This window comes from Methylobacterium sp. TK31 (assembly GCF_055361545.1).
This window is the reverse complement of sequence record NZ_CM143964.1, coordinates 4,164,401-4,220,266: the sequence shown is the minus strand read 5'-3', so window position 1 is coordinate 4,220,266 and position 55,866 is coordinate 4,164,401. Positions and strand designations below refer to the sequence as shown.

Annotated in this window: 52 protein-coding genes (2 of these 52 only partly in view); 25 read left to right on the top strand and 27 right to left on the bottom strand. The window is 71.3% G+C overall.

Features of this window, described 5'->3' with window-relative positions; genetic code table 11:
• The 4 genes from ACXJY8_RS19585 to crcB all read right to left on the bottom strand — a co-directional run.
• Positions 1-340 carry the 5' portion of a hypothetical protein gene (locus tag ACXJY8_RS19585; protein WP_463772432.1) on the bottom strand. It extends 8 nt beyond the left edge of the window, so the window shows 340 of its 348 coding nt (coding positions 1-340); it begins with the start codon at positions 338-340; its stop codon lies beyond the left edge, outside the window.
• The gene (locus ACXJY8_RS19580) at positions 337-564 is read right to left on the bottom strand and encodes a hypothetical protein (protein ID WP_463772428.1); all 228 of its coding nucleotides are present in this window, start codon (positions 562-564) and stop codon (positions 337-339) included. Before ACXJY8_RS19580 ends, ACXJY8_RS19585 begins: the two co-directional genes overlap by 4 nt.
• 207 nt (positions 565-771) lie before the next feature.
• The gene (locus tag ACXJY8_RS19575) at positions 772-1,209 is read right to left on the bottom strand and encodes an EamA family transporter (RefSeq protein WP_463780838.1); all 438 of its coding nucleotides are present in this window, start codon (positions 1,207-1,209) and stop codon (positions 772-774) included.
• 22 nt (positions 1,210-1,231) lie between these two features.
• Positions 1,232-1,600, bottom strand: coding sequence for a fluoride efflux transporter CrcB (gene crcB / locus ACXJY8_RS19570; protein ID WP_463772425.1), 369 nt, complete (start codon positions 1,598-1,600; stop codon positions 1,232-1,234).
• A gap of 414 nt (positions 1,601-2,014) precedes the next feature.
• On the opposite strand from crcB, the gene ACXJY8_RS19565 reads away from it, so the two are divergent.
• Positions 2,015-3,106, top strand: a complete 1,092-nt coding sequence (locus ACXJY8_RS19565; RefSeq protein ID WP_463772423.1) for a DUF2778 domain-containing protein — start codon at positions 2,015-2,017, stop codon at positions 3,104-3,106.
• Between the two features lie 65 nt (positions 3,107-3,171).
• On the opposite strand, the gene ACXJY8_RS19560 is transcribed toward ACXJY8_RS19565, so the two are convergent.
• The 3 genes from ACXJY8_RS19560 to ACXJY8_RS19550 are packed head-to-tail and all read right to left on the bottom strand — an operon-like array spanning position 3,172 to position 6,969.
• Positions 3,172-5,424: a xanthine dehydrogenase family protein molybdopterin-binding subunit gene (locus tag ACXJY8_RS19560; RefSeq protein ID WP_463772419.1), complete on the bottom strand. Its 2,253-nt coding sequence runs from the start codon at positions 5,422-5,424 to the stop codon at positions 3,172-3,174.
• A gap of 10 nt (positions 5,425-5,434) precedes the next feature.
• Positions 5,435-6,448, bottom strand: coding sequence for an FAD binding domain-containing protein (locus ACXJY8_RS19555; protein ID WP_463772415.1), 1,014 nt, complete (start codon positions 6,446-6,448; stop codon positions 5,435-5,437).
• Entirely contained in the window at positions 6,445-6,969 is a 525-nt protein-coding gene (locus ACXJY8_RS19550) for a (2Fe-2S)-binding protein (RefSeq protein WP_463772412.1), read from the bottom strand. The genes ACXJY8_RS19555 and ACXJY8_RS19550 overlap by 4 nt, the downstream gene beginning before the upstream one ends.
• Positions 6,970-7,355: 386 nt before the next feature.
• On the opposite strand from ACXJY8_RS19550, the gene ACXJY8_RS19545 reads away from it, so the two are divergent.
• From ACXJY8_RS19545 to ACXJY8_RS19525, 5 genes are all read left to right on the top strand, one after another.
• Positions 7,356-8,750, top strand: a complete 1,395-nt coding sequence (locus ACXJY8_RS19545; protein ID WP_463772409.1) for a M20/M25/M40 family metallo-hydrolase — start codon at positions 7,356-7,358, stop codon at positions 8,748-8,750.
• A gap of 361 nt (positions 8,751-9,111) precedes the next feature.
• Positions 9,112-9,819 carry a hypothetical protein gene (locus ACXJY8_RS19540; protein WP_463772402.1) on the top strand — a complete coding sequence of 236 codons (708 nt, stop codon included), beginning with the start codon at positions 9,112-9,114 and terminating at the stop codon, positions 9,817-9,819.
• Positions 9,816-11,696, top strand: coding sequence for a glycosyltransferase (locus tag ACXJY8_RS19535; RefSeq protein ID WP_463772399.1), 1,881 nt, complete (start codon positions 9,816-9,818; stop codon positions 11,694-11,696). Before ACXJY8_RS19540 ends, ACXJY8_RS19535 begins: the two co-directional genes overlap by 4 nt.
• Complete coding sequence (locus tag ACXJY8_RS19530; RefSeq protein WP_463772396.1) at positions 11,693-13,747, top strand: glycosyltransferase; 2,055 nt, start codon at positions 11,693-11,695, stop codon at positions 13,745-13,747. Before ACXJY8_RS19535 ends, ACXJY8_RS19530 begins: the two co-directional genes overlap by 4 nt.
• Positions 13,744-14,598: a hypothetical protein gene (locus tag ACXJY8_RS19525; RefSeq protein ID WP_463772392.1), complete on the top strand. Its 855-nt coding sequence runs from the start codon at positions 13,744-13,746 to the stop codon at positions 14,596-14,598. Before ACXJY8_RS19530 ends, ACXJY8_RS19525 begins: the two co-directional genes overlap by 4 nt.
• Before the next feature lie 25 nt (positions 14,599-14,623).
• Here ACXJY8_RS19525 and bioD read toward each other — a convergent pair whose 3' ends face one another.
• The 9 genes from bioD to ileS all read right to left on the bottom strand — a co-directional run bounded on the left by bioD (position 14,624) and on the right by ileS (position 25,324).
• Entirely contained in the window at positions 14,624-15,322 is a 699-nt protein-coding gene (bioD, locus tag ACXJY8_RS19520; RefSeq protein ID WP_463772390.1) for a dethiobiotin synthase, read from the bottom strand.
• Positions 15,319-16,092 (bottom strand): ferredoxin--NADP reductase, encoded by a 774-nt coding sequence (locus tag ACXJY8_RS19515; protein ID WP_055946326.1) that lies wholly within the window; start codon positions 16,090-16,092, stop codon positions 15,319-15,321. The genes bioD and ACXJY8_RS19515 overlap by 4 nt, the downstream gene beginning before the upstream one ends.
• A gap of 145 nt (positions 16,093-16,237) precedes the next feature.
• Positions 16,238-17,173: a ring-cleaving dioxygenase gene (locus ACXJY8_RS19510; protein ID WP_463772382.1), complete on the bottom strand. Its 936-nt coding sequence runs from the start codon at positions 17,171-17,173 to the stop codon at positions 16,238-16,240.
• 103 nt (positions 17,174-17,276) lie between these two features.
• Entirely contained in the window at positions 17,277-17,882 is a 606-nt protein-coding gene (locus tag ACXJY8_RS19505; RefSeq protein WP_463772379.1) for a HupE/UreJ family protein, read from the bottom strand.
• Between the two features lie 144 nt (positions 17,883-18,026).
• Complete coding sequence (locus ACXJY8_RS19500) at positions 18,027-19,328, bottom strand: M16 family metallopeptidase (RefSeq protein WP_463772376.1); 1,302 nt, start codon at positions 19,326-19,328, stop codon at positions 18,027-18,029.
• Positions 19,329-19,415: 87 nt separating this feature from the next.
• Complete coding sequence (locus ACXJY8_RS19495; RefSeq protein ID WP_463772372.1) at positions 19,416-20,795, bottom strand: M16 family metallopeptidase; 1,380 nt, start codon at positions 20,793-20,795, stop codon at positions 19,416-19,418.
• Positions 20,796-20,951: 156 nt separating this feature from the next.
• Positions 20,952-21,590 (bottom strand): hypothetical protein, encoded by a 639-nt coding sequence (locus tag ACXJY8_RS19490; protein WP_463772368.1) that lies wholly within the window; start codon positions 21,588-21,590, stop codon positions 20,952-20,954.
• A 208-nt stretch (positions 21,591-21,798) separates the two neighbouring features.
• Positions 21,799-22,287 (bottom strand): signal peptidase II, encoded by a 489-nt coding sequence (lspA, locus tag ACXJY8_RS19485; protein ID WP_463780834.1) that lies wholly within the window; start codon positions 22,285-22,287, stop codon positions 21,799-21,801.
• Between the two features lie 55 nt (positions 22,288-22,342).
• The gene (gene ileS, locus ACXJY8_RS19480) at positions 22,343-25,324 is read right to left on the bottom strand and encodes an isoleucine--tRNA ligase (RefSeq protein ID WP_463772365.1); all 2,982 of its coding nucleotides are present in this window, start codon (positions 25,322-25,324) and stop codon (positions 22,343-22,345) included.
• A gap of 481 nt (positions 25,325-25,805) precedes the next feature.
• Here ileS and ACXJY8_RS19475 point away from each other — a divergent pair, with 481 nt between their 5' ends.
• Positions 25,806-26,072, top strand: coding sequence for a hypothetical protein (locus tag ACXJY8_RS19475; protein ID WP_463772361.1), 267 nt, complete (start codon positions 25,806-25,808; stop codon positions 26,070-26,072).
• 5 nt (positions 26,073-26,077) lie between these two features.
• Here the strand turns inward: ACXJY8_RS19475 and ACXJY8_RS19470 are convergent, their stop codons facing one another.
• Positions 26,078-27,004 (bottom strand): DMT family transporter, encoded by a 927-nt coding sequence (locus ACXJY8_RS19470; RefSeq protein WP_463772358.1) that lies wholly within the window; start codon positions 27,002-27,004, stop codon positions 26,078-26,080.
• Positions 27,005-27,257: 253 nt separating this feature from the next.
• Between ACXJY8_RS19470 and ACXJY8_RS19465 the strand changes: the two genes are divergently transcribed.
• Complete coding sequence (locus tag ACXJY8_RS19465; protein WP_463772355.1) at positions 27,258-27,560, top strand: hypothetical protein; 303 nt, start codon at positions 27,258-27,260, stop codon at positions 27,558-27,560.
• 67 nt (positions 27,561-27,627) lie between these two features.
• Here the strand turns inward: ACXJY8_RS19465 and ACXJY8_RS19460 are convergent, their stop codons facing one another.
• Positions 27,628-28,164, bottom strand: a complete 537-nt coding sequence (locus tag ACXJY8_RS19460) for a MarR family winged helix-turn-helix transcriptional regulator (protein ID WP_463772353.1) — start codon at positions 28,162-28,164, stop codon at positions 27,628-27,630.
• Positions 28,165-28,642: 478 nt separating this feature from the next.
• Between ACXJY8_RS19460 and rfbF the strand changes: the two genes are divergently transcribed.
• The 5 genes from rfbF to ACXJY8_RS19435 are packed head-to-tail and all read left to right on the top strand — an operon-like array spanning position 28,643 to position 33,236.
• On the top strand, positions 28,643-29,410 hold the full coding sequence (rfbF, locus tag ACXJY8_RS19455) for a glucose-1-phosphate cytidylyltransferase (RefSeq protein WP_463772350.1): 768 nt from the start codon (positions 28,643-28,645) through the stop codon (positions 29,408-29,410).
• A 44-nt stretch (positions 29,411-29,454) separates the two neighbouring features.
• Entirely contained in the window at positions 29,455-30,570 is a 1,116-nt protein-coding gene (rfbG, locus tag ACXJY8_RS19450; protein WP_463772347.1) for a CDP-glucose 4,6-dehydratase, read from the top strand.
• Positions 30,567-31,799 (top strand): methyltransferase domain-containing protein, encoded by a 1,233-nt coding sequence (locus tag ACXJY8_RS19445; RefSeq protein ID WP_463772345.1) that lies wholly within the window; start codon positions 30,567-30,569, stop codon positions 31,797-31,799. Before rfbG ends, ACXJY8_RS19445 begins: the two co-directional genes overlap by 4 nt.
• 4 nt (positions 31,800-31,803) lie before the next feature.
• The gene (locus tag ACXJY8_RS19440; RefSeq protein ID WP_463772342.1) at positions 31,804-32,334 is read left to right on the top strand and encodes a dTDP-4-dehydrorhamnose 3,5-epimerase family protein; all 531 of its coding nucleotides are present in this window, start codon (positions 31,804-31,806) and stop codon (positions 32,332-32,334) included.
• Positions 32,331-33,236: an NAD-dependent epimerase/dehydratase family protein gene (locus ACXJY8_RS19435; protein WP_463772340.1), complete on the top strand. Its 906-nt coding sequence runs from the start codon at positions 32,331-32,333 to the stop codon at positions 33,234-33,236. The genes ACXJY8_RS19440 and ACXJY8_RS19435 overlap by 4 nt, the downstream gene beginning before the upstream one ends.
• A 12-nt stretch (positions 33,237-33,248) precedes the next feature.
• On the opposite strand, the gene ACXJY8_RS19430 is transcribed toward ACXJY8_RS19435, so the two are convergent.
• Positions 33,249-33,635 (bottom strand): response regulator, encoded by a 387-nt coding sequence (locus ACXJY8_RS19430; RefSeq protein WP_463772338.1) that lies wholly within the window; start codon positions 33,633-33,635, stop codon positions 33,249-33,251.
• Between the two features lie 176 nt (positions 33,636-33,811).
• The gene (locus tag ACXJY8_RS19425) at positions 33,812-35,065 is read right to left on the bottom strand and encodes an adenosylmethionine--8-amino-7-oxononanoate transaminase (RefSeq protein WP_463780832.1); all 1,254 of its coding nucleotides are present in this window, start codon (positions 35,063-35,065) and stop codon (positions 33,812-33,814) included.
• Between the two features lie 219 nt (positions 35,066-35,284).
• On the opposite strand from ACXJY8_RS19425, the gene ACXJY8_RS19420 reads away from it, so the two are divergent.
• The 4 genes from ACXJY8_RS19420 (at position 35,285) to ACXJY8_RS19405 (ending at position 42,171) form a co-directional block, all read left to right on the top strand.
• Entirely contained in the window at positions 35,285-37,477 is a 2,193-nt protein-coding gene (locus ACXJY8_RS19420) for a TonB-dependent siderophore receptor (RefSeq protein WP_463772335.1), read from the top strand.
• Positions 37,478-37,657: 180 nt separating this feature from the next.
• A complete protein-coding gene (locus ACXJY8_RS19415) occupies positions 37,658-39,838 on the top strand; it encodes a TonB-dependent siderophore receptor (protein WP_463772333.1) in 2,181 nt (726 codons plus the stop codon).
• A complete protein-coding gene (locus ACXJY8_RS19410; RefSeq protein ID WP_463772330.1) occupies positions 39,835-41,085 on the top strand; it encodes a PepSY-associated TM helix domain-containing protein in 1,251 nt (416 codons plus the stop codon). Before ACXJY8_RS19415 ends, ACXJY8_RS19410 begins: the two co-directional genes overlap by 4 nt.
• Before the next feature lie 72 nt (positions 41,086-41,157).
• The gene (locus tag ACXJY8_RS19405) at positions 41,158-42,171 is read left to right on the top strand and encodes a bifunctional riboflavin kinase/FAD synthetase (RefSeq protein ID WP_463772327.1); all 1,014 of its coding nucleotides are present in this window, start codon (positions 41,158-41,160) and stop codon (positions 42,169-42,171) included.
• 7 nt (positions 42,172-42,178) lie between these two features.
• Here the strand turns inward: ACXJY8_RS19405 and ACXJY8_RS19400 are convergent, their stop codons facing one another.
• The gene (locus ACXJY8_RS19400; RefSeq protein ID WP_463780829.1) at positions 42,179-42,613 is read right to left on the bottom strand and encodes a YcgN family cysteine cluster protein; all 435 of its coding nucleotides are present in this window, start codon (positions 42,611-42,613) and stop codon (positions 42,179-42,181) included.
• A gap of 419 nt (positions 42,614-43,032) precedes the next feature.
• Here ACXJY8_RS19400 and ACXJY8_RS19395 point away from each other — a divergent pair, with 419 nt between their 5' ends.
• The 3 genes from ACXJY8_RS19395 to ACXJY8_RS19385 are packed head-to-tail and all read left to right on the top strand — an operon-like array spanning position 43,033 to position 46,607.
• The gene (locus ACXJY8_RS19395) at positions 43,033-45,276 is read left to right on the top strand and encodes a transglycosylase domain-containing protein (protein WP_463772322.1); all 2,244 of its coding nucleotides are present in this window, start codon (positions 43,033-43,035) and stop codon (positions 45,274-45,276) included.
• Between the two features lie 9 nt (positions 45,277-45,285).
• Positions 45,286-46,011 carry a DUF1214 domain-containing protein gene (locus tag ACXJY8_RS19390; protein WP_463772320.1) on the top strand — a complete coding sequence of 242 codons (726 nt, stop codon included), beginning with the start codon at positions 45,286-45,288 and terminating at the stop codon, positions 46,009-46,011.
• Positions 46,008-46,607: a DUF1254 domain-containing protein gene (locus ACXJY8_RS19385; RefSeq protein ID WP_463772318.1), complete on the top strand. Its 600-nt coding sequence runs from the start codon at positions 46,008-46,010 to the stop codon at positions 46,605-46,607. The genes ACXJY8_RS19390 and ACXJY8_RS19385 overlap by 4 nt, the downstream gene beginning before the upstream one ends.
• An 8-nt stretch (positions 46,608-46,615) precedes the next feature.
• Here the strand turns inward: ACXJY8_RS19385 and ACXJY8_RS19380 are convergent, their stop codons facing one another.
• Positions 46,616-47,380 carry a hypothetical protein gene (locus tag ACXJY8_RS19380; RefSeq protein WP_463772315.1) on the bottom strand — a complete coding sequence of 255 codons (765 nt, stop codon included), beginning with the start codon at positions 47,378-47,380 and terminating at the stop codon, positions 46,616-46,618.
• An 82-nt stretch (positions 47,381-47,462) separates the two neighbouring features.
• On the bottom strand, positions 47,463-47,675 hold the full coding sequence (locus ACXJY8_RS19375; protein WP_463772312.1) for a hypothetical protein: 213 nt from the start codon (positions 47,673-47,675) through the stop codon (positions 47,463-47,465).
• A gap of 522 nt (positions 47,676-48,197) precedes the next feature.
• Here ACXJY8_RS19375 and ACXJY8_RS19370 point away from each other — a divergent pair.
• Complete coding sequence (locus ACXJY8_RS19370) at positions 48,198-48,491, top strand: hypothetical protein (protein WP_463772308.1); 294 nt, start codon at positions 48,198-48,200, stop codon at positions 48,489-48,491.
• A 75-nt stretch (positions 48,492-48,566) separates the two neighbouring features.
• The gene (gene gshB, locus ACXJY8_RS19365; protein ID WP_463772305.1) at positions 48,567-49,523 is read left to right on the top strand and encodes a glutathione synthase; all 957 of its coding nucleotides are present in this window, start codon (positions 48,567-48,569) and stop codon (positions 49,521-49,523) included.
• A 75-nt stretch (positions 49,524-49,598) separates the two neighbouring features.
• Here gshB and ACXJY8_RS19360 read toward each other — a convergent pair whose 3' ends face one another.
• From ACXJY8_RS19360 to oxlT, 4 genes are read right to left on the bottom strand one after another with little or no spacing between them, the layout of a single operon-like run.
• On the bottom strand, positions 49,599-51,152 hold the full coding sequence (locus ACXJY8_RS19360; RefSeq protein ID WP_463772301.1) for an acyl--CoA ligase: 1,554 nt from the start codon (positions 51,150-51,152) through the stop codon (positions 49,599-49,601).
• A gap of 19 nt (positions 51,153-51,171) precedes the next feature.
• The gene (locus ACXJY8_RS19355; RefSeq protein ID WP_463772298.1) at positions 51,172-52,182 is read right to left on the bottom strand and encodes a ketopantoate reductase family protein; all 1,011 of its coding nucleotides are present in this window, start codon (positions 52,180-52,182) and stop codon (positions 51,172-51,174) included.
• Positions 52,183-52,237: 55 nt separating this feature from the next.
• Positions 52,238-53,002, bottom strand: coding sequence for a fumarylacetoacetate hydrolase family protein (locus tag ACXJY8_RS19350; protein WP_463772292.1), 765 nt, complete (start codon positions 53,000-53,002; stop codon positions 52,238-52,240).
• A gap of 4 nt (positions 53,003-53,006) precedes the next feature.
• Positions 53,007-54,353 (bottom strand): oxalate/formate MFS antiporter, encoded by a 1,347-nt coding sequence (oxlT, locus tag ACXJY8_RS19345; RefSeq protein WP_463772284.1) that lies wholly within the window; start codon positions 54,351-54,353, stop codon positions 53,007-53,009.
• Positions 54,354-54,706: 353 nt separating this feature from the next.
• Between oxlT and ACXJY8_RS19340 the strand changes: the two genes are divergently transcribed.
• The 3 genes from ACXJY8_RS19340 to ACXJY8_RS19330 form a co-directional block, all read left to right on the top strand.
• Positions 54,707-54,919 carry a CsbD family protein gene (locus ACXJY8_RS19340; protein WP_055946396.1) on the top strand — a complete coding sequence of 71 codons (213 nt, stop codon included), beginning with the start codon at positions 54,707-54,709 and terminating at the stop codon, positions 54,917-54,919.
• Positions 54,920-55,069: 150 nt separating this feature from the next.
• A complete protein-coding gene (locus tag ACXJY8_RS19335; RefSeq protein ID WP_463772281.1) occupies positions 55,070-55,453 on the top strand; it encodes a CsbD family protein in 384 nt (127 codons plus the stop codon).
• 156 nt (positions 55,454-55,609) lie between these two features.
• Positions 55,610-55,866 carry the 5' portion of a creatininase family protein gene (locus tag ACXJY8_RS19330; RefSeq protein ID WP_463772278.1) on the top strand. The gene runs 526 nt beyond the window's last position, so only the first 257 of its 783 coding nucleotides appear in the window; the start codon lies at positions 55,610-55,612; its stop codon lies off the right edge, out of view.

Genomic DNA, 55,866 nt, shown 5'->3' with positions numbered 1-55,866 from the left:
GCCCGAGGGGCGTCATGCGGGCGAGATCGGGCCCGGGCGGCTGCATCAGGGCGGCCGCGAGGTTGGCCTCCAGCACGATGAGGTCGCAATCCGGGTCCGGCTCCCAGCCGCAGCGGCAGCCCTGCGGGCCCTCATGCGCCTGGGCCACCTGCCGGTAGAGGGCACCCACGACCCGGGCCGCCACCTCCAGCGCCGCCATGGCCGGCAGGGGCGCCCGGTTCAGGCTTTGCCAGAAGGCCCGGCGCAGGGCCTCGTCGAGATGGGCCTCGGGAGAGGGGCCCTCGGCACAGGCCGGGCCCGCCTCGCTCGGGGCGGCAATGCGCGCGTCGCGCCCGCTCATGCCCGGCCTCCCCAGATCCGGCCCGTCGAGGCTCGCCCTTCGAAGGCCGGACCCGACAGGCGCTCGCGCCAATGGGCCGGGACCAGGGCGGGGTCCGCCTCCGGGACGCCGGCCAGGGCGTCGATGAGATCGGTGAAGCGGTGCAGGCGCAGGTCGAGGGACGAGCCGTCCCACCAGGCGATCCGCGCAGTGCCGCGCAGCCAGTCCAGCGTGCGTTCCATCATCCGCTCTCCTCTTGCGATCGACGCCCCGGGAGAGGGTTTGAAAGCTCAACCTCCGCTTGGCAAGCAATTCACGAAACATTGGAATTGATTGAATCTTGGTCCTAGCGGTCGCTCTACTGTGTTCGAATTTGGAAGAATTCCATTCGTCCGAAAAAGACCCGCGCCGGCCGATGCTTGATCCTGCGACGGGGCGGCGGCGGGCGGGTCTCAACCCCGATAGGCCACCAGGACGGCCCCGGCCGCGATGAGGGCGACGCCGATCCAGTTCGGCACCGAGAGGCTCTCGCCGAGGAGAATCACCCCGAGGATCGCCACCAGGACGACGCTGAGCTTGTCGAGGGGCGCCACCCGCGCCGCGTCGCCGAGGGCGAGGGCCCGGAAGTAGCAGAGCCAGGAGGCGCCGGTGGCGAGGCCCGAGGCCACCAGGAAGCCGACGCTGCGGCCCGGGATCGCCGCGAGGCCGGGCGCCTGCCCGGTGCCGAGCAGGATCGCGCCCGTGAGGGCGAGGATCACCACGGTGCGGACGAAGGTCGCGACGTCGGGCGCGACGCCGGTGACGCCCACCTTCGCCAGGATGGCGGTGAGCGCGGCGAACAGGGCCGAGAGCAGGGCCCAGAACCGCCAGGATTGCAGCAGCGCGCTCAGCATCGCGGCGCCCCGGGCCCGCTCACAGGATCATCCGCATGACCATCAGGCCGAGGAGCAGGCCGGCGAGGCCCAGCACCACCGAACCCAGGATGTAGATGATGGCGGCGGCCACCTCGCCGCGCTCGAGGAGGAGGATGCCGTCGAGGGCATAGGACGAGAAGGTGGTGAAGCCCCCGAGCACGCCGGTGGCGAGGAACAGCCGCATCGGCTGGCTGCCGCTGCGCATGGCGTACCAGCCCGCCAGCACCCCCATCAGGATCGAGCCGAGGATGTTGATGCCCATGGTGCCGTAGGGAAAGGACGTGCCGAAGCGCAGGGCGGCGAGCCCGACGCCGTGCCGGGCCATGCCGCCCAGGCCGGCCCCGAGAAAGACGATGAGAAACCCCATTGCGGGTACGATCCCCCTGCAGCCGGCCGCCGGCTTGGCCCAGCGTTCACGATACGCAGAAAATCCCACGCGGTTCGCCGCCCGGGCCGGGCTTGCCCCCGAGGTCCACAGGGCACGGCCCGCGTTTCGTGCGCCGGCGCGCCGATCCGTGGGCGGCGTCTCCCGGATAGGCTCCGTCGTCAGCGCGCAGCGGAGGGGTCCGCCAAGGGCTCACCCGGCCGGGACGCAGTTTTTTCCACAAGATGTGCCGCGGTTTATCTCGGATTAACCAAGTTGCGGCTGAATAGGGCCAGTTAAGGTTGATGTTTTCCTAACGGGCATCTTTCGCGTCTCGCGTCTTCGCTTAACCTTTCCTTGAGGTCTGCGTCGAAGAGGCCGTGCCGGTTCGGGAACCGCGTATCCGAGTTCGCCCGCATGAACGACGCTGTGTCCCCGTCCGGCCGCCGCCTCCGCCGTCGCCGCCGGCCCCACGGGCCGGTGCTGCTGCGGACCTCCGCGGCGGCCCTCCTCTGCGCCGTCTTCCCGCACCTGACCGCGCCGGACGCGCCCGTCCCCGCCGGGCCGGGCCGGCCGGCCCTGGCGGCGGCCTCCGCCCCCGGCGCCTATGCCTGGATGCTCGACCCGACCCCGGTCCTCGGCGCCGGCGCCCGCGGCCTGGCCCGGGCCGCCCCGCTCAGCGCCGCCCTGGTGCCGCCCCCGGGCCCGGCCCGGACCGTGCTGGCGCTGGCCGCCCCGCGCCCGGCGCCCGCCCCGGCCGCGGGTCCGGTCCGGGTCGCGCAGCCGCTGCCCCAGACCATTCCCCTGCCGGTGCCGCGCCCGGCCGGCCTCGTGGCGCAGGCCGAGCCGGCGCGCCTGGCCCTGCGCGCCGCCCCCGCCCTGCGCTCGCTGGCCGCCCGCCGGACCCAGGTCGCCCGCGCGGGCGCCGATGCGGCGGCCGAGCGCTCGTTCTTCGACACGGTGTTCGGGACGCGCCCCGAGCCGGAGCCCGAGCCGCGCACCACCCTCGCCTACGCCTCCGTGGATCCCAGCATCGATCCGGGTCCGCGCCGGGTGATCGAGAGCAGCCCGGCGGTCGGGGCCGGCACGGCGATCTACGACATCACGGCGCGCACCGTGACCCTGCCGAGCGGCGAGCGCCTGGAGGCGCATTCCGGCCTCGGCGAGAGCATGGACAACCCGCGCCACGTCCACCGCCGGATGCGCGGCTCGACCCCACCCGGCACCTACGACCTCACCGAGCGCGAGGCGCTGTTCCACGGGGTGCGGGCGATCCGCCTCAACCCGGTCGGCGGCAGCGCGGCGATCCACGGCCGCGACGGCATCCTGGCCCACACCTACATGCTCGGCCCCAGCGGTGCCTCGAACGGCTGCGTCTCGTTCAGGGACTACAACCGCTTCCTGCAGGCCTTCCTGCGCGGCGAGGTCCGCCGCCTCGTCGTGGTCGCCGGGCGCGGCGACGCCGGCCCGACCTTCGCCGAGCGCCTGTTCGGCCGCGCCACGCGCTGAAACAAGGAGAGCCGCGCCCCCGGAGGGGCGCGGCTCCCGATCGTCGGACCTTCAGGGCCCGAGGGTCAGCCGATGATCTTGTCGATGGTGATCGGCAGTTCGCGGATGCGCTTGCCAGTGGCGTGGAAGACCGCGTTGGCCACCGCCGCCGCGGTGCCGACGATGCCGATCTCGCCCAGGCCCTTCACGCCCATCGGGTTGGCCTTGTCCTCCTCGTCCACGAAGATCACGTCGATGTCGTGGATGTCGGCGTTCACCGGCACGTGGTACTCGCCGAGATTGTGGTTCATGAACCGGCCGAGGGTGTGGTCGAGCATGGATTCCTCCTCCAGCGCCGAGCCGATGCCCATCACGACGCCGCCCAGGATCTGGCTGCGCGCCGTCTTGGTGTTGAGGATCTTGCCCGCCGCGATCGCCGAGACGACGCGGGTGACGCGCACCACGCCGAGGTCCTCGTCGACCTTCACCTCGACGAAGACGGCCGAGTGGGTGTAGCCGGCGAATTCCTGGGAATGGTTGGAATCCGGGCCGGCCGAGCCGGTGGCCTCGATCTTGTCCAGGCCTCCCTTGGCCATCACCTCCGTGAGGGCGATGCTGCGGGACGGGTCGCCCGCCACCGAGATGCGCCCCTCCTTGAACACCGCGCGCTCGAAATCGACGTTGGCCAGGGGCGAATCGTCGAGGCCGCGGGCCAGGGTGAAGACCTGGGCGGCGATGTCGCGGCAGGCCTTCATCACCGCCGTGCCCGAGGAGGCCGCGGTCCAGGAGCCGCCGGCGATCGGCGCGTCGGCGAGCTTCGAATCGCCGAGCTTCGTCGTCACGTCCGTCATCGGCAGGCCGAGCGCGTCGGCGGCGATCTGGGTCAGGATGGTGTAGGTGCCGGTGCCGATGTCGCCGGTCTGGTTGCCGACCACGAGCTTGCCGTCGGCGGTCAGGGTCGCCCGGGCGCTCGACTGCATCATCATCGATTCCCAGATGCCGGTGGCCATGCCCCAGCCGACGAGTTCGCGCCCCTCCTTCATGGAGCGCGGCTCCGGGTTGCGGGCCGACCAGCCGAAGCGCTCGGCGCCCTGGGTATAGGCCGCCCGCAGGGACTTGGAGCTGAACGGCTTGTCCTGGGTCCGGTCCTTCTCGGCGTAGTTCCGCAGGCGCAGGTCGATCGGGTCCTGGCCGGTCTCGTGGGCGAGCTCGTCCATCGCCACCTCGAGGGCGAACACGCCCGTCACGGCGCCGGGTGCCCGCATGTCGGAGGGGGTGTAGGTGTCGATCTTGGCGAGCCGGTAGTCGAGGGCGACGTTCGGGCAGTCGTAGAGGACGCCCGACCAGTTCACGACCACCTCCTGGTAGTCCTCGAAGCCGGAGGTGCCCGAGATCGCCTCGTGCCGGACGGAGGTCAGCGCGCCGTCGGCCTCGGCCCCGAGGGCGATGGTCTGGCGCACGTCGGGCCGGTAGCCGAAGGTGAACATCTGGTCGCGGGTCAGGGTCACCCGCACCGAGCGCTCCAGCTCCCGGGCCGCCATCACGGCGAGGAAGAGCTGGTATTGCGGACGAAGCCCGGAGCCGAAGCCGCCGCCGAGATAGGGGTTGAGGACGTGGACGTCGTCCTTCTTCATCCCGAACACGCCGGTGATGTAGCCGAGGCTGTTCGAGACGCCCTGGATCTTGTCGTAGACGGTGAGCTTGCCGTCGCCCTCCCAGACCACGGTCGAGGCATGGGGCTCCATCGGGTTATGGTGCTCCACGGCCAGGTGGTAGTGGTTGGTGAGCTGGACCGGGGCGGCCTTGTAGGCGCCGTCCGCGTCGCCCCAGGGCGCCGGCGGCGGCTTGATGCCGGAGCGCTTCTTGGGCGGCACGTAGGCCGCGTCCTCGAGGGTCCGCAGGTCCGTGGTCGGCGCGTCGGCCTCGTAGGTGAGCTTGACCAGCGAGGCGGCGTAGCGCGCGGTGCCGAAATCCTCCGCCACCACCAGGGCCACCGGCTGACCGCTGTAATGGACCTTCTCGTCGTAGAGGGGCCGGAAGGGCGAGCCGGGGGGCGCGACCTGATCCTGATAATTGTAGTCGAGCCAGGCCGTGCGCGGCCGGTTCTGGTGGGTGAAGACCTTGAGGACGCCCGGCACCGCCTCGGCGGCCGCCGTGTCGATGGAGAGGATGCGGCCGCGGGCGATGCCGCTCGAGACCACGTAGCCGTGGGTCAGGTCGGGGGCGGCGAACTCGGCCGCGTACTTCGCCTGGCCGGTGACCTTGGCCGGGCCGTCGACGCGGCTCTGCGCGGTGCCGACATAGGTGTCGGTGCCGGAGGTGCTGATGCTGTGGGCCATGGGGGTTCCTTCAGGCGATGCGCTTGTCGGACTGCGACTGGGGCGTGCCGGCGGCGGCCTGGGCCAGACCGCGAATGAGCGCGCGCCGCGCGAGTTCGATCTTGAAGCCGTTCTCGGATTGGGGTCGTGCCTCGGCCACCACGATGTTGGCGGCCGCGGCGAAGGTCTCGTGGGTGGCGGGCTTGCCCGCCAGGAAGGCTTCGGCCTGGGGGTCGCGCCAGGGCTTGTGGGCGACGCCGCCCAGCGCGAAGCGCGCGCTTGCGATGGTGTCGCCGTCGAGCTTGATCACGGCCGCCACCGAGACGAGGGCGAAGGCGTAGGAGAGCCGGTCGCGCAGCTTCAGGTAGGTGTGGTGGGCGCCGAACTCCTCGTCGGGCAGGTCGACCGAGAGCACGATCTCGTCGGCCGCCAGATTGGTGTCGCGCTCGGGGGTGTCGCCCGGCAGGCGGTGGAACTCGGCGAAGGGAATCGTGCGCTCGCCGCCCGGGCCGGCGACCCGGACCGTCGCCTCCAGCGCGGCCAGGGCCACGCACATGTCGGAGGGGTGGGTGGCGATGCAGGACGGGCTCGTCCCGAAGATGGCGTGGATGCGGTTGACCCCGCCGATGGCGGCGCAGCCGGTGCCGGGCTCGCGCTTGTTGCAGGGCGTGGCGTCGTCGTAGAAATAATAGCAGCGGGTGCGCTGCAGCAGGTTGCCGCCCGTGGTGGCGGCGTTGCGCAGCTGGCCCGAGGCGCCGGCCAGGATCGCGCTCGACAGGAGCGGGTAGCGGGCCTGGACCTGGGCGTCGTAGGCCACGGTCGCATTCGTCACCAGGGCGCCGAGGCTGAGGCCGCCGTCGCGCGCCTCGATCCGGTCCAGGGGCAGGCGGGTGATGTCGACGAGGCGCTCGGGGCGCTCGACGTTGTACTTCATCAGGTCGACGAGGTTGGTGCCGCCGGCGATGAAGCGGGCCTGGGCCCCGGAGGCGATGGCGCGCACCGCCTCGTCCACGGTGGTCGGGCGGACGTAGTCGAAGCGGTTCATTTCGCGGCTCCCGCGTGCATCACGTCTTCGATGGCGTCGACGATGTTGGTGTAGGCGCCGCAGCGGCAGATGTTGCCGCTCATCGCCTCGCGGATCTCGTCGCGCGAATGGGCGTGGCCCTCGGAGAGCATGCCCACCGCCGAGCAGAGCTGGCCGGGGGTGCAGTAGCCGCACTGGAAGGCGTCGTGCTCGACGAAGGCCGCCTGCAGCGGGTGCAGCCCCTCGGCGCCGGCAAGACCTTCGGCGCCGGCCAATCCCTCGACGGTGGTGATGCTGGCCCCGTCCTTCATCACCGCCAGGGTCAGGCAGGAATTGATGCGCGTGCCGTTCACCAGCACCGTGCAGGCGCCGCACTGGCCGTGGTCGCAGCCCTTCTTGGTGCCGGTGAGGTCGAGATCCTCGCGCAGGAGGTCGAGCAAGGTGGTCCAGGGCGCGACCTGGAGCGACCGGCTTTCGCCGTTGATCGTCAGGGTGATGCCGATGGTGTTCGCAGCATCGGTGGAGCCGCTTTCGATGAGCATGGCGGTATCCGTGGCTTGCGCGGCGCGAAGGGCGCGACGTCGATGGTCTTCGAAGGGAACTCGCAAGGGCTGAAACGGGGAAAAAACATCCGCCCCAGCCCGGTCCACTCGATAACAGTTCCAAAAAGCCGGTGTTCCACCCGTGCATCACCGGGCCCGGTTCAGGTTTGACGAGAGCACCCTTTCGCGGGGGGATTTCACATGGGGACCGACTGGGGTTCGGGCCCTGTGTCGCGGGGCGCTCCACGATGTCGCGTGCGCGAGGCTGCGTGGCGAGGTTGCTCGGTCGAGGTTGCATGGGCGAGGTTGCTTGGGTGAGGTTGCTTGGCCCAGCCGCCATGGGCTAACCCGGGAGGCCGCCGCCCGCCTTCGCCCAAGGACGCCCGATGACCGCGCTCGCCCCCGTTCTCAACGACATCGACCGCGACCTCGACAACGCCCTGGAGCGGCTCTTCGCCTTCCTGCGCATCCCCTCGATCTCCACCGATCCGGCCTTCGCGCCCCAGTGCCGCGACGCGGCGACCTGGCTCGCCGGCACCCTGACGGCGCTCGGCTTCGAGACCGGCATCCACGAGACCTCCCTGCACCCGGTGGTGCTGGCCCATCGGCCGAAGCCCGGCACCCCGCACGTGCTGTTCTACGGGCATTACGACGTGCAGCCGGTGGACCCGCTGGCCCTCTGGGAGACCCCGCCCTTCGAGCCGCGCCTCGCCACCGACGCCACCGGAAAGACGACGATCGTCGGGCGCGGCGCCTCGGACGACAAGGGCCAGGTGATGACCTTCGTCGAGGCCTGCCGGGCGCATCTGGCGATGGCGGGCGAGTTGCCCTGCGGCGTCACTATCCTGGTCGAGGGCGCCGAGGAGAACGGCTCCCAGGGGTTGCCCGAATGGGTCGCGGCCAACCGCGACAAGCTCGCCGCCGACATCGTGCTCGTGTGCGACACCAGCATGTGGAACCCGGCAACGCCCGCCATCACCACCTCCCTGCGCGGCCTCGCCTATTTCGAGGTCAAGGTGACCTGCGCCGACCGCGACCTGCATTCGGGCTTCTTCGGGGGTGCGGCGCGCAACCCGATCCACGTCCTGTCGAAGATCATCGCCGACCTGCACGATTCCGACGGGAAGGTGGCGCTGCCGGGCTTCTACGAGGGCGTGCGCGAGACGCCGCCGGAGGTGCTGGAGCAGTGGCGCGGCCTCGACTTCACGGCGGACAAGTTCCTCGGGCCCATCGGGCTGTCGGAGCCGGCCGGCGAGCGCGGCCGCATGCTGATCGAGCTGATCCAGTCGCGACCCGCCTGCGACGTCAACGGCATCATCGGCGGCTATACCGGCGAGGGCACCAAGACGGTGATCGCCGGGCAGGCCAGCGCCAAGGTCTCGTTCCGCCTCGTCGACGACCAGGACCCGGAGGTTCTGGCGACCACCTTCGAGGCTTTCGTGCGTGAAAGAATCCCCGCCGACTGCTCGGTGGAGGTGATCTGCTACAAGGGCAGCCGTGCCATCAGCCTGCCCTTCGACATGCCCGAGCTCGAGACCGCCCGCGCGGCGCTCGCCGAGGAATGGGGCGTGCCCGCCGTGACCATCGGCGCCGGCGGCTCGATCCCCATCGTGGGCGACTTCAAGCGCCTGCTCGACCGCAACACGCTGCTGATCGGCTTCGGCCTCGACGACGACCGCATCCACTCGCCCAACGAGAAGTACGACCTGAACAGCTTCCACAAGGGCACCCGCTCCTGGGCCCGCATCCTGGCCGCCTTCGGGGGCCAGCGGGCCGGCTGAGCGGCCCTGGTCGCCCGTGACCCGTGGCGTCGCACCCCGCCGCTCGGGGGCGAACCCCACGGAGCCGCGCTGCCGGCGTGATACCGGCATCCAGGACGCGTTCGGATTCCTCGGCGGCGGTGTTCGCAAGCCAAGCCGGTTGGGACCGGACGCACCGGTGCCCCCTCTCCTGCAAGGAGAGGGTTGGGGTGAGGTGTGTGACCTCTCCGGACAACCCGCACACCTCACCCTGTCCCTCTCCTTCCAGGAGAGGGGACCCGCGCTGCTGGCGGGCCGGCGCGTCCCCGCCGGCCGGCCGGGTCGGATGACTTCGCCCGTTCGAGATCCGCGGACCCACGCTCCGCCCCAGTCCCAAGGCCGCATGACCGACACTTCCGCCCCTCCCACGCCCACCGAGGCCCGCCTGTTCGCGGCCGGCCACGGCGTGCTGGTCTGCCGGTACCCGGTCGGCACCGACCTGCCGATTCCGCTCGCGGTCTCGGACCCGCCCGGCCTCGGCCTGCTGACCTGGGCCTTCGCCGGCTTCGGCGGGCCCGAGCCCGACCCCGCCGGGCTCCTCGTGCTGCACGATGCGCAAGCGACGCTGGCGGAGGGCGGCACCCTGACCCTGGAGACGCATTTTCGCGACGCGGCGATCGCCTGCCCGAAGCCCCGCCCCATCGCGGAGCTGGCCCGGCCCGAGCGCGCCGCCCTCGGGGAGGCGGTGCTGGCGGCGGTGGCGCCGGACAGCCTCGACGTGCTGGCGACGCTGTTCCCGCTGCTGGCCCCCGCCGTCGCGGAAGGGCCGGTGCCGGAGACGGCGCCCCGCCTCGCCCTCGCCCGCGACGACGCGGACCGGGCCACGCTCTCCGGCTCCAGCGTGCCGAACTACCTGCTGCTGCGGGCCGGCAGCAGCTGGAGCTGCGCCCGCGTGGCGGCCGCCGAGCTGCGCTTCGGCCCGGCCCCCGAGATCGGCCTCACCCTGGCGCCGGCCTGGGGCAACCCCCGCGGGGCCTCCGTCGAGACCGCGCTCCTCCTCGGCACCGGCCACGTCGCGCCCGCCGCCTTGCGCCGCGAGGGCAGCCGGTGAGCGGCCCCGCGATCCTCGTGCTGGCGCCGATGCCGGCCTTCCCGACCAGCGCCGGCAACCGGCGCCGGCTGCTCACCACCTGCGCCGCCCTGCAGCGCGGCGGCTACGCCGTCGACCTCGCCTATTACGCCCACGAGGACCAGATCTACCGGCGCTTCGGGCAGCACCCGCCCACCGACGAGGCCGCCGCGGCGGGCCTGTTCCGCCACACCTTCCGGATCGAGCCGCGGGCGACCATCCCGCTCACCACCCGCGCGCGCTGCTTTTCCATCGACGACTGGTGCCCCGACGAGGTCGGCGCCTTCGTGGCGTGGTATGGGCAGGCCCACCCCGAGACCCGCGCGATCCTGGTGAACTACGTGTTCCTGTCCCGCGCGCTGGAGGCGGCCCCGCCCGGCCTCACGAGGCTAATCGACACGCACGACCGCTTCGCCGACCGGCAGCGGCAGTACCGCCCGTTCCGGGCGGAGCCGAACTTCTTCTACACCGACCGGCCCGGCGAGGCGGCGGGCCTCGCCCGGGCCGACATCGTGCTGGCGATCCAGTCCGAGGAAGCGGCCTATTTCCGGACGATCACCGACCGGCGCGTGCACCTGCTGCCGCCGCGCTTCCCCACCCGCCGGCCCTTCGCGGCCCCGGCCCGGGTGAAACGGATCGGCTTCCTCGGCCACGGCAACGACCCGAACCTGTTCTCGATCCGGCGCTTCGCCGCCGCCTGGAGCGCGGGCTGGACCCCGGCCCGGCCGGAACTCGTCATCGCGGGGGAGATCGGCAACAGCCTCGGCCCGGCCGCGGGGCCCGGTATCCATCTCGCCGGCTACCTGCCGGAACTCGAGGCCTTCTACGACGGCGTCGACCTCGTGGTGGCGCCGATCCTGATGGGCAGCGGCCTCAAGATGAAGGTCGCCGAGGCCCTGTCCTTCGGCAAGCCCGTCATCGGCACCGCCCTCGGCTTCGAGGGCTTCGACCCAGCCGACCCGGCCCATCGCCTGCGCACCGCCGAGGCGGTGAAGGCCGAGGTCCTGGCGCTCGCCGACGATGCGGCCGGCCTCGCGGCGCTCACCCGCGCCTGCCAGGATCTGTTTGCCGCCTACAATACGCGCGCCGAGCAGGCCGAAACCGATTTGCTGGCAATCCTTTCTGCTTCCAGCGAGAAAACAAACGCGATGGAGTCTCCGGCGGCGCCCGCCCCGGCCTCCGAACCGGACCGGGTGGTCACTCGCCTCGGGAGCGGGCGCCTGACCCGCGAGACCTCCCTGCGCTCCGCTCTGCGCGACGATCCCGAGCTCGGCCTCCTCGTCGCCACCGAGCGCGGCCCACCGCCCAGCGCCGATCCCTACACCCCCGTGCGCCGGCGCTGGTTCGCCCGGGCGGAGGACGGTGGGCCGGGGGCCGGAGCGCCGGATGCCGGAGCGCCGGATGCAGGCCTGGCCGGGCTCCGCCTCGCCCTCTCCCCCGAATGGGTCCGCGACCGGCGCCTCCCCCCGCCCCTCCGGGCGGATCTCGCGTCACAGCTGGCGGAGGTCGCCGTCGACTGGGACGCGCGGGCGGTCCGCGTCGGTGCCGCCGGGGACGCGACGACCCTCGCCCTGACCCTGCCGCGCCACCTCGCCGTCGGCACCCACCCCAGCGCGGCCTTCCGGGTCGGGGCATCGCCGCGCGAGATCACGCTCGAGCGCGTCACCCTTCTGAATACCAGCGGCGATCCGCTGTATACCAATCCGTATACGACGGCCCGCGCGGACCTGCCGGGCGCCCCGGCGGCCGTGACCTTCACGGGCCTCGGGACGGGCGCGGAGGCGGCCACGATCCTGTTCCTGCACGACGACCTCATCGGCCGCATCACGGTCCTGCCCGCTCCGGAGCCCCTGCCATGATGGCGGCCCCCGATGTCCTCGACGCCCCCGCGGGCCGGAAGGCGGCCCTGGTCGAGGCCGCCCTGATCTGGAACGCGTTGTTTCTCAACGACATCCGCATCGCGTTCCGCCCCGAGGCCGAACCCGCGATCTCCGTGGTGATCGTCTCGCGCGGGGCCCCGCACCTCCTCGCCTGGACCCTGGCCAAGCTCGCCGGGCACCAGGCCTTCGCCGGGCCGTCCTTCGAGGTGATCCTGGTGGACAACGCCTCCGACGCCGAGACCCGGACCCTGTTCGGGCGGATCGACGGCGCCCGGATCCTGCTCAACCCGGAGAACACCGGCTTCGGTCCGGCCTGCAACCAGGGTGCCGCCGAGGCCCGCGGCCGCTACGTGCTGTTCCTCAATCCGGACATCGACCTGATGCCCGGCGCCCTGGCGGCCCTCGCCGGCACCTTCGCGGAGGCCGACGACGTCGGCATCGTCGGCGGCCGCCTGGTGTTCCCCGGCGGCATCCTGCAGGAGGCCGGGGCGGGCTTCCAGGACGACCCGCAGCTCACCCATCCGGCCGGCCGCGGCGGCCTCGATCCCTTCGCGCCGGAGGCCTCCTACGCCCGCGAAGCGGGCTACGTCTCCGGCGCCCTGCTGATGATCGAGGCCCGGCTGTTCACGCAGCTCGGCGGCTTCGACGACCTGTTCGCGCCGGCTTATTTCGAGGACACCGACCTGTGCGCGCGCTGCCACCAGGCCGGATGGCGGGTCGTCTACCAGCCGCGCGCCATCGCGATCCACGTGGAGAGCGGCACCAGCGTCCGGCGCGCCGACGTCGAGGCCCTCCTCGACCGCAACCGGGTCCGCTTCCGCGAGCGGCACGGTGCCTGGCTCTTCGGGCAGGGTCCGCGGCGCACCGGCTTCGGGCCCCGCGACGACGCGCCCTTCGCCCTGCGCGTCCTCTACGTCGACGACCGGGCGCCCCACCAGGATCTCGGGGCCGGGCTGCCGCGGGCCAACACCATCGTCAACGCCATGGCGGATCTCGGCTACGCGGTGACGGTGTGCTCGGTCTACGGCGAGCGCGAGGCGCCGGCGGCGACCTACCGCGACCTCTCGGACCGCATCGAGATCATCGAGCCCTGCGGCCGGGAGGGCTTCCGCCGCCTCGTCACCGAGCGCGCGGGCGCCTACGACGTGCTCTGGGTCAGCCGGCCGCCGCATATCCGCATGGTGTGCGAGGTGCTGGCGGATCTCGGCCTCAACCCGCGGGATGTCGGCCGCTCCCGCGTCGTGTTCGACTCCGAATCCCTCTACGCCCTGCGCGAGTTCGTCGTCGACGCCCTCAAGGGCCGCCCGGCGCCGGGGCCGGCCCTCGCCCGGGCGACCGCGCTCGAACTCCGGTCGATCGCCGCGGCCGACCGGGTGGTCTGCGTCTCTCCCGCCGACGCGCGCCTGCTGCGGCGGGCCGGGGTCGCCGATCCGGTGGTGCTCGGCCACGTCCAGGCGCCGCATCCGAACCCGCCCGGCTTCGCGGACCGCCGGGGCTTCGTCTTCCTCGGCTCCCTCGCCCGCGAGGGCGAGCCCAACATCGATTCCCTCGACTGGTTCTTCGGTCAGGCCTGGGAGTGCCTGCGGGGGATCCTGCCGGAGGCGCAGGTCACCCTCATCGGTACCGCCGCGCCCTCGATCGCCGAGCGGCTGGCGCGCCCCGGCGTCACGGTGCTGGGCCGGGTCGACGACATCGGCCCCGCCCTCGACGCCGCGCGCGTCGCCCTCGCGCCGACGCGCTTCGCCGCCGGCATCCCGCACAAGGTCCTGGAGACCGTGGCCCGCGGCCTGCCGGGCGTCGTCACCCCCGTCCTGGCCGGGCAGATGGGCTGGCCCGACGGCACCGGATACCGGGTCCACGACTGGCACGATCCCCGGGGCTTCGCCGAGACGCTGGCGCTTCTCCACGAGGACGAGGCGGCGTGGACGCAGGTGCAGCGCGCCGGCCTCGCCCAGGTCGGCCGCGACGAGGACGCCGAGGCCTACCGCGCGGTCCTGCGCCGCCTGTGCGAGGCGCCGACCTTCACATGACACTCGCCCTCCGCTCCCGCGCCGTCCGCATCGCCACGACCCTCGTCCGCCGGGCGATCCTGGGCCGCGTCCCCCGCCTGTTCGACGCGGCCTATTACCGGGCCAACCACCCGGACGTGGCGCGCTCGGGCATCGATCCGTTCCTGCACTACGTCTGGCGCGGGGCGGCGCAGGACCGCGATCCCAGCGCCGATTTCGACACCGCCTTCTACAGGCGCCAGAGCGGCCCGACCCGCCTCGACCCGGTGCGGCACTACCTGCGCGTGGGTGCCAAGGCCGGCCTCGACCCGAACCCCGCCTTCAGCACGCTGATGTACGTGGCGCGCTATCCCGATGTCGGGCTCGCCGGGGTCAACCCCCTGGTGCATTACCGCCAGGACGGCCGGGCGGAGGGCCGGGTCGCCGCCCCGTCCGCTTCGCAGCCGGACGAGTGGGTGCCGTTCCAGGGCGTGCGCGAGGCGCATCGCTGGGCCTATCCGACGCCCGACTCGCCCCGCTTCGCCCTGACCCTGCGGCGCGACGTGCCGGTCTCCGCCTGCCCCACCGCCCTGCCCCGGCTCTGCCTGGTGCTGACCCTCGACGGAAGCGAGATCGACGGTCTGGTCCGGAGCTTCGAGGCCTTCCCGGGCTCGGCCGCGGACGCCCTCAGCCTCGCGGTCGACACCACCCTGCGCCCGCATCCGCCGCGCCCGACCCTGGTGGTCGCCCTGGAGCAGTGCTTCCACGGGCCGGGGCCGGACGGGGCGGTGCTGCTGCGCTACGCGGAGGCCCGAATCTGGGACGTGCTGCCGGAACGCCCGCACGTGCTGCGGATCTGCCCGGCCGGAGCGCTCGCGCTCCGGGTGCCGTGAGGCCCCCTGTCGCGGGGCGAGCGGATCAGGCCCCGGAGGCCGGGCGCACGAGGTCGGCGAGTTCGACCGGGCAATCGCCGTCGCGGGCGATGACGACGACCGGGACGGCCTGGTGCCGGGCGATCGCCGCCGCGACGAAGTCGGGCGGCGTCGGGGCGTCCGGGCTGGCACAGACGACGAGCCCGAGGAGCGGGACGCCGTGCGCGCGCAGGGTCTCGGCCGCCGTGAGCGCGTGGCTGATCGCCCCGAGATAGGAGCCCGAGACGAGAAGCGCCGGCAGGCGGAGCGCCTTGAGCCAGTCGAGGCCGGTCGCCTCCCCGGTCACCGGGCTCATCACGCCGCCGACCCCCTCGATCAGCAGGGTGGTGCCCGGGGGCGTGGCCGCGATCTGCGTCCCGCACCAGTCGACGAGGTCGTCGAGGGCGAGGCTTCGGCCCTCGCGGGCGGCGGCGAGGTCGGGGCTGAGCGGAGCGGCGAAGCGCCAGGGCGAGCAGGCGGCGACCGTCTCGGGCGTCACGGCGAGGCCCTGCGCCGCGAGCAGGCGACCGGTGTCGCTCTGCGCGAAGTCCGCGGCGTCGAGGGGTGGAACGCCGCTCGCCAGGGGCTTGAGGGTGCGCACGCCCTGGCCCAGGACGCGCAGCCGCCGCGTCAGGGCGGCGGTGACGTAGGTCTTGCCGATCTCGGTCCCGGCGCCGGCGACGAAGACAGCGCGGGGGTCGCTCACTTCTCGACGAAGGCCTTCTCGATGACGTAGTGGCCGGCCTCGCCGTGATTGCCCTCCTCGTAGCCCCCTTCGGTCAGCAGCTGGCGGGTGTCGCGGATCATGTCGGGCGAGCCGCAGAGCATGAAGCGGTCGTTCTCCACCGACATCGGCGGCAGGCCGATATCCTCGAACAGCTTGCCCGAGGTCATCAGGTCGGTGATGCGGCCGCGGTTGCGGAAGGGCTCGCGGGTCACGGTCGGGTAGTAGATCAGCCCGGCGCTGATGACCTCGCCCAGGAACTCGTGGTTCGGCAGGTCCTGGGTGATGGTCTCGCCATAGGCGAGTTCCTGCACCTGGCGGCAGCCGTGCACGAGCACGACCTTCTCGAAGCGCTCGTAGGTTTCCGGATCCTTGATGATCGACATGAACGGCGCGAGGCCGGTGCCGGTGCCGAGGAGGTAGAGGTTCTTGCCGGGCATCAGGTTGTCGAGCACCAGGGTGCCGGTGGGCTTCTTGCCGACGATGATCGGGTCGCCGACCTTGAGGTGCTGCAGCTTCGAGGTGAGCGGACCGTTCGGAACCTTGATCGAGAAGAACTCCAGCTCCTCCTCGTAATTGGCCGAGACGACGCTGTAGGCGCGCAGCAGCGGCCGGCCCTCGACCTCGAGGCCCATCATCACGAACTCGCCGTTGCGGAAGCGGAAGGCGGGGTCACGGGTGGTGCGGAAGGAGAACAGCGTGTCGGTCCAGTGGTGGACGCTCAGCACACGCTCCTCGTTGAACTTGCTCATCGACGGTCCGTCTCGAATTTCGCTCGAATCTCGAAGCTTTGCGTGGGGTCTTCTCGCACCTGCGGTAGGCCCGTCAAGGCGGCGCGCGTACGCAGGCGCACCACGGTGAGCGGCCTGGAATCGTTCTTAATTCCGCCCGCAGGGGTCAGAGCGGCTTCAGCCCGGCCTCGATCTCCGCGCGGCGGGGTTCGAGGAAGGGCGGCAGCGCGAGGCGCTCGCCCAGGGTCTCCATCGGCTCGTCGGTGGCGAAGCCGGGCCCGTCGGTGGCGATCTCGAACAGGATCCCGTTGGGTTCGCGGAAGTAGAGGCTGCGGAAATAGTAGCGGTCCACCGGTCCGCTGGAGGGCATGCGCCGCTGCTTGAGGCGGTCGGCCCAGGCCCCGTAATCGGCGTCCGGGATGCGGAAGGCGACGTGGTGCACGGCGCCGGCCCCTTGGCGAGCGGGCGGCAGAGCCGGCTCGGCCACGAGGTGGAGTTCGGCGGCGGGGCCGCCTGCACCCATCCGATAGACGCGGACCTCACCCTCGGGAAGCTCATAGGTTCGGTCGCGGCTCATGCCGAGGATCTCGGTGAGCACGGCCTCGGTCCGCTCGACCTGCGCCACGCTGAGGCGGATCGGCCCGAGGCCGCGGATCTGGTGCTCGGCCGGCACGGGGCTCCGCGCCCAGGGATGGGCCTCGCCGGCGCCGGCGTCGTCCACCAGCATCAGGCGCTGGCCCTCGCCATCCTCGAAATCGAGGGTGAGGCGGCCGTCGCGCTCCACCGGCACGGCATGGCTCACGCCCTGCCGGGCGAAGTGCTCGCGCCACCATTCGATCGCGTCGGCCCCCGAGACGCGCAGGCCGGTGCGGCTGATGCTGTCGGTGCCGCGCCGCTCGGGAGGCGCCGGCCAGTCGAAGAAGGTCACGTCCGTGCCGGGCGCGGCGAGCCCATCGGCATAGAACAGGTGGTAGGCCGATACGTCGTCCTGGTTCACCGTCTTCTTGACCAGGCGGAGGCCGAGGACCCGCGTGTAGAAGGCGAGGTTGTCGGCCGCCTGCGCGGTGATGGCGGTGAGATGGTGGATTCCGGTGATCTGCATCGGCTGATCCCTGTGCGGCGGGCGAACCCGTGAGGTGGGGCGGCAGGCCCGAAAACGAAACGGCCCCCGGGAGGGGGCCGTTCGACGACGCCGGACCGGCTGCTCAGAGGGCGCCGGCCAGGAGGCCGAGGCCCGCGACGGCGAGGCCCGCACCCGCCACCCGCAGGGCGGCGAGGCTGCGCACGAGGCGTCCGGCCGAGAGGCCGAGACCGAGGCCCGCAGCATGCAGGAGCGCGGTCGCACCGAGGAATCCGAGGCCGTAGGCGAGGCCCGAGCCGGTCCCCGGCATCTCGGCGCCGTGGGCGTGGCCGTGGAAGACCGCGAAGGCGCCCACCAGGGCCATGGCCGCGGCCACCGGAAGGGCCGGGCGCAGGGCCAGGGATGCACCGAGCACCACCACCGAGAGGGCGATCCCGATCTCGACGAAGGGCAGGCCGACGCCCGCGGCCCCGAGGGCGCCGCCGACGGCCATCATGCCAAGGAAGGACAGGGGCACGAGGACCAGGGCCCGGCCCCCGATCCGGGCCGCGATCAGCCCGACCGCCACCATCGCAAGGACGTGGTCGAGGCCGCTCATGGGATGAAGGAAGCCCTGAGTCAGGCCGCCGGCGGCCTCGTGCCCGGGATGGGCCAGGGCCGGCGTCGCGGCGAGGCCCATCGCCGCCACGAGGGCGAGGCGGGCCGGCAGGGAGGCGAGGCGTGATGTCATCCGGACTGTCCCGAGCTTGAAAACCAGCGGTGCAGCATCGTCGCCGCCCCGGCGGAAACTAGCAACCGCCGTGCCCGCGTACAGTCCCGATCAGACGCTCCCGGGCGCGGCGGTTCGTCCGCGCCCTCGGGCATCCGTGTTTCCTCAGAAGTCCGTGGGCCGGCCGGCGGCGACAACCAGCATCTTCCCGTCCGCGAAGGTGCGGGCGCCGGCGCGGCGGATATCGGCCTGGGTCACGTTGGCGACGAGATCGTTGCGGCGGGCGATGTAGTCCATGCCCAGGCCCTCGAAGGCGATCTGCACGAGCTGGTGCGCGATCTTGGTCGAGGTGTCGAAGCCGAGGGCGTAGGAGCCGGTCAGGTAGTCCTTGGCCTTCTGGAGCTCCTCGTCCGAGGGGCCGTCCGTGATCAGGCGGCCGATCTCCTCGCCGATCACCGACAGGGCCTCGCCGACGCGCTCGTTCTTGGTGGCGGTGTAGCCCCAGGTCATCGAGGCGGCCCGGTGGCTGACGAGGGAGGTGCCGACCGAATAGGCGAGGCCGCGCTTCTCGCGCACCTCCTGGAACAGGCGCGAGGTGAAGGAGCCGCCGCCGAGGATGTGGTTCAGGACGTAGGCCGGGATGAAGTCCGGGTCGCACCACGGCACGCCGTTCATGCCGAAGCGGATCACGGATTGCGGCACGTCGAGATCGACCACGTGGCGCGTGCCGATGTTCTGCATCCGGGTCTGGGGCACGGCCTTGAGGGGGGCGGCCATGTCGAGCCTGCCGAAGGCCCGGTCGAGGCTTTCGGCGAGGCGCGCCGCGTCGATGGCGCCCACCGCCGCGACCTTCACGGCCCGGCGCCCGATGATCTGGCGATGCATCGCCACGAGGTCGTCGCGGGTGATCGACGCGATGCTCTCGGGAGTGCCCGAGGAGGGGCGGGCATAGGGGTGGCCGGCATAGGCCTCGGCGAAGAAGCGGCGCGAGGCCATCACGCCCGGATCGTTCTGCTGGTAGCGCAGGCCCGCCAGGGTCTGGGCCCGGACCCGCTCGATGGCGTCAGGGTCGAGGCGGGGCTTGGCCAGGGCCAGGGCCAGGAGGTCGATGGCCTCGTCGGCATGCTTGACCAGCATCTTCAGGGAGCCGCCGAGGGCATCGGAGCCCGCATGGAACGAAAGCTCGATGGCCCGGGCCGCGAGGCGCTCCTGGAAGGCGTCGGAGGAGAGGTCGCCGGCGCCCTCGTCGAGGAGGCGGGCGAGCATCTGGGCCACGCCGGCCTTGCCCTCGGGATCCTGCGCCGCGCCGCCCTCGAAGGTGAAGGCCAGGGCGATCAGCGGCACCACCGGGGATTCGACGTGCCACGCCTCAATGCCGGGCGCCGCCGCGACGGGGACCGCCCGGGTCGGCGAGGTCGCGGAGCGGGTGGCGGCGGAATCGAGCAGGTCGGTGGTGGCCACGGTCATGGGAACCTCAAACTGTGCGCGGGGCGCGGCGGCGGACGCCGCTGCCTCTCGAATTGCGTGGCCCGGCCGCGGGGGCCGGGGACGGCCTCAGGCCGCGTCGGCCTCGCGGGCCTTGGTCAGGTAGCCGGTGACGGACCGGGACGGCGTCAGGTAGCGCTCGGCCACCGCCGCGAGCCGGGCCTTGGTCACCCCCTCGATGTCGGCGGGCCAGCGGCGGACCTCGTCGATACTCTCGCCGATGGCGAGCGCCGAGCCGTAGATGCGGGCGAGCGAGGACTGGCTGTCGGAGGAATAGACCGTCTCGGCCACGAGCCGGGTCTTGGCCCGCTCGATCGCCTCGGGCTCCAGGGCCTCGGAGGAGACGCGGCGCAGGACGCGGTCGACCTCCTCCTCCAGCTTCTCCAGGCTGACGCCCTCGGCGGGGATCGCGTAGACGGAGAAGCGGGTGTCGTCGATGGCCGAGCCCATGTACCAGGCCCCGGCATTCACGGCGACGCCGAGCTCCATCACCAGCTTGCGGTAGAGGTAGGAGGTGGAGCCGCCGCCCATCACCTCGGCCAGTAGTTCCAGCGCGTGGCACTCGCCGTCCCGCGCGGTGATGCAGGACGGGGTCAGGTAGAGCCGCTGCAGGGTCGGCTGCTCGACCTTGGGATCGGCCACGGCGAGGCGGCGGAGCGCCCGGGGCTCCGGCTCCCGGGCGCGGATGCGCAGGGGCCGGGCGCCCTGGGGGGTGACGCGGCCATAGGTGTCGTCGGCGATGCGGCGGACGTCGTCCGGGGTGACGTCGCCCGCCACCACCAGGATGGCGTTCTCGGGCGTGTAGAAGCGCTTGTAGTAGTCGAGGGCGTGGGTGCGGTTCAGCTCCTCGATCTCGTGCATCCAGCCGATGATCGGCGTGCCGTAGGGATGGTGCACGAACAGGGAGGCGGCCATGGCCTCGGAGAGCTGGGCCGAGGGGTCGGTCTCGACCCGCATGCGGCGCTCTTCGAGCACCACGTCGCGCTCGGGCGCCACCACGGCGTCGTCGAGGACGAGGCCGGTCATGCGGTCGGCCTCGAACTCCATCATGGTCCGGAGGTGGTCGCGGGCGACGCGCTGGAAATAGGCGGTGTAGTCGTAGGAGGTGAAGGCGTTCTCCTGGCCGCCGAGGCCCGAGACGGCCTTCGAGAACGCACCGATCGGGTGTCGCTCGGTGCCCTTGAACATCAGGTGCTCGAGGAAGTGGGCGATGCCCGACTGGCCGAGCGGATCATCGGCCGAGCCGTTGCGGTACCACACCATGTGGGTGACGACCGGGGCGCGGTGATCGGGAACGACGACGACGTCGAGGCCATTGTCGAGCGCGAAGGCGCTGACCTCGGGTCCGCCCGCCTCGGAGCGCCCGAAGGGGGCGGCGTCCGCACGGCCGGCGCTGGCATGGCCACGCGACGGACCGAAGAGGGGGGTGTCCTTCCTGAACAGATGCATCAAGCTTGATCCTTCCAACGGCCGGCCGCGCGTGAGGGCCATCCCGTCATGTTGGCATTGCGCCGCCTCCGCGCCACCGGGGTGCGTCGGAGGGGCAGGAAACGGGTCCTCGTCCGGTGCGCGCTGCCCCTGCGGCACCGGGTCGGACCCGGGATGTCAGTTCGCGGAGCGGGCCCGGACATAGGCGCCCGGATCGGATTCCTCGCGCTCGCGATAGGGATTGTTCACGGGGTCGCCGTTGGACTTGGCGACCTTGCGCGGCGGCTTGCGGTAGCCGGTCGGCGGATCGGTGAGCATGTCGCGGTCGGGCTCGACCGCGGAGGGCTCCGCCACCTCGGCCGAGCGCAGGCCGAAGGGATTCGACCAGAAGGAATTGCGGTCGTCGTTCTCGCCCTCGGGCCGGCCGGGCTCGGTGCGGGTCTGGGCGCCCGCACGGCGCCCGCCGCGCATCTCGTCGATGGAGAGGGTCATGTTGTTGTCGTTCATGCGTCCCTGGGCGCCGCGCACGATCGGCTTCTTGGCCTCGTCGCGCTCGCGTTCCCGCTGGACGATCTCGGGATCCTTGGGCCACTGGGCCGAGGCCTCAGGCTGGCGCGGCGGCGGCAGGGCCTTGCCGTCGAGCTTGGGCGGCATCACGAGGGGCGCGCGCTCGCGGTAGGTGATCGCGGGCTTCTCGGGCTCGATCAGACCGATGCTGCTGAGGGTGTCGCGCATGAACACGCCCTGCTGCGCCTGCGCGCTTCCGGCCGTCAGGACGCCCGCCACCACCATCAGCAACCCGCGATGTCCGATCATGCTATCCCCGCTCTTCGCCCGGTTGTGGGTCTCGGTCTCCCGAGCCCGGATGGTCGCCTTGTGCAGCGATCCTGATCCGACCTCCTCGGCCTGATCCCGGTTTCGGGCGATCGTATGGCGCCTTGACCGCACTGCACCAGCCTCCCCGGCACAACGATCCCGGTTGTGGTTTACGGATCACAGGTCGGCGGGAAACGACAGGGGCGGCTCAGAGGCCGGAACCGGTGCTCCGCGGCGCCGGCCTGAGGCTGTCGAGGATGAGGCCGACGACGCCCGCGACGATCGCCGCATCGGCGATGTTGAAGACGTACCAGGACCAGGTGCGCCAGTGCAGGTGCACGAAGTCGAACACCGCGCCGTAGGCCGCGCGGTCGATGGCGTTGCCGATGGCCCCGCCCGCCACGAGCCCGAGGGCCACGGCGAGCAGGCGCGATTCCGCCCGCCGCATCCAGAGCGTCAGGCCGAGGGCGGCGAGGCACGAGACGCCGACCAGCACCCAGCGCCCGATCCCGCCCTCCTGCTGGAACATCCCGTAGGACACCCCCCGGTTCCAGACGACCAGGAACTCGGCGAAGGGCGCAAGGCGCCAGGGCTGCGTCAGCACCAGGTCGGTGCCGAGATAGAGCCAGAGCTTCGAGGCCTGGTCGAGGACCAGGGTGACGAGGAGCGCGACGAGCCCCAGGCGGAAGGGCGTCACGGACAAGGGCGGGTCCTCCCCCCGCGACGGGGGAAGGGCAGGCGCGGCATCGGCCTCACGCGGCGCTCGTGCCGGCATGCGCCGCGTCCCACTCGCGCAGGGCGCGCGCGTCGCGCGGCGTCACGTCGGGGTAGTCCGGGTCGCTGCCGACCTCGGGCGTCACCCGCCAGGACCGGGCGCATTTGCGGCCCGCGGCGAGGGCGGGCACCACCGCGACGCCGCGCACGTCCTCGAGACGGAACGCCTCCGCAGGGCCCTCGCCCGCCGCGATGCGGATGGCGGAGGTGATGCAGATATCGGCGAAGTCGACACCCTCGACCACGGCGCGCAGCTCTGCATCCGCGACGTACACGGTGGGCGCCGCCTCCAGGCTGGCGCCGATGCGCTTGGCCGTACGCTCGATCTCCAGGGCGCCGGTGACGACCCGGCGCACCCGGCGGATGGTCTGCCAGCGCGCCGCCAGCGCCTCGTCCCGCCAGGCGGCGGGCGTCTCCGGCAGGGTCTGGAGATGGACCGAGCCGGTCTCCGACGGGTAACGGTCGAGCCAGGCCTCCTCCGCCGTGAAGGCGAGGACGGGCGCCAGCCAGATCGTGACCCGGCGGAAGGTCTCGTCGATGACCTGGAGGGCGGCCCGGCGCACCGGCGACGAGGCCGGGTCGCAGTAGAGCACGTCCTTGCGCACGTCGAAGTAGAAGGCCGAGAGGTCGCCGGTCATGAAGCCGTTGAGGAGCGCCACCACGCGCTTGGTGTCGAAGGTGGCGTAGGCCTCGCGGATCTCGCCGTCGAGCTCGGACAGCCGGTGCCGGATCAGGCGCTCGAGTTCGGGCAGTTCGGCCTGGGCGATCTCGGCGTCGGGCTCGAAATGCGCCAGCGACCCGAGCATCCAGCGGATCGAGTTGCGCAGCTTGCGGTAGGTCTCGGCGAAGGTCTTGATGATCTCCGGGCCGATGCGCAGGTCGTCGGCATAGTCGGAGGCCGCCACCCACAGGCGCAGGATGTCGGCGCCCGAATCCTTGATGACGTTCTGCGGCGCGACGACGTTGCCCTTCGACTTCGACATCTTCAGGCCCTTCGGGTCGAGGACGAACCCGTGGGTGAGGACGATGTCGTAGGGGGCGCGGCCGCGCGTGCCGGCGGATTCGAGCAGCGAGGACTGGAACCAGCCGCGATGCTGGTCGGAGCCCTCGAGATACATCACCGTGTCGGCGCCGCCGTCGCGGCGGCGCCTGACGCCGGACAGGCCGGGGAACTGCTCCGGATCGTCGAGCACGAAGGCGTGGGTCGAGCCGGAATCGAACCAGACGTCGAGGACGTCCGTGACCTTCTCGTACTCGGCCGGATCGTGGTCGGGGGCGAGGAACCGGGCCCCGTCCGCATCCGTGAACCAGGCATCGGCACCTTCCGCCGCGAAAGCCTCGGCGATGCGCGCGTTCACCGCCTCGTCGCGCAGGACCTCGTGGGTGCCGCGCTTGACGAAGACGGTGATCGGCACGCCCCAGGCGCGCTGGCGCGAGACCACCCAATCGGGCCGGTTGGCGACCATGCCGTTGATGCGGTTCCTACCCTGGGGCGGCACCCAGCGGGTGTCCTCGATCCCCCGCATGGCGACCTCGCGCAGGGTCCGGCCGCCGAGCGACTCGACCGGCTTGTCCATGGCGATGAACCATTGCGGCGTATTGCGGAAGATGACCGGCTTCTTCGAGCGCCAGGAATGGGGATAGCTGTGCTTGAGCGTGCCGCGCGCCACCAGGGCGCCGGCCTCGGTCAGCGCCGCGATGACCGCCTTGTTGGCGTCGCCCTTCTCGCCCTTGTGGTTAAGGACGAGTTTTCCCGTGAAACCGGGAGCCTCCTCGGTCAGCGCTCCGTCGGCATCCACGGTGTAGGGGATGCGGGTCTCGATGCCGCGCTGGGCGAGGGCCCGTCCGTTGGCCGTCCAGACCTCGAAATCCTCGCGGCCATGGCCCGGCGCCGTGTGGACGAAGCCGGTGCCGGCCTCGTCGGTGACGTGCTCGCCCTCCAGGAGAGGCACGGCGAAGTCGTAGCCGGGCACGTGGCCGGCCAGAGGATGGCTCAGGGTCAGGCCGGCGAGCTCGGCCGGGGCGACGTCGCGCAGGCGCTCGAAGGCCTCGACACGGGCGCTCGCGAAGACGGACGCCGCCAGGGTATCGGCGAGGACGTAGCGGTCGCCGACCTTGGCCCAGTTGTCCTCGGCGGCCGCCGTGACCCGATAGAGGCCGTAGGCGACCTTGCGCGAATAGGCGACGGCGCGGTTGCCCGGCATGGTCCAGGGGGTCGTGGTCCAGATCACCACGCGCGCGTTGGCGAGATCCGGGGACGCGCCGGCGATCGGCCGGAACGCGGCGAAGATCGTGTCGCTGACATGGTCCTCGTACTCGACCTCGGCCTCGGCCAGGGCGGTCTTCTCCACCACCGACCACATCACCGGCTTCGAGCCGCGGTAGAGCTGGCCCGTCATCGCGAAGGTCATGAGTTCGCGGGCGATCGCGGCCTCGGCCGGGAACGACATGGTCACGTAGGGGTGTTCCCAGTCGCCGGTGACGCCGAGGCGCTTGAACTCCTCGCGCTGCACGCCGAGCCAGTGACTCGCGAAGCTGCGGCATTCCTGGCGGAACTCGATGACCGGCACGTCGTCCTTGTTGCGGCCCTTGGCGCGGTACTGCTCCTCGATCTTCCACTCGATCGGCAGGCCGTGGCAGTCCCAGCCCGGCACGTAGTTGGCGTCGTAGCCGAGCGTTCCCTGCGCGCGGACGATCACGTCCTTCAGGATCTTGTTCAGCGCCGTGCCGATGTGGATGTTGCCGTTGGCGTAGGGGGGGCCGTCGTGCAGCACGAATTTCGGCCGGCCGGCGGCCTGCGCGCGGATCTGCCCGTAGAGGTCCGTGGCCGCCCAGCGCTCCAGCAGCAGGGGCTCGCGCACCGGCAGGCCGGCCCGCATGGGGAATTCGGTCTGGGGCAGGAACAGGGTCTTCGAGTAGTCGCGGGCGGGGGCCGCGGCGGGGGAGGTCTGGTCGCTCATGGGATGTCTGTGAGGTCTTCGGCGCGGATCGGCATGGAGGCGGTCGGCGGGCGGAGGTGCCACCGGGGCCGGCGGAACGGAGGCGAGTCGTCGCCCTCCCGGCCTTCGCATCGGTCCGCCGCAGCGGCCCTCAGGCGCAGGCCGGGCTCATAATTCGAGGCCGGGACGCGCTCGGCACGCCGAACCGTCCGCGCAGATCACCATCGACGCCCATGCGGCGGCTTCTAGCAGCGGCGCAGGCGCGAGACCAGCGAGCTTTCCGGGTTCCGCCCGCGCGATGCATTTGCCGCCCTCGAATCGCCGAGTCGTGCATTTCCCGGTCCTGCATTCCTCAGTCCAGATTTTCTCAGTCCTGAATTTCTCTCGGGACCTTTTTCAAGCTCGGCCGTTGTTCCGCACGCGTTCGGGTGCCCTCCGGCCTCCTGCCGGGAACCACGTCTGTCCGGGTGACCGAGACGCGGCGTCATAGGGAGACACGACCATGAGAAAAGCTCTGCTCGCCGCCAGCCTCGTCCTGTCCGCCTTCGCCCTGTCGGGCGCGGCCGAAGCCCAGGGCCTGCCGGGCGGCATCCGCCGCGGCGCGGCCGAGGGCGACCGGGTCGCCGGTCCGGTGGGCGGCATCGTCGGCGGCGCCGTCGGCGGCGCGGTGGGCACCGTGAACGGGGCGCTCGGCATCGATCCGGGCCGGCGCGCCTACCGCACCCGCATGAAGTCCCGCCGCCACTACCATCACCGCCGCCACCGCTGAGGCGGTCAGGAATCCCGCGGGACGAGCCCGGCCTCCGGCCGGCGGCGCCCGCGGGATTCCTGGGCCAGGAGGTAGAGCCCGGAGCCGATGACGATGGACGCGCCGGTCAGCGTCCACCGGTTCGGCACGTCGCCGAAGACGAGGTAGCCGAGCAGCACCGACCAGAGCAGCTGGGTGTAGATGAAGGGCGCCAGCACGTTGGCCGGCGCCCGGGCATGGGCCAGGACCAGCAGCCAGTGCCCCAGCGTACCGAACAGGCCGACCCCGATCAGGAGGGCCCAGGCGCTCCATGCCGTCGGGGTGGTCCAGATCCAGGGCAGCAGCGGGCTCATCACCGCGAGGCCGGCGAGGCCCGAGTAGAACACCGTCGTGGCCGTCGAATCGACGCCCGCGAGCTTGCGGGTGATCAGCACGTAGAACGCGTAGCACAGCATGTTGCCGATGCTGAGAAGCACCGCCGGCTGGAACGCGCCGACGCCCGGCCGGACGATGACCAGCACGCCGAGGAAGCCGATCCCCACCGCCACGAGCCGCCGCGGCGACGACCATTCGCCCAGCAGCGGGCCGGCGAGCAGCGCCACCATCAGGGGCGTCGCGAACTGGATCGACAGGGTCTCGGCGAGCTGGAGCTTGCGCAGCGCCAGGAAGTTGAGGGCCGTCGACCCGAACAGCAGCAGCGAGCGCAGCACCTGGAGCGTGAGCCGGTTCGTACGCGCCACCCCGGGCGTCCGCACGGGATTGAGGACCATCAGCACCAGGGAGACGTTCACGGCGTAGCGCATGAAGGTCGAGAGCAGCGGATCGACGCCGAGGCCGGCGAGGGTCTTGGCCGAGGCGTCGAGACAGGCGAAGAACGCCAGCGTGCCGCACATCAGGGCGATGCCGGCCAGGCGCCGGTTCGTGGGCGCGGCGCCCCCTGGTTCTGACCTCACGACCCGATCCCGATCCGGGGCGGCGTTCCGCCCGTCTGCACTGTGCGACGGAGGTGGTTTAGAGCAGGCACCCCGCCCCGCACACCCGCGCTCAGGTCGGGTCGGCTCCGGCGCCGAAGCATCGCTCCACCCCGCCGGGAAACGGAATGCCAACCATCCGTTGCACGCAGGACGGTCAATCGTGCGACCTGCACCCAGTCTTATCGATCTCCGCCTGAGCCTGTTCGGCGAACGTCACCGGCGGAGGCCATCCATGACGAAGGCCATACCCCTGATCGCCACCTTCGGGCTGCTCTGCCTGATGATTCTGCCCGCGCCCGGAATCCTGGGGCTGATGATCGGCCTCGCCTGCGCGATCACCATCGTGCTCTGCGCGGTCCTCTGGCTGTTCGACCGGGCCGCCTCGCAGCTCGCCCTCGCCATGGAGCGGACCGGCGAGCGCTTCAAGCGCCGGCGGGCGGTGCATGCGGGCTCGGGCATGATGCGCAAGGCCAAGTCCCCGAAGATCCCGCCCCCGAAGATCCCGGCCCCGAAGAGCTCGGCTCCCCAGACCTAGGCTTCGACGGCCAGGCCGCTCCAGCCGGCACCGGCGGGAACGCGCCCTGCCCCGAGGGACCTCGGCCCTAGAGCGCCTCCGGAACCGCCAGGGTCTCCGGCTCGTCCTCGTCCATCTCGGAATCGCCCTCGACCTCGTGGCCGGTGACGCCGGACACCTCGGCGAGGTTGCGGGCGGCCTTGCGCAGGAGCTTGCGCAGCCGGCGCTTCTCCTTGCCGTCGAACCCGTCCAGGAGTTCCGCCTCGACATCGTCCCAGAGCCGCTCGATGGCCGCCGCCTTGGCCAGACCCGTCTCGGTGAGGCGCACGCGCACGATGCGGCCGTCGCCGGCCTCGGCGCGGCGCTCGACGAACCCGAGGGCGGCGAGCCGCGAGATGGTCTTGGACGCGGTCGGCGGGCGCACCCGGAGGGTCGCGGCGAGGTCGCCCATGGTCATGGTCCCGGCCGCGGCCAGGGCCTGCACCACCTGCTCCTGCCCGGCGAAGAGATCGAGGGCGGCGAGGCGGTCGCCGATGCGGGAGCGGTGCAGGCGCGCGGCCTGGACCAGGGCCCAGCCCACGCTCTTCGAGCCCGGGGGCCGCAGGCGCTTGTCGGACTTGCTCATGCTCCGCTCGCCATCCCTGTCACCGCCCGTCCCGGGGAGCGAGGCCATCGCCGCGCGGGCCAAGCCCTCGCCGGGTTCGGCCATCCCGCGCTCGTCAGCCGCCCGCATCGCTCGTCCTCTCCGACATGTTAACCCGCGGGCGGTGGGCCCGCGCCGGTCAATCCGGACGCATCCACCGGCAACCCGGCCCCGCAGACCCGGATACCGGCGACCGCAGCCGTTCCCGCCTGATGGCGGCATGACCGGCCCGTATGAAGCTGCGATGACAGAGCCCCCGGCTCGTGGCCGCCAGGACGGGAAAAGTCGGCTAAACGGCCGTTCGCGCCGTCGCCTGGACGAAGCCCGACCCCTGGATTAAGCGTTGCGGACCATCGTCGGCGGGCCCGATCCCGGCCCCGCGAAGACATCACAGCCCCGCGAAGACATTCCGGCCCCGGCGAAGCCCTCCCGGGACCCGATGCCCTCTCTCAGGAGCCCCATGAAGGCAGTCATCCTCGCAGGCGGTCTCGGCACGCGCCTCTCCGAGGAGACGGTGACCCGCCCCAAGCCCATGCTGGAGATCGGCGGCCGGCCGATCCTCTGGCACATCATGCAGATCTTCGCCGCCCACGGGGTGCGCGAATTCGTGATCTGCCTCGGCTACAAGGGCTACGTCATCAAGGAGTTCTTCCTGAACTACCGTCTGCACCTGTCCGACGTGACCGTCGACGTCGGGCGCGGCCATGTCGATTTCCACCGCAGCACCGCCGAGGACTGGCGCGTCTCGCTGATCGAGACCGGCGAGACCACGATGACGGGCGGACGCCTGAAGCGGGTGCGCGACTACCTCGGCGACGACGACTTCTTCATGACCTACGGCGACGGCGTCGCCGACGTGGACCTGACGGCGCTGGCCGCCTTCCACCGGGCGCACGGCAAGCTCGCCACGCTGACGGCGGTGACGCCGCCGGGCCGCTTCGGCGCGCTGGAACTCGAGGACGGCACGGTGCGGCGCTTCCGCGAGAAGCCCGCCGGCGACGGCGCGACCATCAACGGCGGCTTCTTCGTGCTCTCGCCGCGCGTGCTCGACCGGATCGCGGGGGACGCCACCGTCTGGGAAGCCGAGCCCCTGGAGGGCCTCGCCGCCGACGGGCAGCTCGCGGCCTACGTCCATGCGGGCTTCTGGCAGGCCATGGACACCCTGCGGGACAAGAACCACCTCGAAGCCCTGTGGGCGGGGGACGCGCCGCCCTGGAAGTGCTGGTAGTCTGGCGCGCCAGCGCAGATCGTTTCCGGAGATCGTTTCACAGCGTGCAGCCCTCGCCCTTTCCCCTGCCGCGCACGCGCGACCCGAATCCCGATCCCGCCTTCTGGGCCGGGCGGCGGGTGCTCGTCACCGGCCATACCGGCTTCAAGGGCGGCTGGCTCTGCCTGTGGCTGGAGCGCCTGGGCGCCCGGGTGAGCGGGCTGGCGCTGGCCCCCGAGACCACCCCGAGCCTGTTCGCGGCAACCGGCCTCGGCAGCGGGCTCGATTCGCACCTCGCCGACATCCGCGACGCCGCGGCGGTCCGGGCGTGCCTGGACGCGACCGCCCCCGAGATCGTCGTCCACATGGCGGCCCAGGCCCTGGTGCGCGCCTCCTACCGCGATCCGCTGGCCACCTACGCCACCAACGTGATGGGCACCGCCCACGTGCTGGAGGCCGTGCGGGCGACGCCCTCCGTGCGGGCCGTCGTGGTGGTGACGAGCGACAAGGCCTATGCGAACCGCGAATGGCCCTGGGGCTACCGCGAGACCGAAGCGCTCGGCGGCCACGATCCCTACAGCAGCTCCAAGGGCTGCACCGAGCTGGTCGCGGCAGCCTACCGGGCCTCGTTCCTCGCAGAGCGGGACTGCCGGGTCGCCACCGCCCGGGCGGGCAACGTCATCGGCGGCGGCGACTGGTCCGAGGACCGGCTCGTGCCCGACATCGTCCGCGCCTTCGCACGGGGCGAATCGGTCGAGATCCGCGCGCCGCACGCCACCCGGCCCTGGCAGCACGTGCTCGAACCCCTGAGCGGCTACCTGCGTCTCGCCGAGTGCCTGGCGGCGGACGAGGGGCCGCGCTACGCCGAGGCCTGGAACTTCGGCCCGGCCGACGAGGATTGCCGGCCGGTGGCGCATCTCGTCGACGGGCTCGCCCAGGCTTGGGGGTCCGATGCCCTGTGGCACCTGTCGGAGGCGATCCACCCGCACGAGGCGACCTTCCTCAAGGTGGATTCCGCCAAGGCGCGGGCGCATCTCGGCTGGGACCGGCGCCTGCGCCTCGACGCGGCGCTGACCTGGACCGCGGCCTGGTACCGGGCGCAGGCCGGCGGGGCCTGCGCCCGCGACCTCACCCTGGCGCAGATCGGCGCCTACGAAGCCCTGGGAGCCCGACCGGCGTGAGCGCACACCGTCCCTGCCGTCTCTGCGGAGCGCCCCTCGCCCGGAGCCTGGTCGATCTCGGCCTGTCGCCGCTCGCCAACGCCTACGTGCCGGCGACCAGCGCCAACCGGGGCGAGCGGGTGCATCCCCTCCACGCCTTCGTCTGCGAGGCCTGCTTCCTCGTGCAGCTGGAAGCCTTCGAGACGCCGGAGGCGATCTTCTCGGACTACGCCTACTTCTCGGGCTTCTCGGCGGGCTGGCTCGCCCATGCGGAGGCCTATGTCGCGGCGATGCAGGCCCGCTTCGGCCTCGGCACCGCGAGCCGGGTCGTGGAGGTGGCGAGCAATGACGGCTACCTGCTCCGCTCGGTGGTGGCGCGCGGGATTCCCGCCCTCGGGGTCGAGCCGGCCGCCAACGTGGCGGCGGTGGCGCGGGCGCGCGGCATTCCCACCGAGGTCGCCTTCTTCGGGGCCGAGACCGCCACCCGCCTCCGTGCCGAGGGCCACGCGGCCGACCTGATGGCGGCCAACAACGTACTCGCCCACGTGCCCGACCTGCACGACTTCGTGGCGGGCTTCCGCATCCTCCTGAAGCCCGAGGGCGTGGCCACCTTCGAGTTCCCGCACCTCCTGCGGATGATCGAGGCGCGCCAGTTCGACACCATCTACCACGAGCACTTCTCGTACCTCTCCCTCGGCGTCGTCGCGCGGCTCCTCGAGGCGCACGGCCTGCGGGTCTTCGACGTGGAGGAATGGCCGACCCATGGCGGCTCGTTGCGGGTCTTCGCCTGCCACGGGGCGGCCGCGCAGCCGCAGGGTCCGGCGGTGGCCCGGGTGCTCGCCGAGGAGCGCGCCGGCGGCCTGTTCGAGGCGAGCGGCTATGCGGCCTTCGCGGAGGCGGTCGTGCGCATCAAATGCACCACCCTCGCCTTCCTGGCGGAGCTGCGGCTCAGCGGAAAGACCGTCTGCGCCTACGGGGCGGCGGCCAAGGGCAACACCTTCCTCAATTACTGCGGCATCGGCCCCGAGCTGGTGCGGGCGGTAGCGGACCGCTCGCCGCACAAGCAGGGCACCCTCCTGCCCGGCAGCCGCATCCCGGTGGTCGCGCCGGAGGCCCTCCTGGCGCAGCGGCCGGACTACGTCCTGATCCTGCCCTGGAACCTGAAGGACGAGATCGCCGGCGAGATGGCGGCCATCCGGGACTGGGGCGGGCGCTTCGTCACCGCGATCCCGCGCCTCTCGGTGTTCTGAGCCGATGCGCTTCGAGGCCCTGCCGCTCTCCGGCGCCTTCCGCGTCAGCCCCGAGCCCCATGCCGACGAACGCGGCTTCTTCGCCCGCACCGCCTGCGCGGAGGCGTTCGCCGCGCAGGGGCTCATCGGCACCTTCGCCCAGTCCAGCATCTCCTACAACGCCCGGCGCGGCACCGTGCGCGGCCTGCACTTCTCCGCCGAGCCCCATGCGGAGACCAAGCTGGTGCGCTGCACGGCCGGCGCGATCCACGACGTCATCGTCGACCTGCGACCGGATTCGGCGACCTATCTCCGGGCCTACGGGACCGAACTCAGCGCCGCGAACCGCCATGCCCTCTACATTCCGGCCGGCTTCGGCCACGGCTTCCAGGCCCTCAGCGACGGCGCCGAGGTGCTCTACATGATCGACCGCCCCTACGTGGCCGGCAGCGCCCGGGGCCTGCGCTGGAACGACCCGAGCCTCGACGTCGCCTGGCCGGAGCCCGTCACGGTGATCGCCGAGCGCGACCTCGCCTATCCCGACTGGGTGCGGTGAGCGGCCGTGTCCTCGTCACCGGCGCGGCCGGCTTCGTCGGCCGCCACGCCGTGCCGGCCCTGCGGGCGCGCGGCTTCGAGGTCCACGGCGTCGGGCGGGCCGCATCGGCGGACGCGCACTGGCACGCGGCCGACCTGCTCGTGCCGGAAGAGCGGCGCGCGCTGATCGCGAGGATCCGGCCGAGCCATCTCCTCCACCTCGCCTGGGACGCGGAGCCCGGCCGCTACTGGACCTCGGCGCGCAACCTCGACTGGGTCGCGGCCACCCTCGATCTCGCCCAGGCCTTCGCGGCGGCGGGAGGCCGGCGCTTCGTCGGGACCGGCACCTGCGCCGAATACGAATGGGGACCGGCCCGCTTCCACGAGGCGACCACGCCCTGCCGGCCCGCGACGCTCTACGGCGCCGCCAAGGACGGGACGCGGCGCATCCTGGAGGCCTATGCCGGCACGGCAGGCCTCGGCTTCGCCTGGGGCCGGCTGTTCTACCTCTACGGCCCCGGCGAGCGCCGCGGGCGGCTCGTGCCGGACGCGATCCGGGCACTGACCGCCCGCACCGGGTTCCCGACCTCGCACGGGCGCCAGCGCCGCGATTTCCTGCATGTCGCCGATGCCGCCGAGGGTCTGGCCGCCCTGGTCGCGCGTGACGTCAGCGGGCCCGTGAACATCGCCTCCGGCGCGGCGATCCCGGTGCGCACGCTCCTCGAAGGACTCGCCGCCCGGATCGGGGGCGCCGAGCATCTGGCCTTCGGCGCCCGGCCTCTGAGCCCGGCGGAACCGCCGGTGATCGAGGCCGAGACGCGCCTTCTGACGGACGCGCTCGGGTTCAGGGCGCGCTTCGACCTGGACCGCGGGCTCGACGACACCGTCGCGTGGTGGCGCGCCCGAGGGGACGCGCCGGGTTGAGGCGTCGGGCCCTCAGCAGGGCAGCAGGCCCTTGAGCTGGGACAGGATGTCCTCGCCGGTGCAGGGCCGGGCGATGAACCGGGCGCCCTTCGGCATCCGCTCGGGATCGGGCGCGGCGCGGCCCGAGACGATGACGATGGGCAGTTGCGGCCGGGCCTCGGAGACCGCGGTCGCGAGCTCGAAGCCGTTGGTCTTGCCCGACAATTCCACGTCGGTGATCAGGCCGCAGATGTCGGGGCGGTCCTGGATGATGCCGAGCGCCCGCTCGGCCGAGGCGCATTGCACGGTCTCGTAGCCGCCATTCTCGAGAACGTCGCCGAGATCCATGATCGTCAGGGCCTCGTCCTCCACCAGCAGGATCACCGGCCGGTCGTCGTTCGCCTTCGCCTCATCCACCACGATGCACCCTCCAGCCTGTCTGGCCGCGGGCCCCGCCCGGGACCGCCCCCCCGCCTGGAGCCAGGGGGCCCGCACGGCGCGATCAGGGATTCCGGAGATCCTGGACATGGGGCCAGCGCAACGTCATCCCAACGAGCGACGGGGGCGTGGGTTGCACCGGATGCGGGCTTGTGCCGTCAGGGGGCGACCGCCCGCACCACCGCCCGCATGGCGCCGAGGAGCTCGGCGAGATCCGCCGGCGCGATGGTGAGCGCCGGGGTCAGGTAGACGATGTTGCCGAAGGGCCGGACCCAGGTGCCGTGCGCCAGGAAGCGGCGCTTCAGGTCGGCGAGGTCGGGCGCCCGGCGGAACTGCACCGCCCCGATCGCCCCGAGGACCCGGATGTCGGCGACGTGCGGCAGGCCCCGCAGGGGTTCGAGGCCGTCGGCGAGGGCGGCCGCGAGAGCGGCGACCTGATCGAGGCGCGGCTCGCGCGCGAACAGGTCGAGGCTGGCATTGGCCGCCGCGCAGGCGAGCGGGTTCGCCATGAAGGTCGGCCCGTGCATCAGGGCGGCGGCGGGATCGTCGGAGAGGAAGCTCTCGAACACGGCCCCCGTGGCCACGGTGGCGGCCAGCGCCATCGTGCCCCCGGTGAGCGCCTTCGAGAGACAGAGGATGTCCGGCACGATGCCGGCCTGCTCGCAGGCGAACAGGGTGCCGGTGCGCCCGAACCCGGTGAAGATCTCGTCGGCGATCAGCGGCAGCCCGTGGCGCGCCGCCAGCCGCGCCACCCTCGCCAGCACCTCGGGGGGGTGCATCCGCATGCCGCCGGCCCCCTGCACCAGGGGCTCGACGATCACCGCAGCCAGGGTCTCGCGCTCGGCCGCCAGGGTCGCGTCGAGGGCGGCGACCTGCGCCGCCGTCCGGGGCAGGTCGCAGAAGACCTGGGCCGGCAGGTAGGCGCCGAAGCGCCGGTGCATGCCCTCGTCGGGATCGCAGACCGACATCGCCCCCAGGGTGTCGCCGTGATAGCCCTCGCGGAAGGCCAGGATGCGGGTGCGGCCGGGCACGCCGCGGTTGATCCACATCTGCACCGCCATCTTCAGGGCGACCTCGACGGCGACCGAGCCGGAATCCGTGAAGAAGACGTGGTCGAGGTCGCCGGGCAGCAGGGCGGCCAGGCGCGCGGCCAGCCGCTCCGCCGGTGCGTGGGTGAGCCCGCCGAACATCACGTGCGGCATCGCCTCCAGCTGCGCGGCCACGGCGGCGCGGATGTGGGGATGGTTGTAGCCGTGGGCCGCCGTCCACCACGAGGCGATGCCGTCGATCAGCTCGCGCCCGTCGGCGAGCACGATGCGCGAGCCGTGGGTGCGCACGGCTTCCAGCGGCGGGGCCGCCCCCTTCATCTGCGTGTAGGGCCGCCAGAGATGCTGGATGCGCGGGCTGTCCATGGTCCGCAGGGGATGGGCCGGCGCAGCGGCGGGGTCAAGGCCGTCCGAGATGCGCCCGGCGCCGGCCGGGATCATCTGGCAGGAAGTTTATTTTGAGAACTATATCGATAAACTGATCTATAGACCATATCATTTAGATAAATTCCAATGTTTTACGCGTCTATTGTCAACAATACTATCCTGATCTACGGCGGATGGTGACTCAACCCAGGAGCGATCATGTCCCGTCATGCCCCGCATCGTCACCGCACCTCCGCCGGCCGCCGGCGCGCGGGCGCGGCGGGATGGCTCTCGGGGGCCGCCTTCCTGCTCCAGGGCGGCTCGGCGGTCGCGCAGTCGCCCGACGTCTCGACCGTCGCCCTCGGTGAACTCACGGTCACGGGCGACGCCGGGGCGGTGCTCGGCTACCAGCCCCGGCGCACCAGCTTCGGTGCGGGGTCCGACACGGCCCTCCTCGACACGCCGGCCAACATCGCCGTCGTGTCGGGGGCCGTCCTGCGCGACCAGCGCGTGCTGAGCCTCGACGAGGCCCTGCGCAACGTCAGCAGCGTGGTGCAGACCAACAGCCTCGGCGGCACGCAGGAGGCCGTCATCCGGCGCGGCTTCGGGTTTTCCCGGGACAGTTCCATCCTGCGCGACGGGCGCCGCACGGTTCTGCAGCAGAACTTCAACCACGCCATCGAGCGGGTCGAGGTCCTGAAGGGCCCGGCCTCGCTCCTCTACGGCATCTCGGAGCCCGGCGGCCTCATCAACCTCGTCTCGAAGCGCCCGGACTTCACCCCCCGGGGCTCCCTCGAACTGACCGGAACCAGCTTCGGCGGCGGCCTCGTCCAGGCCGACCTCACCGGCCCGGTCACGGATACCAACCTCGCCTACCGGGTCGTCGGCGACGTTCAGGACTACGCCTACTGGCGCAACTTCGGGCAGATCCGCCGTCAGGTCGTCGCGCCGTCGCTGACCTGGCGCGGCGACGACACCACCGTGACGGTGGGCTATGAATTCACGCATTACAGCATCCCCTTCGATCGGGGCACCACCTTCGACCCGCGCACCGGGCGCCCCCTGCGCGTGCCCCGCGACCGGCGCTTCGACGAGCGGGTCAGCAAGGTGGACGCCACCAGCCACCTCGCCACGATCGATCTCGACCACCGGTTCAGCGAGGATTGGACGCTGCATGCCGGCTACAGCTATTCCCGGCTCGGCTACGACGACAACCAGATCCGGCCGGTCATCTACGATTCCGACACCCGCCTCCTGACGCGCCGGGCCGATGCGACGCGCGGCGGGGATTTCGAGGCCCACGTCGCCCGCCTCGACCTGACGGGGCGCTTCGAGACCTTCGGACTGCGCAACGATCTCCTCGCCGGGGCGATGTTCGAGCGGATCGACTATTACCGGAAGACCAGCGTGCGGGGATCGAACGTCGGCGGGTTCGATCCGTTCGACCCCGTCTACGGCCTGATCGGCGCCTCCGACCGGGTCTCGCTGGCGGCCAGCAACAACCGCGACCGGCTCAGCAACACCAGCCTGTACCTGCAGGATTCGCTCCACCTCACCGACCGGCTCATCCTGGTGGGCGGGGTCAGCGCCCAGATCTACGACCAGATCGCCTATGCGGGGCGCCCCGCCGTGGTCTCGACCGACATCGACGGGGTGAAGCCGGTGCCGCGGGCCGGGCTCGTCTACAAGCTCGCGCCCAACCTCTCGCTCTACGGCAGCTACACGCAGTCCTTCCGCCCCAACGTCACCGACCTCGATGTGACCGGGGCCCTGCTGCCGGAAGAGGGGACGGCCTACGAGGTGGGGGTCAAGGCGGAGGTCGCCGACGGCCTCCTGATCACCGGCGCGATGTTCGATGCCGAGAAAAGCAACGTGCTGATCACCCAGGTGGTCAACGGCAACCGCTTCGGCTCCACCGCCGGCAAGGTGCGCTCGCGCGGCTTCGAGCTCGATTTCGCGGGGCAGATCCTGCCCGACTGGGCCGTGATCGGCAGCTACGGCTTCACCCAGGCGGTCGTCACCGAGGATCCGGTGCTCGCCGGCAAGCAGCTCCAGAACACGCCGCGCGTCACAGCCTCGCTGTTCCTCACCCACCAACTCGGCGCGGTGGCCGAGGCGACGGCGTTCGGCTCGACCCTCCTCGGCCCGGGCTTCCTGGAGGCCGGGTTCGGCAGCCGCTACGTCGGCGCGCGGCCCGGGGACGCCGCCAACAGCTTCACCATGCCGGACTACGTGGTCTGCGACGCGTTCCTGGCCTACCGGACCCAGGTGAACGGCCTGCCGACCACCCTGCAGCTGAACCTGAAGAACCTGTTCGACGAGACCTATTATCCCTCGTCCGGCGCCAGCAACCTGCTGGTGGCGGTGGGCGAGCCCTTCCAGGCCCTCGTCACCGCCCGCGTCGCCTGGTGAGCGCCCGACCATGAAAGCCGGACCGTCTTGTGGTTATCTTGGAAATACCCTGGAATTCATCCAATCTCTTTCCCAGATCTAGTAGCACGTCGAGTTTCGAACGCTTCTAAGCTTGGATTTGACAATTGAATCTCTTCCGGGGAGCCGATAGGGGTGCCGGGTCTTTCCGCCGGACCCGTCATGCCGCTCCACCCGCCCGCCGCCTCGCGCCTGCCCCTCCCGGCCGGCCTCCTCCTGCTCCTCGCCGCCGGGACGCCCGCACAGGCCCAGCGCGCCCCGGACGGGGAGGCCTCCACCGTCACCCTCGAGGAACTCAGCGTCGCCGGCCTCGGCAACGGGCTCTCGACCGTCGGCTACCAGCCCAGGCGCTCGACCTTCGGGGCGGGCGCGGACACCGCGCTCCTCGACACGCCGGCCAACATCGCCGTGGTCTCCGCCGAGGTGCTGCGCGACCAGCGCGTGATCTCCCTCGACGAGGCCCTGCGCAACGTCAGCGGCATCGCCCAGACCAACAGCGTCGGCGGCACGCAGGAGGCGGTGGTGCGGCGCGGCTTCGGCACCTTCCGCGACGACTCGATCCTGCGGGACGGGCGCCGCACGGTGCTGCAGCAGAACTTCAGCTACGCCATCGAGCGGGTCGAGGTGCTGAAAGGCCCGGCCTCGCTCCTCTACGGCATCACCGACCCGGGCGGCCTGATCAACCTCGTCTCGAAGCGGCCCGAATTCACCCCGCACGGCTCCCTCAACCTCACGGGGACGAGCTTCGGCGGCGGCCTCGTCCAGGGCGACCTCACCGGCCCCGTGGAGGGCACCAATCTCGCCTACCGGATGGTGGCCGACCTCCAGAGCTACGACTATTGGCGCAACTTCGGCCACATCAGCCGGCAGGTCGTGGCCCCCTCGCTCACCTGGAAGGGCGACGACACCACCGTGACGGTGGGCTACGAGTTCGGGCATTACCGCGTGCCCTACGACCGCGGCACGATCTTCGATCCGCGCACCGGGCGCCCCCTGCGGGTGCCGCGCGACCGCCGCTTCGACGAGCGCTCGAGCCAGCACGAAGCCACCAGCCACCTCGCCACCCTCGACGTCGACCACCGCTTCGACAACACCTGGACGCTGCATTTCGGCTACACCTACTCCCATCTCGGCTACGACGAGGACCAGATCCGGCCGGTCACCTACATCCCGGCCACCGGCCTCCTCACCCGTCGGGCCGACGGCACCCGCAACGCGGACTTCAACGCCCACGTCGCCCGCCTCGACCTGACCGGGAGCTTCGATACCTTCGGCCTGCGCCACGACCTCCTGGCCGGCGTGACCTACGAGAACATCGACTACGGCCGGCCCGACATCATCCGGGGTCCGAACCGGGCGGGGTTCAACCCGTTCCAACCGGTCTACGGCACCCTCGCCGCGGTGCCGGTGATCTCGCCCGCGGACAGCAACCTGCGCGAACGCTTAGTGAATACCAGCTTGTATTTGCAGGACTCGCTGCACCTCAGCGACCAGTGGATTCTGGTGGCCGGCATCAGCACGCAGATCTTCGACCAGTTCGGCGCCAAGGGGACGCCGGCGGTGGTCTACACCGACATCGACGGGGTGCGCGTCCTGCCGCGGGTCGGCCTCGTCTACAAGCTCAGCCCCAACCTGTCGCTCTACGGCAGCTATTCGCAGTCCTTCAAACCCAACACGTCGCTGGCCAACATCGTGGGCGCCCTGCCCCCCGAGGAAGGCGAGGCCTTCGAGGTCGGCGTGAAGGCGGACGTCGCCGCCGGGCTCACCGTGACGGGCGCGATGTTCGACATCGAGAAGGCCAACGTGCTGGTGACGCAGGTCGTCAACGGCCTCACGGTGGCGAGCACCGCCGGCAAGGTGCGCTCGCGCGGGTTCGAACTCGACGTCGCCGGCCAGATCCTGCCCGACTGGGCGGTGATCGCCAGCTACGGCTTCACCCAGGCCGAGGTCACCCAGGACCCGGTGCTGGCGGGCAAGCAACTCCTCAACACCCCGCGCGTCACCGCCACGGCCTTCCTGACCCACCAGTTCGGCGCCATCGCCGAGGCGACCGAGTTCGGCGCGAACCGCCTCGGTGCGGGCTTCCTGGAGGCGGGCTTCGGCGCGCGCTACGTCGGCGCCCGGCCGGGGGATGCCGCCAACACCTTCACGCTGCCCGATTACGTCGTCTGTGACGCGTTCCTGGCCTACAACACGCAGGTGAACGGCTTGCCGACCACGCTCCAGCTCAACCTCAAGAACCTGTTCGATCGCACCTATTATCCCTCCTCGGGCGGCAGCAACCTGCTGGTGGCTGTGGGCGAACCCTTCCAGGCCCTCGTGACGGCACGGGTGGCGTGGTGAGGCACCTGCGCGCCATCCTGTTCCAGCTGCACTGGCTGCTCGGGCTCGGGGCCGGCCTCGTCCTCGCGGTGGCGGGCGTCACCGGCGCACTCCTGAGCTACGAGGACGCGATCGGCGAGGCCATCGATGCCGACCTGATCCGGGTCGCGCCCCAGGCGGAAGATCCGCTCTCGCCGGACGCTCTCCTCGCCCGCTTCCATGCCCAGCGGGCCGGCACGGTGGCGAACCTCACGCTCGCGGCCGAGCCCGGCACCGCCGCGATGGTGCGCCTCGGGCGCGACCCCGCCACCGGCCAGCGCCCGCCCTCCCTCTACCTCGACCCCCATGACGGCACGGTGCGGGGCGCAGCGCGGACGGAGGAGGCCTTTGCCACGATCCGGCGCCTGCACCGCTGGCTGCTCCTGCCCGGCGACGGCAAGGGCTGGGGCCGGACCCTGACCGGCGCCAGCACCCTTGCGCTCCTCGTCCTTCTCTGCACCGGCCTCTACCTGCGCTGGCCGAAGGTGATGTCCGTCCGCATCTGGCTGAAGCCCAGCCTGCGGCAGTGGGGCCGGCCGACCTACTGGTCGCTGCATGCGGTGGCCGGAACCTGGGTGCTGCCGGTCTACCTCGTGATCGCCCTGAGCGGCCTGTGGTGGTCTTACGACGGCTACCGCGAGGTCGTCACCGCCCTCCTCACGCGCGGCGAGACCATCGCGCGGATGGCGGACGGCAAGCCGCCGGCGGACAAGGTCGGCGGGCCGGCGCCCGCCCGGAAGGAGGCGGCGACGAAGGGCGAAGGGCCGGGCCGGGCCGCCCGCCGCGAGGAGGGCCTGGGAAGCCCCGGGGCGCCGAGCCTCGACGCCGCCTGGACGGCCTTCCGTACCGTGGATGCGGGTCAGTTCACCCGGGCGACCCTGATCCTGCCGAGCGGAGGGACCGGACCCGTCCGAATCCGCTCGGAGAACCGGAACGGCTGGCGCGACGACACCCGGATCGAGGCGGCCACCGGGCGCATCCTCGTGCGCGAGGTCGGTGGGGAGCGCCCCCTCGGCGTCCGCATCGCCGGCAACATGCTCGACCTGCACAGCGGCCGCATCTTCGGCCTCTTCGGTCCGCCGGTCTTCCTTGCGGCGGCGCTGCTGATGCCGCTCTTCCTGGTGACGGGACTGCTGCTCTACATCGGGCGACGTGCGGCCAAGGCCCGGCGCCGCGGGCGGGCGGCACCGGCCGGCGGCGCGACCCCCGCGCTCGGCCCGCGCGCTTGACCCTCCGACCGGTTTTCGACAGGTTCCGCCGCCACAGCCTCCGACCCCGACCGCTGCAACTCCCGAGATCCGATGTCGTCTGGCGACGAATCCGCCGTTCCGCCCGCCGCATCCGCGCGAGAGCGACGCTTCACGATCTGCCGCGAGGACGAACCGGTCCCGCCCGCGATCGCCGGCGCCATCGCGGCGATCGGCAATTTCGACGGGGTGCATCTCGGCCACCGTGCGCTCATCGCCGCCGTCCGGGAAACCGCCCGGGCGGCCGGGCGGCCTGCGGTCGCGCTCACCTTCGAGCCGCACCCGCGAGCCTATTTCGCGCCGCATCTGCCCATGTTCCGGCTCACCGACGCGGACGCCAAGGAGATCGTCTTCGCGCATCTCGGCCTCGACGGGCTGATCGTGCGCCGCTTCGACGCCACCCTGGCGGGGACCGGTGCGCGCGACTTCGTCGAAGGCCTTCTGGTGCGCGATCTCGGGGTGGCGGGCGTCGTCATCGGCCACGACTTCCATTTCGGCCGTGGCCGCGAGGGCACGCCCGCGGTGCTCGCCGGCCTCTGCGCGCAGGCGGGCCTGAGCTGCCGCGTCATTCCGCCCGTCGCCCTGAATGCGGGCGCGGAGCCCGTCTCGTCGAGCGCGATCCGGGCGGCGTTGGCCGAGGGCGCGGTGGCGCGGGCGAACGCGCTCCTGGGCTATCGCTGGTTCGTCTCCGGCGAGGTCCGCCATGGCGACAAGCGCGGGCGCACGCTCGGCTATCCCACCGCCAACGTGGCGCTCGCCGACTGCAACCTCGCCCACGGCATCTACGCGGTACGGGTGCGCCTGCCCGACGGGCGGGTGAACGACGGGGTCGCGAGCTACGGCCGGCGCCCGACCTTCGACGACGGCGCGCCGCTCCTCGAGGTGAACCTGTTCGACTTCGCCGGCGACCTCTACGGCCAGGCGATCGCTGTGGAGTTCCTGGGGTACATCCGGGGCGAGGAGCGATTCGACGGGGCCGATGCTCTGATCGCCCGCATGCATCTCGACGCCGCCGAAGCGCGCCGGATCATCGCCCAGGACCCGGTCCCGTCGATGTTCGACGCCTGAGGCGCGCCTACTCCGCCTCGTCCTCGGTGTCCGGCGTGCGGTTGGGCCAGGTCACGATCCGATCGAGGAGTTCGTCGGCCGTGAACTCCTCCTCGTTGCCCGAGACCCGGCCGCGCACGGAGATGCCGGCCTCGTGCACGCTGGCGGCACGGCCCGAGACGAGTGGGTGCCAGTCGTGGAGGTCGCGGCCCTCGCGGACCAGACGGTAGGCGCAGGTCGGCGGCAGCCACGGGATCGTGCGCACGGCTTCCGGCGTCAGGCGCACGCAGTCGGGCACCCGCTTCTGGCGCCGCGCATAGTCGCGGCAGCGGCAGCCATGGCCGTCCAGGAGGGTGCAGCCGACATCGGTGTGGTAGACCTCCGCCGTGTCCTCGTCCTCGAGCTTGAGGAGGCAGCAGCGGCCGCAGCCGTCGCACAGGCTCTCCCACTCGGCCGGCGACATCGCCTCCAGGCTCTTGGTCCGCCAGAACGGCTCCGCGGCCGGGGCAGCCGGCTCGGGCCGGGCAGTTTCTGGGAAGGCCTGCGGCGTCGGGGAACGCGCGGCCGAGCGGTCCCGCATGGGGAACACCTTGGGCTGGAAGCGGCGAGAATCCGGGTGATCCGCTCCTGTGCCGCAACGCGGAGCCCGGAGCAAGCGTTGCCGGCACAGGGCATGACGCCACGCGCGGCGTTCCTCCGGGCGCGCCACCGCCCCGCCCCATTCCGGCATCAAGGTTAACGACAGGTTACGGCCTGCGGCGGCGGGACGCTTGCCCTTGTCGGGCGTTCCCTTCAACGAAGCCTCGCGGCCGGGCGCGGGTGTTGGTAGGATCACGGGGCCGGCATCCTGCCGGATCCGGGTGCGGAAGGACTGGAACTCAGGTGCGCCTGCCCAAAGCGACCTCCCTCACGACCCGGATCAAGCACGCCGCCCTCGCCTTCGACGCCTGGGTGAACGCCAGCCTGTACGACGGCGGCCGCTCGGCCGGCGAGACCTACGAGCGCTTCCAGGAGCGCATGAACGTGTTCTCGGTGCGGGGCTGGAAGCGGTTCGCCCTCGACCTGACGAGCGAGGCGGTGACCCTCGGCACCGGCGGCGCCGTGCTCATGCTGGCCCTGGCCCAGCCCGCCTTCAACCTGACCAGCGACAACTGGCTGAAGGCCCAGGACCTCGCCGTGACCTTCCTCGACCGCTTCGGCACCGAGGTCGGGCGGCGCGGCATCAAGCACGACGATTCTCTGAAGCTCGACGATTTTCCCGACATCATGATCAAGGCCCTGGTCTCGACCGAGGACCGGCGCTTCTACGAGCACTGGGGCATCGATCCCATCGGCACCGCCCGCGCGCTGGTCTCGAACTCGCGCGGCGGCGGCAACACCCAGGGCGGCTCGTCGATCACGCAGCAGCTCGCCAAGAACCTGTTCCTCACCAACGAGCGCTCCCTCGAGCGCAAGATCAACGAGGCCTTCCTGGCGCTCTGGCTGGAGAGCCACCTCTCCAAGAACGAGATCCTGAAGCTCTACCTCGACCGGGCCTATATGGGCGGCGGCACCTTCGGCGCCGTGGCGGCGGCGGATTACTATTTCGGCAAGCCGCTCAAGGACATCACCCTGGCCGAGGCCGCGATGCTCGCCGGCCTGTTCAAGGCGCCGACGAAGTACGCGCCCCACGTGAACCTGCCGGCCGCCCGCGCCCGCGCGGCCGACGTGCTGCACAACATGGTCGAGGCCGGATTCCTCACCGAGGGCCAGATCCAGACCGCCCTGCGCAATCCCGCGACGCCGGTGACCCGGACCCGGGACATCACGGCGGACTACTACCTCGACTGGGCCTTCGGCGAGATCAAGCAGATGGCCGATGCCGGCCGCTTCCGCAGCGACCGCGTCCTCACTGTGAAGACCCCCCTCGACCTCACGATCCAGCGCCGGGCCGACGAGACCGTGCAGAACACCCTGCGCCGCTACGGCGACCAGTACGAGGTCGACGAAGCCGCCATGGTGATCCTCGATCCCGACGGCGCCCTGCGGGCAATGGTCGGCGGCGCCGATTACGGCGAGAGCCAGTTCAACCGCGCCACCGATGCGCTCCGCCAGCCCGGCTCGTCCTTCAAGCCCTACGTCTACGCCGCGGGCCTCGCCGCGGGCCTGTACCGCCCGGATACCCGCGTCGTCGACAGGCCCGTCTGCATCGGCAACTGGTGCCCGCAGAATTATGGGCGCTCATTCTCGGGCGCCACGACGCTCACCGTCGCGGTGGCGAAATCCATCAACACCATTCCGATCCAGGTCTCGATCGCCCTGGGCAAGGCGATGGGCATCTCCCACGAAGCCAGGGCGGCCGCCGCCGGGCGCAAGAAGATCATCGAGACCGCCCACGCCATGGGCATCACCACGCAGCTGACCGATTCCGTCTCGCTGCCGATCGGCTCGGCGGAGGTGAACGTCATCGACCAGGCCGCCGGCTACGCCGTGTTCGCCAATGGCGGACGCAAGGCCAAGCCCTACGCGGCCATGGAGGTCCGCAACTCGTCCGGCGAGGTGATCTACCGCCACGCCGACGAGCAGGTGCAGCAGGTCCTGTCGACCCAGGTGGTGGCCGACATGAACTACATGCTGACCAAGGTGGTCGAGGAAGGCACCGGCAAGCGCGCGGCGCTGGAGGGGATCAAGGTCGCGGGCAAGTCCGGTACCACGAACGCCTATCGCGACGCCTGGTTCGTCGGCTACACGGGCAATTACGTCGGTGCCGTCTGGTTCGGCAACGACGATCACACCTCCACCAACAAGATGACCGGCGGCTCGCTTCCCGCCATGACTTGGCACGACGTGATGGAAGTCGCCCACCAGGGCATCGAACTCAAGCCGATGCCGGGGCTGAAGGATCCGGGACGCGCGGTGGCGCAGTCGGGCCAGAGCGCGGCGCCGGTCAACGCGGCCGCGAGCGCGGCCGGCAAGCTCTCCCGGCGCTCCTTCGAGGTCATCGGCAGCATGAACGGCCTGTTCCGCCAGGTGGAGAAGACCGCCGCCAAGGCGCCCGAGAAGACCTCCGCCCTGGAGCCGGTGAACGCGCCCGGCGTGGTGGCGGAGGGGGCCCGCGCCGTCGGCGGCCGGATCGGGACTCCGTAACCGGCGATCATGCGCATGACATTGGCCGAGACGGTCGCGCGGCTGCGCCCGGACCAGACCCGAACGTCCCCCGCCGGGCAGCGGCGCTCGGGCGACATCACCGGAACCGGTGGACGCCTGGCAGGCGTGCTGCGGCGCGGCGTGCGCCGGGCCTCGACCGTGACGCTGGTGCTCTACGCCCTGGCTCTCGGCGCGGGGATCGGGCTCGTCACGGCCGATTATGCCACCCGGGGCGGCTATCCCTTCGGCGGCGTCCGGGTGGGAGCCTGGACCGCGTGGCCGAAGGTCGGTTCGTTGGGCGCCGATCCCTATGCCCGCGCGGTCAACGCGCGCCGGGGCGAGATTCCCCTGGCGATCGGCGAGGGCATGCTGCTCACGGCCGAGCACGACGAATCCGGGCGGAGCCTCGATGCCGCCTGCACCTACCGGGTGGCGGGGGTGACGCCGCCGGCCCGCGCCTGGACCGTGACGGTGGCCGGGCGCGGGCCGCGGGATGCGGAGGTCGCACCGATGCGGGAGGGTTTCACCGCCACCGAGATCCTGCGCGAGACCGACGGGCGGTTCGTGATCACCCTGTCGCCCGAGGTTCAGCCGGGCAACTGGCTGCCGATGCCGCGCGCCAAGGGCGCCGTCCGCCTCGCTCTCCGCCTGTACGACACGCCCGTGGCGGCCAGCGCGGGCAACCTCGACCGCGCGTCGGTACCGGCGATCACCCGCATCGGATGCCCGTCATGACGCCGCGGGGACGCTTCCTGGTCGCCACCCTGTCGGGGCTGGTCCTCGCCGGCCTCGTGCATGTGACCGCGGTGCTGTTGATCCCGAGGCTGGCGGAATCCGATGCCCTGTCGCGGGCGCGCTCGGGGGAGAGCCTCGACCACCCGATGGCGATCAACACGGTGGCGGCCGCCGGCGACGCCGCCCCACCCGTCGAGGCCTGGCTTCCGATTCCCGATCCGGCGGTGGCGGTGGGGCTCTGTGCCTACGATCTCGCCGAGGGACCGATGCGGGTCTCGGCGCGCACCGGCACCCTGATGCTGTCGCTCGCGGTGCACGGCCCGCGCGGCGCTTTCTATGCGGTGACCGATCAGGCGGCGGTGCGCGGCGCCCTCGATCTCGTGGTGCTAACCCGGGCGCAATACGACGAGGCGCTCGCCAATGCCGACGAGGACGAGGTCAGTCACGACGTCCGCATCGTCGCCGGCGAAACGCGCGGGTTCGTGGTGGTGCGGGTGATCGCGGCCCTGCCGAGCCAGCGCGCGGCCGCCGACGCGGCAGTCCAGGCGGTCTCCTGCACCGTCGACAGCGCGGGCGACGAGAAGACCGGCGGCTGAAACCGTCCTCAGTTCTTGGCGACGATCGGCCTCGGGGCTGCGACAACGACCTCCGCCTCGGGCAGGAGCCCGCACCGCGCCTCGGCTTCCGGCGGCACCAGCGGATCGAGCAGCGGGCGTCGTCCGTCGAGGGCGGCCAGGGTCCGCTCCACCGACACGACCCCCGGACCCGGCACCTCGATCATCAGGTGTTCGAGGGCGTAGCGGTAGCGACGGGAGCGGCGGCCCGTCTCGAACCGGACCCAGGCGATGAGGCACCGGTTCTCGGCCACCCGCAGGGCGGCCTGGCGCACGTCGTGATCGTCGAGGCTCTTGGCGAAGGGCAGGCTGCGCAGGCGCAGGGCATCGCCCTCCTTCACCCGCAGGGCCAGGGCGGCGAATTGCGGGATCAGCCGGGCGTCGGTGCCGATATCCTCCGACAGGCGCCGGTAGCGCGAGACCAGCGAGCGGAAGCCCTCCGCCATCAGGGTGTCGTGATAGGCTGCGGGATCATCGGTCCGCCAGGACGCGGGCAGCACGCGGGAGCGGGTGAGATTGGCGAGGATGTCCGTGAAGGCGTCGTGCCCGGCCGCGGGCATCAGGAAACGCCAGGCGCGGTCGCGCAGGGTGCGTTCCTCGTCGGTGAAGGGAAAGCTCGACGCCGGCTCCTCGCGCTCCCGCGCCGCCAGGGTCCCGGTGGTCTCGATCAGGCTGTTCCAGGCGCCGGCCTTCGGCCGCCCGAAATCGCCCTCCTGCGCGCAGCCGGCGAGCAGCATCAGGATCGCGAGGGGCATCAGGCGCCCGGAGCGCGGCCTCGCGGCGCACCGGCGTCCGGTCCGGGGAGAGGGCACCATGCGGAGTCGGGCCGGCCGCGGATCAGGAGCGGCGGCGCAGGCGCGGCGCGGGTGCGTCCGGCTCCGGCATGCGCTCGTAGCGGATTCCTGTGAAGAGCAGGATCGCGCCGCGCGGCGCGTCGGCGTCGGGTCGGCGGAAGCGGCGCGTTGTGGACGGGAACGTGACGACCGTGGCCGTCGGACGCTCGGGGCGGCGATCGGCGCCGCCGGTATCGGGCAACCTGTGGCTGTTCATCGGCTGATTTCCGATTCCATTCGATCTCTGAGGCGAGCCGCTGTCGGCCTGCCACCGCCGCATCCGGGCCGTTCCGGCGTCGGGGTGATGCCGGCAGAGATCAGCATGGGGTGGTTAACGGAACCTTGCGATGCCGCGCCCGGTGCCGTCTTCCGCCCGCCTCCCACGGCGGATGGACCGGGCGTTGCTTTGCTGCCACGCCTGGGCTCCGCCGCCATGGCTCGCGACTTGCATGATGGAGAGTTGCCCATGGCGGGCATTTCCTCCCTTGTACTCGGCCCCGCTCGCCCGGCGAGCGGGGCTTTTTTGTGGGACCGGCGCCGACGCGATGCTTCGAACCAAGCCGGATGCGGGGGCGTCCGCATGGAACACGCGGCGGCCGGAGCGCTTGCTAAGGGCCGGTCGCGCCCGATATGCCGTGTCGCTTCCGATCGAACGGCCGGACTTTTCCGCGAACGTACTCTCCCGTCCTACGCATTTCTCTTCCGTACACTCCCACTTTCGATTGAAGGACACCGCCGGATGCGCGTGGTTATCTCCCGATTCTCGAGCTCGCCCAGAGGACTCCGCGCGGCCCTGCGGGTCGCACCGTTCGCCCTCCTGATGGTGGCGGTCAGCCCGGCCCAGGCCCAGCGCGAGGATCAGGGCTTGCAGCTCGGATGCGCGAACGATTATTTCCGCCTCTGCGCCGGCGTCGATCCCAACAGCCAGGATGCGGAGCGCTGCATGGACCGCAACCGCGCCCGCCTCTCGCCCGAGTGCAAGGCCGCCATCGGCGACTACGACCGCCGCACCGGTGGAAAATCCCAGAAGTAAGGTGCCCCGCGGCACACCGCATCACGGTCGGGACGGGCATCGACGGTGCCCGTCCCCAGACAGAGGTTTGACAGCATGACTCTGACCGTCGCGGTGCAGATGGACCCGATCCAGGCGATCCGGATCGCCGGGGACACCACCTTCGCGCTCCTCCTCGAAGCCCAGGCGCGCGGGCATCGGCTGCTGCACTACACGCCGGACCGGCTGTCGATGCAGGGCCGGGCCGTGACGGCGCGTGTCGAGGCTCTCACGGTCCAGGACGTGGAGGGCGCGCACGCCACCCTCGGCCCGATCGAGCGCATCGACCTGTCGAGGGTCGACGTGGTCCTGATGCGCCAGGACCCGCCCTTCGACATGGCCTACATCACCGCGACCCATATGCTGGAGCGGATCCACCCGCGCACCCTGGTGGTGAACAACCCCGCCGAAGTCCGCAATGCGCCGGAGAAGCTGTTCGTCCTGGACTTTCCCGAGCTGATGCCCCCGACCCTGATCACGCGCGACAAGGCCGAGATCGAGGCCTTCCGGGCCGAGCACGGTGCCATCGTGATGAAGCCCCTGCACGGCCATGGCGGGGCGGCGGTGTTCCGGGTCCTGCCGGAGGACGCGAATTTCGGATCGATGTTCGACCTGTTCTCGGTGACCTTCCGCGAACAATGGGTGGTGCAGCGCTTCCTGCCCCGCATCACCGAGGGCGACAAGCGCATCATCCTGGTGGATGGCGAGCCGATGGGCGCCATCAACCGGGTGCCCGCCCTCAACGACATCCGATCGAACATGGTGCGGGGCGGGGCCGCGGCGGCGTCCGACCTCACCGAGCGTGAGCGCGCGATCTGCGCCACCATCGGGCCCGAACTGAAGCGCCGGGGCCTGATCCTCGTCGGCATCGACGTCATCGACGGCAACCTGACCGAGATCAACGTGACCTCGCCCACCGGCATCCGGGCGATCAAGCGCCTCGGCGGCCCGGACTTGGCGGTCTCGGTGTGGGATGCGATCGAGGGCCGTGTCGGCAAGGTCCTGTCGGCCTGACCGGCGCCCACCCTCGGTGGATCGAGGGGCAGGCCCCGGGCAATCCTGGGCCCCCCGCTCCCGGGCCTTCCGGACTCAGACCAGTCCGAGCTTCTGCGCCAGGCCGATCCGCTGGAGCTTTCCGGTGGCGCCCTTCGGAATCTCGTCCAGGATCATGATCTTGGACGGCACCTTGAAGGCGGCGAGCCGCTCCGAGGCGAAGCCGCGCAGCTCCTTCTCGACGAGGTGATGCCCCTCGCGCAGCACGATCGCGGCGCAGACGTCCTCGCCGAGCTTGTCGTGCGGCATCGCGAAGGTGACGCATTGCGAGACGGCGGGATGATCCATCAGGATCTCGTCGACCTCGCGCGGGGAGATCTTCTCGCCGCCCCGGTTGATGATCTCCTTGAGGCGTCCCGTGATGGTCAGGTAGCCTTCCGGGCTGAGCGAGCCCTGGTCGCCCGTGCGGAACCAACCCTGCTTCGTGAAGGCCTCCGCGTTGGCCTTGTCGTTGTTCTCGTAGCCCGACATCACGTTGTCGCCGCGGATGACGATCTCGCCGGTCTCGCCGGCGGGCAGCGGCTCGCCCTCCTCGTCCACGATGGCGATCTTGGGGCCGGCCGCGAGACCGACCGAGCCGGCGTAGTGCGGGCGCGGCGGCAGCGGGTTCGAGGCCATCTGGTGGGAGGCCTCGGTCATGCCGTAGGCCTCGATCAGGGGCGCGCCGAAGACGTCCTCGATCTCCTTCATGACCTGCGGCGGCATGGAGGAGGAGGAGGAGCGGATGAAGCGCAGCGGGTTGGCCTCGATGATCTCCCGGTTGCGGGAGGCGCGCCCGAGGATCGCCTGGTGCATCGTCGGCACCGCCGTATACCAGGTCGGCCGGACCTCGCTCATCCAGCCGAAGAACTTCAAGGCGTTGAAGCCCGGTGTGCAGCAGACCTGGCCACCCCCCGAGAGCGGCGCCAGGATGCCGGCGATCAGCCCGTGGATGTGGAAGAGCGGCATGATGTTGAGGCCGCGATCCTCGGCCGTGAAGGCAAGGGTGGTGCGGATGTTACGGGCCGAGGCGCAGACGTTCGACTGCTTCAGGGGCACGATCTTGGGGCGCGAGGTGGTGCCCGAGGTGTGCAGCACGAGGCCGATATCGTCGGGATGCGCCGGGCCTCCGGTGCGGGCGGGCGCGGCGGCCTCGCCCTCGAAGGCCAGGGTGAAGCTGCCGGCACCCTCTGCCGGAGTCGGGGTCAGGCGCACCACCGGCACGCCGAGGCGGGCGGCCACCGCGACGGCCGGGCTCTCGGAGCCGTCCGCGACCACGAGCAGGCGAGCGTTGAGGTCGGACAGGTAGAACGTGAACTCGTCCGCCTTGTAGCTCGGGTTGAGGGGGGCGGCCGTCGTGCCCGCCCCGATCGCGATGAAGGCGGCGGCCATCTCCGGTCCGTTGTCGAGGACGATGCCGACCCGGTCGTTCCGCCCGATGCCCTGCGCGTTGAGCGCCGCGATCGTCCGGTCGGTGAGCGCACGGAGCCGGCCGAAGGTCAGCGGGACGCCGCCGGGGCTCGATAGGGCGGTGGCTTCCTCGGCCCCCGCGCGGATCAGGGCGTGGAGGGTGGTGGCGGTCGTCGGTGCGGCGGTCTCGGCCATGGTCATCGTCCTCGAATGTCTGGGGTCAGGCCGGCGTTATGGAGAGGCGCCCCTGTGCCCGCTCCAGGCTCTGGGCGAGGAGGCGCATCAGGGCGTAGACGGTGTCGATATGCGGGGTCGGAGTGTCCGTGAGGCGCCCGAGCTCGATGATCGAGCCGACCAGGGCCTCGAGTTCGATCGGCCGGCCGGCCTCGACGTCCTGCAGCATCGAGGTCTTGTGCGCGCCGACCTTCTCGGCACCCGCGATGCGGCGCTCGATGCCGAGCTTGAAGGTGACGCCGAGGCGGTTCGCGATCGTCTCCGCTTCCCGCATCATGTCGGCGGCGAGCGCCCGGGTCTCGGGGAACTGGCAGATGTCCACGAGGGTGGCGTGGGCGAGCGCCGAGATCGGGTTGAAGCTGAGGTTGCCCCAGAGCTTGAGCCAGATCTCCGCCCGGATGTCGCTGGTCACCGGCGCGCGGAAGCCCGCCTTGATCAGGGTCTGGGCCAGTGACTGCACCCGGGCGGACATGGAGCCGTCGAGCTCTCCGAGGCCGAAACGGTGCCCCTCCACCACCTGCACCACGCCGGGCTCGGTGAGCACGGCGGCCGGGTACACCACCGAGCCGATGACGTGCTTGGGATCGAGATGCTGGGCGATGAGTCCGCCCGGGTCGGCGGTCTCCAGGTGCGTGCCCGTCAGGTCTCCGCCGTGCCCCTGCGAGAAGTACCACCACGGAATGCCGTTCTGCATCGTCACCACCATCGTGTCCGGTCCGATGAGGTGGTGAAGATCGGCCGCGATCGGCCCGACCTGATGTGCCTTGACGGTGAGGAGCACGATGTCGTGCGGTCCCGCCTCGGCCATGGACTTGGTGGCCTTGAGGTTCGTCACGTGGATCTCGGAGCCGTCCTCCTCGATCAGCCGCATGCCGTTGCGCTGGATGGCGTCGAGGTTCGCGCCGCGCGCGATGAAGGTGACGTCCTCGCCCGCGTGGGCGAGGCGCACGCCGAGAAATCCTCCGATGGCGCCGGCGCCGACGATCGCGATGCTCATGTGGGTGTCCCTGAAACCTGTCCTGATCACGTCCGCTTCGTAGGCGTCGGATGCCTCACGAAAAGCCGTTCGACAACACGCCGATGCCGGCGATCTCGACCTCGACCGTGGCGCCCTTCGGGATCGGCCCGGAGCCCACCGAGGTGCCGCAGGCGATGAGGTCCCCCGGCTCCAGGGTCATGCCCCGGGACAGCTCGGCCACGAGCTCCGCGGGCCGGCGCATCATGTCGGCGAGGGGATAGCGCTGGCGCTCGCGCCCGTTCACCCGGACCGCGACCTCGAGCATCTCCGGATCGATATCGGTGGCGATCACCGGGCCGAAGGGACCGAAGCCGTCATAGCCCTTCGATCGGGTCCAGTGCACGAAGCTCGGATCGGCCTTGAGCGCCTCCAGGGCGGTGACGTCGTTCACACAGGTGTAGCCGAAGATGTGCGCGCCCGCCGTCTCCGGGGTGAGGTCGCGGCCGCGCCGGCCGATCACGATCCCGAGTTCGCCCTCGAACAGCAGCCGGCCGGCCCCCTCCGGGGCCGTCACGGTCTGTCCGCTGGCGAGATAGCTGCTCGCCGGCTTCACGAAGTACAGCGGCACCTCGGGTCGCGTCAGGCCCTGCTTCTCCGCCGAGGCGTGGAAGTTGTTCCACAGGGCGATGTATTTCGAGGGCCGGCACGGCAGGTCGAGGGTGACTTGCGCCAGCGGCAGGGTCGCACCGGTGGGTGTCGGGTCCGCGAAGAGGTCGCCCGCGTGGACGAGAATGGTCTCCCCGTCGAGGCGTCCGAAACCGCGCGCGCCGTCGTGGAGGTAGCGAAGCCATCGAGCCATCGGGTCAGCTCCGGGCGATGAACCGCGCGCGCATCGGCTTCAGCACGAAGAGCGCGAGGAACCCGGCCAGGAAGGCCATGCCGGAGGCGGCATAGAACACGTTCTGCCAGCTGCCGGTCTTGGCCTGGATGGTGAGCAGGATCGGCAGCAGCAGGGCGGCGGTGCCCTTGGCGGTGTAGAGGAGGCCGGCATTGGCCGCCGCATTCTTGTCGCCGTAGGTGTCGCTGCAGGTGGCCGGGAACAGCGAGTAGATCTCGCCCCAGGCGAAGAACACGAGCCCGGTGAGCAGCACGAAGGCCATCGGGATGTGGGCGAACATGCCGAGCGCCAGGATGCCGGCGCCCTCGATCAGGAAGGCGATGACCATCGTGTTCTCGCGGCCGATCCTGTCCGAGACCCAGCCGAAGAACGGCCGCGTCACACCGTTGAGCACCCGGTCGATGGTGAGCGCGAAGGTCAGGGCCGGCAGGGTGATGCCGATGAGCGAGACCTCGACGCCCGCGACCTTGAAGTCCTTGGCGATGGGGGCGAGGGAGGCGGCCGCCATCAGGCCGCCGGCCGCCATCATCACGAACATGAGGTAGAGCAGCCAGAAGACCGGCGTCCGGACCATCTCGGCGGTGGAGTACTGGCGCCGGGTGACGGTGTTCACGGTCGCGGTGCGGCCCGCGAGCATCCGGTCCTTGAAGGCGGCGCTCGGCGAGACGAGGAGCAGGGCGGCCAGCATGACGATGAGGCCCTGGCCGAGGCCGAACACGAAGAAGGTGTGCTGGTAGCCGGACTCCCGGATCATGTTGGCGATCGGGATGACGGTGAGGGCCGAGCCGGCGCCGAAGCCGGCGGCGGTGAGGCCGGCCGCGAAGCCGCGACGGTCGGGAAACCACTTGAGGGCGTTGCCCACGCAGGTGCCGTAGACCGCGCCTGCGCCGACGCCGCTGACGGCGGCGGCCGCGTACAGCGTGCCCAGGGAATCCGCGTAGGAGTTCATCACCCAGCCGAGGGCGCAGAGGGCGCCCCCGAAGATGGTGACGAGGCGCGGACCGTACTTGTCGACGAACCAGCCCTCGATCGGCACCAGCCAGGTTTCCATCACCACGAAGATGGTGAAGGCCCATTGGATCGCGGTGCGCTCCCAGCCGAACTTCTGCTGGATCGGATCGACGAAGAGCGTCCAGCCGTATTGCAGGTTGGCGATCATCGACATGCACAGCACGCCCAGGACCAGCTGACCCCAGCGGCCGAGGGGCGGCGCATCCACCTTCGCAGGCGTCTCGACCCTGGCGGCATGGGCGTCCGCAGGCGCGATCGATGGTGCCCCGCGAGTAGCAGGCGCAGCAGTGCGCGCGGTCATGGGCGTCTTCCTCGGGTCAAATCTTGTTTGGTGGCTTTGGTTTTATCGGCAATTATTCTGAATTCAAGGATCTATACATCGGCCAAACCTGCACTTCGTCTGCAAAATTTTTGGGTTAAGCCCCTAAAAAATTTGAGATGCTGCAGGCTGCATCATCGAAGCTGGTTTTTACCCCGCGCTGCGAAAGGACTGTTTGCAGTGCGGTGTTCTGAGGCGTCGCGATTCCAGATCAGCCGACCCGAAGTGTCGGAATTGGAACCAACCGCGGGAGACACCGTTACGCTTGCCAGACGACGCCGGGTTGCATGCCGCGACCGGACGTTCAGCCTGATATCGGCTTCACGGAGGGTTCGATGAGCAGCACGACCGACAAGATCAAGGGTCTCGCCAACGAGGCTGTCGGCAACATCAAGCAGGGCATCGGTTCGGCCACCGGCAACGAGAAGCTGCAGGCCGAGGGCAAGGCCCAGGAACTGAAGGGCGAGGCCCAGAAGACGGTCGGCGATGCCAAGGACGGCATCAAGGGCGCGGCCCAGAGTGCTGCCGACGCCGTCAAGAAGATCTGACGAACCTGTCCCCGCGCTTCGGCTCCTGATGGGCCGGGGCGCCGAGCGGCCGGAGCGACCGGCCGCATCGTGGACACAGGCCCGGCCGGAACGACCGCCCACGCGCGGCCGGGCGTCCCGGCACGGGCCGAGATGAAAAGGATCCCCAGTATGAATCGCGACCAGATCGAGGGTGGAATCCGGAACATCCGAGGCCGTGGGCGCTCGGCCCTCGGCGCCGTGACCGGACGGGTTCGCCCGCAGGCCGTGGGCGCCTACGACCAGGCGGCCGGGGCCGTCCAGTATGCGTATGGCCGGGCCCGCGACACGGCCCATGACCTGCAGCGCGACGGCGCCCACCTGGTCGACGAGGCTCGTCACCGGGGCCGGGCGATCGCCGGAGACCTGCAGGACCGCGGCCGTCACTACCAGGACGAGGCCGTTCGGCGCGGCCGGGCCGTGGCCCGCCGGGCCGACGAGAACAAGGCTTCCACGCTCCTTCTCGTAGCCGCGGCGGCCTTCGGCGCCGGCTGGCTGCTGCGCCGGGCCCGCTGAAACGCCTATCCGTGACCGAATGGAGGGTCGGGCGCTCGCGCGTCCCGGCCCTCCGTCGCGTTCGATGATCCGACGCGGCGCCCCCCCTTGGAGGAGGCACGGTTTCCGTGGCAGGCAGGGCGAGGCGGTTCGATACCCCGCCCGAGGAGAGCGGGGATGCCGGTACGCCACTGGGCCGAGTTGACGACCGATGAGATCCGGGCGCGCGACATGGGTCGCGCCATCGCGGTGCTGCCCGTCGCCGCCATCGAGCAGCACGGTCCGCACCTGCCGCTGGCCACCGATGCGATCATCGCCGAGGGCTACCTCGCACGCCTGATGGCGCTCCCCGCCGACGGGCTCGATGTGCTGCTGCTGCCCGTTCAGACCGTCGGCAAGTCCGACGAGCACGAGAGCTTCCCCGGAACCCTGTC

Bases quoted from the DNA above. Each gene is read 5' to 3' on its own strand.
- ACXJY8_RS19580 (WP_463772428.1), bottom strand. From the start codon at position 564: ATGATGGAACGCACGCTGGACTGGCTGCGCGGCACTGCGCGGATCGCC.
- crcB (WP_463772425.1), bottom strand. From the start codon at position 1,600: ATGGGGTTTCTCATCGTCTTTCTCGGGGCCGGCCTGGGCGGCATGGCC.
- ACXJY8_RS19565 (WP_463772423.1), top strand. From the start codon at position 2,015: ATGAACGACGCTGTGTCCCCGTCCGGCCGCCGCCTCCGCCGTCGCCGC.
- ACXJY8_RS19560 (WP_463772419.1), bottom strand. From the start codon at position 5,424: ATGGCCCACAGCATCAGCACCTCCGGCACCGACACCTATGTCGGCACC.
- ACXJY8_RS19555 (WP_463772415.1), bottom strand. From the start codon at position 6,448: ATGAACCGCTTCGACTACGTCCGCCCGACCACCGTGGACGAGGCGGTG.
- ACXJY8_RS19550 (WP_463772412.1), bottom strand. From the start codon at position 6,969: ATGCTCATCGAAAGCGGCTCCACCGATGCTGCGAACACCATCGGCATC.
- ACXJY8_RS19545 (WP_463772409.1), top strand. From the start codon at position 7,356: ATGACCGCGCTCGCCCCCGTTCTCAACGACATCGACCGCGACCTCGAC.
- ACXJY8_RS19540 (WP_463772402.1), top strand. From the start codon at position 9,112: ATGACCGACACTTCCGCCCCTCCCACGCCCACCGAGGCCCGCCTGTTC.
- ACXJY8_RS19530 (WP_463772396.1), top strand. From the start codon at position 11,693: ATGATGGCGGCCCCCGATGTCCTCGACGCCCCCGCGGGCCGGAAGGCG.
- ACXJY8_RS19525 (WP_463772392.1), top strand. From the start codon at position 13,744: ATGACACTCGCCCTCCGCTCCCGCGCCGTCCGCATCGCCACGACCCTC.
- ACXJY8_RS19515 (WP_055946326.1), bottom strand. From the start codon at position 16,092: ATGAGCAAGTTCAACGAGGAGCGTGTGCTGAGCGTCCACCACTGGACC.
- ACXJY8_RS19510 (WP_463772382.1), bottom strand. From the start codon at position 17,173: ATGCAGATCACCGGAATCCACCATCTCACCGCCATCACCGCGCAGGCG.
- ACXJY8_RS19505 (WP_463772379.1), bottom strand. From the start codon at position 17,882: ATGACATCACGCCTCGCCTCCCTGCCGGCCCGCCTCGCCCTCGTGGCG.
- ACXJY8_RS19500 (WP_463772376.1), bottom strand. From the start codon at position 19,328: ATGACCGTGGCCACCACCGACCTGCTCGATTCCGCCGCCACCCGCTCC.
- ACXJY8_RS19495 (WP_463772372.1), bottom strand. From the start codon at position 20,795: ATGCATCTGTTCAGGAAGGACACCCCCCTCTTCGGTCCGTCGCGTGGC.
- ACXJY8_RS19490 (WP_463772368.1), bottom strand. From the start codon at position 21,590: ATGATCGGACATCGCGGGTTGCTGATGGTGGTGGCGGGCGTCCTGACG.
- ileS (WP_463772365.1), bottom strand. From the start codon at position 25,324: ATGAGCGACCAGACCTCCCCCGCCGCGGCCCCCGCCCGCGACTACTCG.
- ACXJY8_RS19475 (WP_463772361.1), top strand. From the start codon at position 25,806: ATGAGAAAAGCTCTGCTCGCCGCCAGCCTCGTCCTGTCCGCCTTCGCC.
- ACXJY8_RS19465 (WP_463772355.1), top strand. From the start codon at position 27,258: ATGACGAAGGCCATACCCCTGATCGCCACCTTCGGGCTGCTCTGCCTG.
- ACXJY8_RS19460 (WP_463772353.1), bottom strand. From the start codon at position 28,164: ATGAGCAAGTCCGACAAGCGCCTGCGGCCCCCGGGCTCGAAGAGCGTG.
- rfbF (WP_463772350.1), top strand. From the start codon at position 28,643: ATGAAGGCAGTCATCCTCGCAGGCGGTCTCGGCACGCGCCTCTCCGAG.
- ACXJY8_RS19440 (WP_463772342.1), top strand. From the start codon at position 31,804: ATGCGCTTCGAGGCCCTGCCGCTCTCCGGCGCCTTCCGCGTCAGCCCC.
- ACXJY8_RS19425 (WP_463780832.1), bottom strand. From the start codon at position 35,065: ATGGACAGCCCGCGCATCCAGCATCTCTGGCGGCCCTACACGCAGATG.
- ACXJY8_RS19420 (WP_463772335.1), top strand. From the start codon at position 35,285: ATGTCCCGTCATGCCCCGCATCGTCACCGCACCTCCGCCGGCCGCCGG.
- ACXJY8_RS19415 (WP_463772333.1), top strand. From the start codon at position 37,658: ATGCCGCTCCACCCGCCCGCCGCCTCGCGCCTGCCCCTCCCGGCCGGC.
- ACXJY8_RS19405 (WP_463772327.1), top strand. From the start codon at position 41,158: ATGTCGTCTGGCGACGAATCCGCCGTTCCGCCCGCCGCATCCGCGCGA.
- ACXJY8_RS19400 (WP_463780829.1), bottom strand. From the start codon at position 42,613: ATGTCGCCGGCCGAGTGGGAGAGCCTGTGCGACGGCTGCGGCCGCTGC.
- ACXJY8_RS19390 (WP_463772320.1), top strand. From the start codon at position 45,286: ATGCGCATGACATTGGCCGAGACGGTCGCGCGGCTGCGCCCGGACCAG.
- ACXJY8_RS19385 (WP_463772318.1), top strand. From the start codon at position 46,008: ATGACGCCGCGGGGACGCTTCCTGGTCGCCACCCTGTCGGGGCTGGTC.
- ACXJY8_RS19380 (WP_463772315.1), bottom strand. From the start codon at position 47,380: ATGCCCCTCGCGATCCTGATGCTGCTCGCCGGCTGCGCGCAGGAGGGC.
- ACXJY8_RS19375 (WP_463772312.1), bottom strand. From the start codon at position 47,675: ATGAACAGCCACAGGTTGCCCGATACCGGCGGCGCCGATCGCCGCCCC.
- ACXJY8_RS19370 (WP_463772308.1), top strand. From the start codon at position 48,198: ATGCGCGTGGTTATCTCCCGATTCTCGAGCTCGCCCAGAGGACTCCGC.
- gshB (WP_463772305.1), top strand. From the start codon at position 48,567: ATGACTCTGACCGTCGCGGTGCAGATGGACCCGATCCAGGCGATCCGG.
- ACXJY8_RS19360 (WP_463772301.1), bottom strand. From the start codon at position 51,152: ATGACCATGGCCGAGACCGCCGCACCGACGACCGCCACCACCCTCCAC.
- ACXJY8_RS19355 (WP_463772298.1), bottom strand. From the start codon at position 52,182: ATGAGCATCGCGATCGTCGGCGCCGGCGCCATCGGAGGATTTCTCGGC.
- ACXJY8_RS19350 (WP_463772292.1), bottom strand. From the start codon at position 53,002: ATGGCTCGATGGCTTCGCTACCTCCACGACGGCGCGCGCGGTTTCGGA.
- oxlT (WP_463772284.1), bottom strand. From the start codon at position 54,353: ATGACCGCGCGCACTGCTGCGCCTGCTACTCGCGGGGCACCATCGATC.
- ACXJY8_RS19340 (WP_055946396.1), top strand. From the start codon at position 54,707: ATGAGCAGCACGACCGACAAGATCAAGGGTCTCGCCAACGAGGCTGTC.
- ACXJY8_RS19335 (WP_463772281.1), top strand. From the start codon at position 55,070: ATGAATCGCGACCAGATCGAGGGTGGAATCCGGAACATCCGAGGCCGT.